The organism is Methanobacterium sp. BRmetb2, assembly GCA_003491285.1.
Lineage (GTDB): Archaea > Methanobacteriota > Methanobacteria > Methanobacteriales > Methanobacteriaceae > UBA117.
Map to the genome: position 1 here is coordinate 1507501 of CP022705.1, position 57671 is coordinate 1565171.

50 protein-coding genes (2 of these 50 only partly in view) are annotated in these 57671 nt (G+C 32.6%); 21 read left to right on the forward strand and 29 right to left on the reverse strand.

From position 1 onward, the window contains the following. Window positions 1-141: the start of a hypothetical protein gene (locus CIT01_07535; GenBank protein ID AXV38056.1), read on the reverse strand. 1161 nt of this gene lie to the left of the window's left edge; 141 of the gene's 1302 nt are visible here — the first part of the coding sequence; it begins with the start codon at window positions 139-141; its stop codon lies beyond the left edge, outside the window. A 500-nt stretch (window positions 142-641) separates the two neighbouring features. Continuing rightward, entirely contained in the window at window positions 642-1013 is a 372-nt protein-coding gene (locus tag CIT01_07540) for a hypothetical protein (protein AXV38057.1), read from the reverse strand. Window positions 1014-1424: 411 nt separating this feature from the next. Here CIT01_07540 and CIT01_07545 point away from each other — a divergent pair, with 411 nt between their 5' ends. Continuing rightward, window positions 1425-1787 carry a carboxymuconolactone decarboxylase gene (locus CIT01_07545; protein ID AXV38058.1) on the forward strand — a complete coding sequence of 121 codons (363 nt, stop codon included), beginning with the start codon at window positions 1425-1427 and terminating at the stop codon, window positions 1785-1787. 322 nt (window positions 1788-2109) lie between these two features. Here the strand turns inward: CIT01_07545 and CIT01_07550 are convergent, their stop codons facing one another. From CIT01_07550 to CIT01_07565, 4 genes are all read right to left on the reverse strand, one after another. Beyond that, entirely contained in the window at window positions 2110-3945 is a 1836-nt protein-coding gene (locus CIT01_07550) for a DNA mismatch repair protein MutS (protein ID AXV38760.1), read from the reverse strand. 215 nt (window positions 3946-4160) lie between these two features. Further along, entirely contained in the window at window positions 4161-6320 is a 2160-nt protein-coding gene (locus CIT01_07555; protein AXV38059.1) for a histidine kinase, read from the reverse strand. A gap of 449 nt (window positions 6321-6769) precedes the next feature. Then, window positions 6770-9424, reverse strand: a complete 2655-nt coding sequence (locus tag CIT01_07560) for a hypothetical protein (protein AXV38060.1) — start codon at window positions 9422-9424, stop codon at window positions 6770-6772. Window positions 9425-9531: 107 nt separating this feature from the next. Beyond that, window positions 9532-10887 (reverse strand): histidine kinase, encoded by a 1356-nt coding sequence (locus CIT01_07565; GenBank protein AXV38061.1) that lies wholly within the window; start codon window positions 10885-10887, stop codon window positions 9532-9534. Between the two features lie 384 nt (window positions 10888-11271). Here CIT01_07565 and tmk point away from each other — a divergent pair, with 384 nt between their 5' ends. After that, a complete protein-coding gene (tmk, locus tag CIT01_07570) occupies window positions 11272-11847 on the forward strand; it encodes a dTMP kinase (GenBank protein ID AXV38062.1) in 576 nt (191 codons plus the stop codon). 4 nt (window positions 11848-11851) lie between these two features. Here the strand turns inward: tmk and CIT01_07575 are convergent, their stop codons facing one another. The 5 genes from CIT01_07575 to CIT01_07595 all read right to left on the reverse strand — a co-directional run bounded on the left by CIT01_07575 (window position 11852) and on the right by CIT01_07595 (window position 16865). Beyond that, complete coding sequence (locus tag CIT01_07575) at window positions 11852-12052, reverse strand: hypothetical protein (GenBank protein AXV38063.1); 201 nt, start codon at window positions 12050-12052, stop codon at window positions 11852-11854. A 33-nt stretch (window positions 12053-12085) separates the two neighbouring features. After that, a complete protein-coding gene (locus tag CIT01_07580; protein AXV38064.1) occupies window positions 12086-13045 on the reverse strand; it encodes a tyrosine--tRNA ligase in 960 nt (319 codons plus the stop codon). Window positions 13046-13213: 168 nt separating this feature from the next. After that, window positions 13214-14275 (reverse strand): NMD protein affecting ribosome stability and mRNA decay, encoded by a 1062-nt coding sequence (locus CIT01_07585; protein ID AXV38065.1) that lies wholly within the window; start codon window positions 14273-14275, stop codon window positions 13214-13216. Window positions 14276-14283: 8 nt separating this feature from the next. Further along, entirely contained in the window at window positions 14284-14691 is a 408-nt protein-coding gene (locus CIT01_07590; GenBank protein AXV38066.1) for a translation initiation factor IF-2 subunit beta, read from the reverse strand. A 167-nt stretch (window positions 14692-14858) separates the two neighbouring features. Continuing rightward, window positions 14859-16865: an AAA family ATPase gene (locus tag CIT01_07595; protein ID AXV38067.1), complete on the reverse strand. Its 2007-nt coding sequence runs from the start codon at window positions 16863-16865 to the stop codon at window positions 14859-14861. 216 nt (window positions 16866-17081) lie between these two features. Between CIT01_07595 and CIT01_07600 the strand changes: the two genes are divergently transcribed. Beyond that, complete coding sequence (locus CIT01_07600) at window positions 17082-17516, forward strand: hypothetical protein (protein AXV38068.1); 435 nt, start codon at window positions 17082-17084, stop codon at window positions 17514-17516. Window positions 17517-17604: 88 nt separating this feature from the next. Here CIT01_07600 and CIT01_07605 read toward each other — a convergent pair whose 3' ends face one another. The 4 genes from CIT01_07605 to CIT01_07620 form a co-directional block, all read right to left on the reverse strand. Next, window positions 17605-18207, reverse strand: a complete 603-nt coding sequence (locus CIT01_07605; protein ID AXV38069.1) for a 23S rRNA (uridine(2552)-2'-O)-methyltransferase — start codon at window positions 18205-18207, stop codon at window positions 17605-17607. A 2-nt stretch (window positions 18208-18209) separates the two neighbouring features. Then, a complete protein-coding gene (locus CIT01_07610; protein ID AXV38070.1) occupies window positions 18210-18737 on the reverse strand; it encodes a YfcE family phosphodiesterase in 528 nt (175 codons plus the stop codon). A 113-nt stretch (window positions 18738-18850) separates the two neighbouring features. Further along, complete coding sequence (locus CIT01_07615) at window positions 18851-21967, reverse strand: hypothetical protein (protein ID AXV38071.1); 3117 nt, start codon at window positions 21965-21967, stop codon at window positions 18851-18853. A gap of 96 nt (window positions 21968-22063) precedes the next feature. Then, complete coding sequence (locus CIT01_07620) at window positions 22064-22915, reverse strand: hypothetical protein (GenBank protein ID AXV38072.1); 852 nt, start codon at window positions 22913-22915, stop codon at window positions 22064-22066. 370 nt (window positions 22916-23285) lie between these two features. Here CIT01_07620 and CIT01_07625 point away from each other — a divergent pair, with 370 nt between their 5' ends. The 8 genes from CIT01_07625 to CIT01_07660 all read left to right on the forward strand — a co-directional run bounded on the left by CIT01_07625 (window position 23286) and on the right by CIT01_07660 (window position 32995). Then, entirely contained in the window at window positions 23286-23804 is a 519-nt protein-coding gene (locus CIT01_07625) for a hypothetical protein (protein ID AXV38073.1), read from the forward strand. 276 nt (window positions 23805-24080) lie between these two features. After that, entirely contained in the window at window positions 24081-24680 is a 600-nt protein-coding gene (locus CIT01_07630; GenBank protein ID AXV38074.1) for a hypothetical protein, read from the forward strand. Window positions 24681-24806: 126 nt separating this feature from the next. Beyond that, complete coding sequence (locus CIT01_07635; GenBank protein AXV38075.1) at window positions 24807-25676, forward strand: sulfurtransferase; 870 nt, start codon at window positions 24807-24809, stop codon at window positions 25674-25676. Between the two features lie 207 nt (window positions 25677-25883). Further along, entirely contained in the window at window positions 25884-26087 is a 204-nt protein-coding gene (locus tag CIT01_07640) for a hypothetical protein (protein ID AXV38076.1), read from the forward strand. A 280-nt stretch (window positions 26088-26367) separates the two neighbouring features. Next, window positions 26368-29703, forward strand: a complete 3336-nt coding sequence (locus tag CIT01_07645) for a hypothetical protein (GenBank protein ID AXV38077.1) — start codon at window positions 26368-26370, stop codon at window positions 29701-29703. Between the two features lie 268 nt (window positions 29704-29971). Then, window positions 29972-30325 (forward strand): transcriptional regulator, encoded by a 354-nt coding sequence (locus CIT01_07650; GenBank protein ID AXV38078.1) that lies wholly within the window; start codon window positions 29972-29974, stop codon window positions 30323-30325. Beyond that, complete coding sequence (locus CIT01_07655; GenBank protein AXV38079.1) at window positions 30312-32258, forward strand: heavy metal translocating P-type ATPase; 1947 nt, start codon at window positions 30312-30314, stop codon at window positions 32256-32258. The genes CIT01_07650 and CIT01_07655 overlap by 14 nt, the downstream gene beginning before the upstream one ends. Before the next feature lie 128 nt (window positions 32259-32386). Next, window positions 32387-32995: a hypothetical protein gene (locus tag CIT01_07660; GenBank protein AXV38080.1), complete on the forward strand. Its 609-nt coding sequence runs from the start codon at window positions 32387-32389 to the stop codon at window positions 32993-32995. A gap of 5 nt (window positions 32996-33000) precedes the next feature. Here the strand turns inward: CIT01_07660 and CIT01_07665 are convergent, their stop codons facing one another. Continuing rightward, window positions 33001-33573: a hypothetical protein gene (locus CIT01_07665; GenBank protein ID AXV38081.1), complete on the reverse strand. Its 573-nt coding sequence runs from the start codon at window positions 33571-33573 to the stop codon at window positions 33001-33003. A gap of 487 nt (window positions 33574-34060) precedes the next feature. Between CIT01_07665 and CIT01_07670 the strand changes: the two genes are divergently transcribed. From CIT01_07670 to CIT01_07685, 4 genes are all read left to right on the forward strand, one after another. Beyond that, complete coding sequence (locus CIT01_07670; protein AXV38082.1) at window positions 34061-34390, forward strand: hypothetical protein; 330 nt, start codon at window positions 34061-34063, stop codon at window positions 34388-34390. 1 nt (window position 34391) lies between these two features. Beyond that, window positions 34392-35168 (forward strand): GNAT family N-acetyltransferase, encoded by a 777-nt coding sequence (locus CIT01_07675; protein AXV38083.1) that lies wholly within the window; start codon window positions 34392-34394, stop codon window positions 35166-35168. Between the two features lie 216 nt (window positions 35169-35384). Continuing rightward, window positions 35385-35855, forward strand: coding sequence for a hypothetical protein (locus tag CIT01_07680; GenBank protein ID AXV38084.1), 471 nt, complete (start codon window positions 35385-35387; stop codon window positions 35853-35855). Beyond that, window positions 35856-37955, forward strand: a complete 2100-nt coding sequence (locus CIT01_07685) for a hypothetical protein (protein ID AXV38085.1) — start codon at window positions 35856-35858, stop codon at window positions 37953-37955. It begins immediately after the preceding gene. A 302-nt stretch (window positions 37956-38257) separates the two neighbouring features. Here CIT01_07685 and CIT01_07690 read toward each other — a convergent pair whose 3' ends face one another. Together CIT01_07690 and CIT01_07695 are read right to left on the reverse strand one after the other, a co-directional pair. Further along, the gene (locus CIT01_07690; GenBank protein ID AXV38761.1) at window positions 38258-38620 is read right to left on the reverse strand and encodes a hypothetical protein; all 363 of its coding nucleotides are present in this window, start codon (window positions 38618-38620) and stop codon (window positions 38258-38260) included. After that, on the reverse strand, window positions 38548-38760 hold the full coding sequence (locus tag CIT01_07695) for a hypothetical protein (protein ID AXV38086.1): 213 nt from the start codon (window positions 38758-38760) through the stop codon (window positions 38548-38550). The genes CIT01_07690 and CIT01_07695 overlap by 73 nt, the downstream gene beginning before the upstream one ends. Before the next feature lie 567 nt (window positions 38761-39327). On the opposite strand from CIT01_07695, the gene CIT01_07700 reads away from it, so the two are divergent. From CIT01_07700 to CIT01_07725, 6 genes are all read left to right on the forward strand, one after another. Then, window positions 39328-40758 carry an MATE family efflux transporter gene (locus tag CIT01_07700; GenBank protein AXV38087.1) on the forward strand — a complete coding sequence of 477 codons (1431 nt, stop codon included), beginning with the start codon at window positions 39328-39330 and terminating at the stop codon, window positions 40756-40758. A 160-nt stretch (window positions 40759-40918) separates the two neighbouring features. After that, the gene (locus tag CIT01_07705; protein ID AXV38088.1) at window positions 40919-41722 is read left to right on the forward strand and encodes a hypothetical protein; all 804 of its coding nucleotides are present in this window, start codon (window positions 40919-40921) and stop codon (window positions 41720-41722) included. A 31-nt stretch (window positions 41723-41753) separates the two neighbouring features. Further along, on the forward strand, window positions 41754-42254 hold the full coding sequence (locus CIT01_07710; protein AXV38089.1) for a MarR family transcriptional regulator: 501 nt from the start codon (window positions 41754-41756) through the stop codon (window positions 42252-42254). 54 nt (window positions 42255-42308) lie between these two features. Continuing rightward, window positions 42309-42848: a nitric oxide synthase gene (locus CIT01_07715; GenBank protein AXV38090.1), complete on the forward strand. Its 540-nt coding sequence runs from the start codon at window positions 42309-42311 to the stop codon at window positions 42846-42848. A 132-nt stretch (window positions 42849-42980) separates the two neighbouring features. After that, entirely contained in the window at window positions 42981-43388 is a 408-nt protein-coding gene (locus tag CIT01_07720) for a hypothetical protein (GenBank protein AXV38091.1), read from the forward strand. A gap of 43 nt (window positions 43389-43431) precedes the next feature. Continuing rightward, on the forward strand, window positions 43432-43773 hold the full coding sequence (locus CIT01_07725) for a hypothetical protein (GenBank protein AXV38092.1): 342 nt from the start codon (window positions 43432-43434) through the stop codon (window positions 43771-43773). A gap of 132 nt (window positions 43774-43905) precedes the next feature. Here CIT01_07725 and CIT01_07730 read toward each other — a convergent pair whose 3' ends face one another. The 11 genes from CIT01_07730 to CIT01_07780 form a co-directional block, all read right to left on the reverse strand. Continuing rightward, window positions 43906-45312 (reverse strand): undecaprenyl-phosphate glucose phosphotransferase, encoded by a 1407-nt coding sequence (locus tag CIT01_07730; GenBank protein ID AXV38093.1) that lies wholly within the window; start codon window positions 45310-45312, stop codon window positions 43906-43908. A 72-nt stretch (window positions 45313-45384) separates the two neighbouring features. Then, window positions 45385-46275, reverse strand: a complete 891-nt coding sequence (locus CIT01_07735) for a glycosyl transferase family 2 (GenBank protein ID AXV38094.1) — start codon at window positions 46273-46275, stop codon at window positions 45385-45387. A 165-nt stretch (window positions 46276-46440) separates the two neighbouring features. Continuing rightward, entirely contained in the window at window positions 46441-47487 is a 1047-nt protein-coding gene (locus CIT01_07740) for a hypothetical protein (GenBank protein ID AXV38095.1), read from the reverse strand. Between the two features lie 42 nt (window positions 47488-47529). Then, a complete protein-coding gene (locus CIT01_07745; GenBank protein AXV38096.1) occupies window positions 47530-48495 on the reverse strand; it encodes a glycosyl transferase family 2 in 966 nt (321 codons plus the stop codon). 263 nt (window positions 48496-48758) lie between these two features. Next, window positions 48759-49454, reverse strand: a complete 696-nt coding sequence (locus tag CIT01_07750) for a teichoic acid ABC transporter ATP-binding protein (protein AXV38762.1) — start codon at window positions 49452-49454, stop codon at window positions 48759-48761. A gap of 65 nt (window positions 49455-49519) precedes the next feature. After that, window positions 49520-50317 carry an ABC transporter gene (locus CIT01_07755; protein AXV38097.1) on the reverse strand — a complete coding sequence of 266 codons (798 nt, stop codon included), beginning with the start codon at window positions 50315-50317 and terminating at the stop codon, window positions 49520-49522. A 60-nt stretch (window positions 50318-50377) separates the two neighbouring features. After that, on the reverse strand, window positions 50378-51709 hold the full coding sequence (locus CIT01_07760; protein AXV38098.1) for a UDP-glucose 6-dehydrogenase: 1332 nt from the start codon (window positions 51707-51709) through the stop codon (window positions 50378-50380). Window positions 51710-52009: 300 nt separating this feature from the next. Then, complete coding sequence (locus CIT01_07765; GenBank protein ID AXV38099.1) at window positions 52010-53818, reverse strand: family 2 glycosyl transferase; 1809 nt, start codon at window positions 53816-53818, stop codon at window positions 52010-52012. Window positions 53819-53949: 131 nt separating this feature from the next. Further along, on the reverse strand, window positions 53950-55083 hold the full coding sequence (locus CIT01_07770; protein AXV38100.1) for a hypothetical protein: 1134 nt from the start codon (window positions 55081-55083) through the stop codon (window positions 53950-53952). A gap of 273 nt (window positions 55084-55356) precedes the next feature. Beyond that, complete coding sequence (locus tag CIT01_07775) at window positions 55357-57120, reverse strand: hypothetical protein (protein AXV38101.1); 1764 nt, start codon at window positions 57118-57120, stop codon at window positions 55357-55359. An 82-nt stretch (window positions 57121-57202) separates the two neighbouring features. Next, window positions 57203-57671 carry the 3' portion of a hypothetical protein gene (locus CIT01_07780; protein ID AXV38102.1) on the reverse strand. The gene runs 1349 nt beyond the window's last position, so only the last 469 of its 1818 coding nucleotides appear in the window; the start codon falls outside the window, past its right edge — the gene reads right to left on this strand; its stop codon occupies window positions 57203-57205.

Consider the following 57671-nt stretch of genomic DNA (forward strand, 5'->3'; position numbering starts at 1 on the left):
TGAATAAGTAGATAGAACTCTCCATTCACCCCACTTATTATCATTTATTTGTTTTTTATGGTATACAAAGCTATCAGGACCTATAACAAATAGTTCTAAGAGACCATCCCACAGGTTAGTGCCTGCAACTATTCTACTCAACGTAATACCCCCAATTTCACATTATAGTTTATGATATATTCAAATTCACAATAATATACTGTTTTAAATTTCATGTGATTAATATTTTAATAATGTCATGTTATTATCATGTGTTTAATTTCAAAAATAGCTACTTGTGTTAAAAATAATATTTTTATGAGATCAAGCACACAAATTAAAATTAGGTATGTTTGGGATTATAAAATTAGGAATTAGGAAATAGTCATTTTGTGAATACTTCAATTACCTGCTTTAGTTGTAGAAAAAGTTAACTGATAATCTCTCACAAATAACTAAAATCTCATTTAATCTTTATTTTCCAATGGTATTGCTCAAATTCTATAAAATATACATCTAATTACCCATTAACATCAACTCAATATTATTTCTAATTTATTTAACTTTTTAGGATTGGAAAATGTAATTTCATATGAAATTAGGTTTTCTTCAGGGAAAATGCATTTTAACGGAATCAGGTTTTATGTCATATTTCTGTTAACTCAAAATTTATTTTTTTGGCGGTTTATTGTAATTTTTATTCCACTATCCGCCCCTGTAGATACTCCACCAATTCCAAAAACTGCAACTTCACCTTTTATTTGAACTCCAAGTGAAAATGTAACGGAATCTATTTGAAAATCTTCAAATTTTTTAATATCAGATTTTGAGTCGGATAAAAGATTTAAAATTTCAAATATTCTCTTATTAAACTCTTCAAGTGATTTTTTATAATCAACTTCTTTAGATTTGCTATTAATAAAAGTTTTAAGTGTTTCTCCTACTCCCCGGATGTTTTGGGGCATAATTACCTCTTCTTGCTCAAAACTAGGAGTCACAATTGTAATTGTTTTTGGCTTTTTATTTTCTGACATAGTTATCATCTCCTTGATTTTGATATAATTATAAATATAAGTTATAACTAACATGTTTTTTTTCAAAATAAAAATAATTCACTAATACTTTCGGAGGTTCTAACTCAAATTGCATTTAATAAAGTTTCTTAATTGAGCCTAAAAAATAAAATAAGACTTTTAGAAACCTAATAAGTAAGATGAATTTTAATAAATCAGTATTTCACAATGTTTTAAGAATAATGGAAGTTGTTATCAACAAAATATAAGTAAAATTTGAGTATTTTTACAATACTTTTATAATCCACAACTATCCTCTTAGTTGAAACTTATTTTTTAAATATTAAATTATAAAATTATTTCATAAAAATAAATATCTAATAGCAAACCAATAATGGAGTTTACTAATCCAAATTTTTGGAAGATGATCTAATGAATGTAAAAGAAGAGATAAATGTAGATGAAATATTTGAAAAAATTGAGAACTATTTTGGTTTCGTTCCTAAGATTTTTCAGGTGTTGGCAGAAAATCCAGCCACATTAAATACTTATTTTGAAAAATTAGAAGCAATAAATAATAATGATTCATTATCTTCATTGACCAAGGAATTTATCTCTATAGGCGCTGCCTCTGCAATAGGCGCTGAACATTGTCTGTTGACTCATCTTAAAGTTGCAAAGGAATTTGGAGCCACAGATGAACAGCTCTTTTTAGCGGTTATAATGGGGTCTCAAATAGCAGAAACAGATGTTCTTGCAAAATCTTTAAGGGTTTATGAAGATTTTAAAAAATAACTTTTTTCAGATTTTTTTTACAAAAAAATAAGATAAATAATTAATAGTTAAATTTGATTTCTTAAAAAAAAATTAATTGATTAAATTTTAATTGAGTTTATTCATAATCTGAATGCACATTTAACTCTTTCAATATTCTTCGACGTTCCTCTTTAAGTCGGTCTAGCAATTCTTCATCATTATCACAGTTCTTTTCCAAATAGGCTATGGTGGTAGTTATTGCTTCTAGTTCTGTTTCTAATTGGTTTATAGACATTTTAAGTTCCTTCTTCAATTTTTATTAGATTAATTATGTAATGTTTAATATATATTAAGATATCAATTAAAATTTTTCCAGTATTTTCCCATAAATCTCTTTTATTTTTCCATCAGATTTATTGTAAATCATTCTCAATATGAGTTCAGGGGTACTTTTTGCCAGGTAATTCATTTTAGGAGTCCTATCAACAATTAAATTATAATCATCATCCAAACCCTTTGCTTCTATCCCATCCACCCGTACATGGGTGTGTTTCATTATCTCCCGTGCCATGTGGGTTACTATAACTGCATAAGAATCAGAATCTTTAATAAAGTCAATGAAACTGGCAATAATTTTCACTGCTGCTTCAAGTTCGGTAATTGCCTCTAACTCATCTAATAAGATTAATTTATTAGTATCTTTAGTGACAATGGGCATGAATGTGTTAAGGAAAGATTCAAATGCACCAGCATCAAGTGATCGCTTTTTAGAAAAGAAATAAATCTCTTCAACGGGTTTTATTGTTGCTTCTTTTGCACAAACCGGCAACCCCATCTGGGCCATGATTGAAATCTGGGCCAAGGTCTCCAGAAGAGTGGTTTTACCTCCACTATTGGCACCAGTAAGTAAGGCTACATTTTCAGGATAGTCCAACGTATAATCAATTCGTTGGATATTAGAAGATTTATTCAAGGCTAAATTCAAGTGTAATGCTTCTTTGAATTTGAAGAAATTCCCTATTGTAGGAGGATGTAGATCATAATAATAAGCAAAACAGCCCAGTGCGAATTCGTAGTCAAATTCCAATACATCTCTTATCTCTTTTTCAACCTTTTCTTTATAATTAGATAAGTAAGAAGCAGCTTCTACCTTTTTTTCAAATTCATTAACATTTTTTTTGGCAAGTTCCATCTTTTTAACCCTTTCAAGTTCCTGGTAATCTATTTCAACCGGATATTTCTGGATAAAAGGATCAAATGAACAGCCTGTTTCTGCTTTAATATCAATCTTCACTTCTTTAATGACATCATCAAATATCTTCTGTATTTTAAGAGGCAAACCTTCATTCATCAGTGATAGAACTTCATCACCACTTAGATCAATCTTTTTTATGCTCTTCTCAAGCATTTCATCTGCCCTTTTTTTAGCATCTTCCACAGCTTTATCAAAAAGTTCTTCGTCTACAGAATCTACTTTAAGAGAATCTAGGACGGTTATCACTTCGGGAAGAATGGAATCATAACCTAAAATAGTTCTTACTTTTAAAACATTTTTTAAAAGTTCATAGTTTTCATAAAAATAGGATAAAATAACCTCCGGAACTATTTCAAAATCTCTTGAATCACTATTTACCATGGTTATATTGTGAACATCATCTAATTCTAGTAAACCTTCAGAATAAACGTAAATAATAAATTCATATTCCCCTAAACTTTCCATTTCATCTGCAGTCACAATTGAAGAATAACTATTCAAATTCATATCCATCAAATGCTCATAATCTCTTCGGGATTCTACTAGTAAGGCTCTGGATGAATCATACTTAATTTTTTTCTTAATAGGGGGATGAATTAGTTTAAGTAACTTTTTAATATTATTTAATGGAAGATCAGAAGCTGCTTTTTTAGCATTCATTACAAATTTCAGGTTTTCCATTATTTTATCTTCATTTTCAATGGGATTAATAAGTAAAATCCGATTTTTACCATACTTAGTACTGGCGAATTCGCTGATCCTTTTTAATATATCATCATAAATTTGATAGGCTTGATCAGTTTTTAGAAATTCTTGAACTGGATTGCCAAGGGCAGAATTAATAATTTCAACTGCCTTTTGCTGACTTACCCCGTCTATGTTGGCAAGTCGATCCACTTCATAATTCTGGATAACTTTAAGCAGCTCTTTTTCTCCACCCATATTATCAGTTATTTTTTGGGCTAATTTATCACCAATACCTTTAATTTTTGTTAAATCCAACCTATCACCAAACTTTTCATATTAATATACTATTTTTTTATTTAAATTAAGTCACCTAAAGATTTATCTCATGAGTTTAGTTATAAGTTATTCAAAAATAACCTACTCTATCAATTTGTTAATTTATAAAAATTCATTATTAAAATTGAATTAACTTAATCTCCAGTGTGATATGTTTTTGCCCATTTTCTATCTTTTCTTAATATCAATTTAATAAAAGCCACTATGAATAAAGGTATTAAATATAAACAGTAAGCCCAGTATTCAACTGATCTATATATGGTGACGTGAATTTTTCTGTTATCCCTGTATATTCCCAGCATTACAGCAGGGAAAAAAGCTATTGTTGATAAAATCCCTATAATCGCGGGAAATGTATAATTGAATATCATTAAATCTGTTATGTATAGAATGGCCACGATGTATCCTAACATTACAAATGAAAGGAATAATAATGATGATAGATACTGTATAACATCAAGTCTTCTATATAATGGAATATTTCTTGTTCCTAAGATCTGTTTAAGATATACAAAAAATGTTTCAAGATTTCCCATGGCCCATCTCACTCTCTGCCTGAAAAATGGTTTCCAGTGAGGCACTGCTTCCTGATAAACAGCAGTATCTTCACAATATCTTATTTTACATCCTTTTATCATCATTTTAATACTCATATTCAAATCTTCAGTTACTGCAAAGCCATCCCAACCTCCAAGCTTTTCTATAACTTTTCTGGTGGCTACTTGTCCATTACCTCCTAAAAAAGCACCGCCACCTATCTTGTCTCGAGCCCTTAGAATAACATTACCAAAAATTGCGAATTCTATGTGCTGCATGGAAGTTAAAACATTTCTATTTTTATTGTACATTTTAACTTTTGTCTGTACTCCGTCTACATCATCGTCTCCCATGTATGGTATAACTTTTTTAAGAAAATCAGGCTTTACACGAGCATCTGCATCAAACACAGCCACCACATCCCCACTGCAGAGTTTCAAGCCGTCATTTAAAACATAACCTTTACCTTTCCCAGCCCGTGGAGGTTTCCGAGTGATAACTTTAAGAAAGTCGAGTTCTTCTACCAGTTTTAACAGTATTTGGTTTGTTTTATCTGTAGATCCATCATTTATAACTATTAGTTCAAAATTTCTTTTATTTTCCTTAAAGTAATCCAGTTTAGAAATAGATCTGACACATTTTTCAATGGTATTTTCTTCATTATGAGCAGGAATTATTATACTAACAAATTGTTCTTCATAACTTTCTGGAACGCCTTTCGGGGGAAGAAAGCTGATAACTGTTAGCATGAGACCGTAATATGCGGGAATAAATAGAAGCCAGGACAACCAGCCTAAACTTTTAGTGATCAAACTGTGAATAATTAGTATAATTATACCAATAATAATGAGTGATACTCCTAATTTTTCAATTATAAGTTCCCTTTTCTTGGATTGGATTTTTTCTTCAGCAGTCCTGAAAGTCTTCTCTTCTTGTTTGTGTTTTTGTATGGCCATGTCTATGTTGGTTTGTAGTTCTTTTTCGTTGTATGGTTTGATTATGTAGCCGTAGGATGGTTGTTTTTTTATTCTGTTTATGGTTTGTTGGTCTGAGTAGGCGGTTAGGTATATTACGGGTATGTTGAGGGTTTGTATTTTTTCTGCTGCTTTTATTCCGTCTGTTTCTCCTTTTAGTACTATGTCCATCAGTACTAGGTCGGGGTGTATTTGTGCTGCGGTTTTGATGGCCTGTTCACCAGTGGAATTTATGGCCGGGACAAAGTATCCCAGGTTTTCCAGTTTACTTTTCAGGTCCAGGGCAGTGATACTCTCATCCTCAACCACCAGGATTTTGGGAGGTTTCATTTCCTCTATTTCTTCTATACTCTTTATTTTATGTTTTTTGTCCACTATTTCTCCTTCAAATGTTTCAATAACACTTTCTTCTTGTTTGTGTTTTTGTATGGCCATGTCTATGTTGGTTTGTAGTTCTTTTTCGTTGTATGGTTTGATTATGTAGCCGTAGGATGGTTGTTTTTTTATTCTGTTTATGGTTTGTTGGTCTGAGTAGGCGGTTAGGTATATTACGGGTATGTTGAGGGTTTGTATTTTTTCTGCTGCTTTTATTCCGTCTGTTTCTCCTTTTAGTACTATGTCCATCAGTACTAGGTCGGGGTGTATTTGTGCTGCGGTTTTGATGGCCTGTTCACCAGTGGAATTTATGGCCGGCACAGAGTATCCTAGATTTTCTAGTTTTTCTTTTAAATCCAAGGCCGTAATACTTTCATCTTCAACCACTAAAATTTCAAGTTTTTTCATTAATACTCACCTTACATAAAAATAATTACTTTGGTTAGGGGATACATAGCTTAATTAAATTAATAAGAGATTTTATATTAGTTCAAATCATTATCCTTATTTCTTCAGTATGGGTTAGGTTAGATAACATTTTTTTGGATTTTAAAATTAATTTTTTCAAGTTAATGATAAATTCTATAATTTATTTTGATTAGTTTTGTATTAGTTTTTTTTGGATTCTTTCTTTGGTTGGGCAACACTAAACCTTCAGCATAATCTCTGAAAATTAGATTCATGATAAATATTCAAAGTTAGTCTTATTATATGGATTTATGTCAAGTATCTCCTAATTTAATTAGATGTTTCTTTTACTATATCACCCATTATAACAGAATAGAAAATTTGAATATTAGGCCACATTAGAATAGTTTAAATCTTTTAAAAATGAGTTAATTAATTTAATAACCTGATCATTTGACATCTCTTAAAAAGTTGCTTTTAGTAATTCCACCTAAGGCCATCTTTTTTATTCTACTTTTTAGATTTTTAATATGTTCATGAGACAATTCTCCATTATCTGCTCTGTGGATGGCATTTTGATATAAATTCAGCAGGTTGCCCACATACTTACCTTCCCGGTTACGGGCATCAATTACCAGCCCATCAACATTTAACTGGTTAAACAAAGGTATATAATCCACTAAACATAACTCTACTGAGTTTAAGATATGTGTTTTACATTCTAAATCTAGATAAAATGGAAATATATGATTTTTATTATCTTTAAGTCCCCAAAATTTTTCAGGCACTATTATTTCTTTATTATTTTCAAAACCCGGTACAGCACAGGGCAAACAATCTTCAGTGATTATAACCTCCATGTTACCATGTACTAATAATTCTACCCTGTTATTTCCCATATTCGACGTGTTTAACTTGTTATACTTAGTTAAACCAGTTATACTATTTTTGGATAATTCTGGACTGAAAGTAATGGTTTTAAATATATTTAAAAAATAGTTCACAGTCCAATTATTCCATATATTTAATTCTGCTGCTGCTGAAAGCGTGATCTCTGGTTTCAGTTTGGACAATAAATATGCCGATCCTAAATCGCCTACCATCACTTCAGTTATAGAGTTTTTTTGCAGAGAATCAATTAATGGGAGTGCCATTTTTAGATACGTTTTTCTATTGATACTGGGCCATTTCCAGATTAATTCGGCTCCATTATCATCACAAATGGATTTCATTTTGATAAACATCTTTAAAAATCTGTTCAAAGCATTTTCAAGATAATCTGCGTCTAAACATTCATATTTTTTTCCACGCAAAATTTCTAAACTATTTGATTCAAAATAAATTCTCTTGCAACCACTTTCAACTGCATATTCCACGTTCTGGGGATTGTTAATATAGATTGCCATGGAAATAGAATTTTCCAGATCCTCTTTTTCTTTTGATATGGCTGTTTTATGTTTGGGGTTGAATTTATTGTATTTTAGCCGGTTTAAATGTTCTTCAGATTTTTTGACCTCATTTTTGGAAGGTAGATAACTTTCCAGAAGAATAGTTTTTGTTTTTTCTAAAAAATCCCTTCTTATCTGGTTCAATTGACTTATAGGTGAAAATAAGTCTCCAGGATAATCAACCTCCAATTTTCTTATTTTAAATGAGGTAGAACCAGTTTTTTTCAGTTGTTTTTCAATCTTTTTTTCAGTCAGAGGATTTTTCAAGGCCTTTTCCATTTTAAAATCAGATTCCATCCTAAAAGATATTTTAGAATTATTTTTTCCCGAAATTTGTCCTTCCAGTAGGGGGGTGTCATTTTTATCCCAGGAAACTTTCAAGTCAAGGGGAACTGACCGCGCATGGTCATTTAAAATAATAGCTTTTGCTTCATTAAACAGGGACTTTTTATAGTTTAAGTATACCTTAGAACCTTTAGGGAGATAATTCTTCACTTTCAATTCCAGGATATTATTATTTATAGGTGGATTGTAGTCAATGTTCATGCCCTGACTTTTAAGATCTCCAGGAATTATAAAAACGATCCCATCACCTTTACTAGGAACTATACTACCTTTTAGATATATAAAGGCCTTTTTAAGTTTTGAATTATAGTTTATCACCCTGCCGATGTAAATACCTCGTTTATCTGGCCTGTTACGACCCATAATCTGTGAATGATCTTTTTCAAGAATATAACCTGATGTGAACATCCTATTGAAGGCTAATTCTAACTTTTTTAGATCATCGGGCTTGGGTTTCCAGACTCCCTCTCTAATCTCATCTAGAGCCTTCCGGTAAACACTTACTACAATGGCCACATATTCTGGTGACCGCATACGGCCTTCAATCTTAATAGAATCTATCGATTTTTGGGCAATTACATCCAGATTATTATAAAGAGCAAGGTCACGGGTAGATAAAAGATAATCATTTTCTAGATGGACTTCACAAATGTCAACTGGTCTTCCATATTGGTCCATATTCCCATTAATTAATTTGTACGGCTTTCTGCAGGGCTGAGCACACATACCCCTGTTTCCACTTCTTGCCCCTATTAATGATGATAAGAGACACCTACCGGAATAAGAATAACATAATGCACCGTGTGCAAATATTTCCATTTCAACCCTTTTTTGAAGTTTCTGGGCAATATTTTCTATTTCTGAAAGCTTCATTTCCCTGGCTAGAACAACCCTTTTAAATCCAAAATCAGATGCCCATTCTACTCCGGGCAGATTGTGGATAGCCATTTGGGTAGATGCATGTAAATCAAGTTCAGGGATTATTTCATGCGCCAGAGAAGCTAAACCAACATCTTGAACTATAACTGCATCAGCACCGATTTTATAGAGCCAGAAAAGGTGTTCAACTGCCTTTGAAATTTCAGAATTTTTTATTAAAGTGTTAACTGTCACATAAATGTTAACATTATGCAGATGGGCATAATTAACTGCCTCTTCTATTTGGGATTTACTGAAATTATTAGCAAAACGTCGGGCTCCGAATCTTTTCCCACTTAAATAAACTGCATCTGCCCCAGCATTAACCGCAGCTTTAAAGGCATCATAGGAACCTGCAGGTGCTAAAAGTTCAGGTAAATCTTCATTAGACATGTAAACAGCTCAAAAATACAAAAAAACCAAATGCTCTTTTGCAAACTAATAAAATATAATTTTTATTCAAAAGGAATTTTAATTTAAAAATTTTTTAATTGTAAATTTTAGGGTTGATTAATTTCTTTTAATACTTCAGAAACGATTTTAAGGAATTTTTCAATAATCCGTCTATTTTTCTCTTCACTTTTCAGTATTTTATCTTCGGCTTGTTTCCGGGATAGTGCGATGGCAAATAAGTCAGCCAATCTTTCTACAACTTCTAAATCTTCGTGAGTATAATTTTCTTTGGAGTTAGCAAGAGCAATAGTCCCTACAAGTTTATCATTTGATATGGCTGGGGCAGATACGAATTTTTCTATTTTAATATGGCCTTCTGGAGTACCTGTAGATCTTTCATCATTTTGAGGATCATTGGTAAGAATAGATTCTTTATTATTTAGAACCCATCCCCATAAACCGCCAAATTCTTCAAATACTGGTTTTTTATCACTAACATGGCATTTTTCCCAGACTTCTCCAGTCATGGTTGAAGCTACCATAAATTCGGTTTCAGGGTCAATATAACCAACAAAACCATACTTACTGCCTGTAATTTTTTTGGCATAATCTAAAACTAAGTCAGATATTTCTTCAATTGATATTGGATTAATAAGTTTTTGGGATAAATCAGCCATTGCATTATTAATTTCTGCTTCATGGGCCAATTCCATTTCTACTAATTTAAGATCAGTAATATCTCTTATAACACCTAAAACTCCCAGAATATTTCCTGCAGAGTCTTTTAATGGGGATAATGAAGTTTGGAGATACCATTTACCGGTGGGAGTTTCTGAAGTCCAATCATAAACTATTTCTTCTCCTTTAAGTGCCTTAGTAAATGCTTTATCATGGATGTCTCCCAGTTTTTCTCCATAAATTTCCTCGGCAATTTTTCCAAGATACCTCTCCTCAGTAAACCCATATTTCTCAAGTTTTGATTCAGAGATAGATACATATTTTTTTTTATGATCTAATGTGAAAATTATATCGTTCATAGAATTAACAATAGCTTTGTAGCGGGCTTCACTTTCTCGAAGTTTTAGATCCATCTCATGCTTGTAGAGACCCACCTCTATGACGCTGTGAAGTTCTCGATCTTCAAAGGGTTTAATAATATATCCGAATGGACCAGTCTGTTTGGCCCGTTCTAGTGTTTTTTCGTCAGAATAAGCAGTCAAATATACAACCGGTATGTCATATTTGTTATAGATTTCGTTGGCAGCTTCTATTCCATCAATTTTTCCTTTAAGAACTATGTCCATTAATATTAAATCTGGTATGTCCTTTCCTGCCTTTTCTATTGCTTTCTCTCCAGAAGAAACTATATCAGTTACAGTGTAACCTAAAGTTTCCAGTCTTTGACCAATATCTATTGCAACAACGCTTTCATCTTCTACAACCATTACCCTTGTCTTGGACATATTTTATTCCCTCTGGTTAACTAAGCATTTTTAATTATATATTGAATTTTAGTCAATATTAAAATTTATTCTATTTTAAAATTATAATAAAATTTTTAGTGCTATTTAATAGTATTACATAAAATTTTAAATATTTTTTATTATTATTTTAGCTTACACTTTATTTTTTTGGTTTTCCATAATATATTTCGTTTTTATATATTATAAATTGTATTCCACATAAGAAAAATGTTTATATTTTTATTTTTTTTTATTAAAGCTGAGAAAACATAATATTTTTTATTAATATTCTTTTTTATTTAATATTTTTTGAAAATAAGCATTATGTCCCAATTTTATCATAGACTAAAAGATTTATAAGTTAGCATACCTTATTCAAATAATATGTACATATGTATTGAAGGCATTGATGGATCTGGAAAATCATCTCAAACCCTTCTCTTGGAAAAATGGTTACAAGAGGCAGGTTTTGATGTATTAAGAGTTTTTGAGCCTAGCCAATCTGTTGTTGGAAATTTAATTCGTAGTATGCTTCAGGATTCTAAGGCTTCTGATATAAATTTCCAGCGCACATTAGGACTTTTATTTGCCGCAGATAGAATGATTTTAATGGAAAAAATCAGGAAAGCAGAAATTAAAGGTTCTATCATAATTACTGATCGCAGCTTCTATTCCAGTCTGGTTTATCAAGATGGGGAAGAATGGATAAGGGAAATTAATAAACACGTCTTGAAACCGGATATCGTAGTTTTACTGGATATTGAACCCGAAACAGCAATTAAAAGGTGTGAAGGTAAGGATCACTTTGAAAATGTTGTATTTCTCGAAAAGATAAGAAAAAAATATATGGATCTTGCAGAAAAGGAAAAATTTTATGTTATAAATGCCAATAACGGTATAAATAAAGTCCAAGAAGATATAAAAAGAGTCATTGCCCCTAAATTGGGTATGTGTATATAAAGATCTACTTTTTACGACTTTCTAATTCTTTTAATCGTTCGTTGATATCTTTAACAATGTAATCTCTTGCTTTTTCCAATTCTTCTTTCTCTCCGTACAGAACTGGTCCATAATCAGTTTGTTTCAGTTCTAATTCAAATTCACCTACAACTGCAGCAACACTTCTTTCGGTTACCCCGGGTGGTAGTCTCATTTCATATTTCATATAATCACCTTCATCAGTAACATTTTAAGATATTTACTCTCTAAAATATTCTCTTATTGGTTCCAATATTTGAATCAAACATTTGGATACAGCATTTTTAAGATCTAAAGGGTGTAAATCTCCTTCACTGTAAAGTTTTATCAATTGGGGGTAGGTTAATTCAAGGTTTCCCCCAAATTTCTCTGGCCTTTCAATTAAAAGAGTTTCGTAGTCTGAATAGATAAAGTGTTCGGCTATTTCTATTATAGGATTTCCTTCCACCTGGCCTGCCGGACAAAAACTCTTTTTAACCTTTTCTGTAATTATGGATGGTTCATCATCAATGGAAATATAGTTTCCTTTACTGGAAGACATTTTTTCATCCCCATCCAATCCATGTAAAAGTGGTGTATGAATACATACCGGGGATTTAAAGCCAATTTTCGGCAGATTTTCACGGGCCAGCATATGGATCTTTCGCTGCTCCATACCTCCTAAAGCCAGATCAACCCCTAAAAATAACATGTCTATGACTTGCATTATAGGATATATAACTTCTGCCACTTTATGATCTTTGCTTTCACGGGTTATCTGAGCCATACTTCTTTTGGCACGGACTAGAGTGGTTGTCAGTGCAAGTTCATAGATTTTTGAAGTGTATTCAGGACTGGTCTGAAAACTGGAACCATAAATAAACTCTGTTTCGCTGCTCAATCCTAAAGCCAGAAAACACTTTTTATTATACTCGGATATTTTTTCTATCTCTTCTAAACTACCTTTGTCATTAAGGTAAGCATGGAAATCAGCAAGTAATATTTTGATTTTAAACCCTGTTTTCTGAAGGTCTATCATTTTTTTTACTGTAATTGCATGTCCCAGATGAATCTTTCCAGACGGTTCATAACCAATATAGGCCACAGGATATTCCTTTCCTAGTACATCTTTCAGCTGTTCTTCCGTAATTATTTCAAGTGTTCCTCGCTTAATTATCTGTACTTTATCATCTAAGTCCATATAATCACCATAAATATATAAATATATTTTAATAACTTTTTATTAGATAAAACGTTTTCTTTAAGTTTTTCCTAGTTTAGACAGAGTCCTGTTAAAATAGTCTATAACCATATTTTTCTTGATGCTATTTAATAGGTACCTGTTAAGATTGACAACAAAATTCTGGTTTTATTCATTAGAAATAGAATCAGTAACAATATAAATTCTATCCTTAATTTTGATAACTGAAACTTCTTCTCCTATTTCAATATCATGTGTTTCCGGGTTAATTTCTATTTCTACTGGTTGAAAGTCATCTGGATCCAGTATCTGTATTGAGGTGGGGGTTTTAGCAGTTAAAGTTGTTTTTTTTATATCTTCCTTTTTAGCCTCAACTTCTATCTTTTCATAATCTCGCCACTGCACTGAAGAGATATCTGCAGTTTCTAGGTTTTTTAATTGAATTTTTCTCCCATCCACTGCTAACAACTGGCCAAAAACATCACCATATTTAATAAAATCGCCTACCTGGAAGTTAGGAAGTCGAAGAGAAATCCATATGCGGTATAGTTCCTTACCTGTTGATTTATCCTTTCCCATTAATCGGGGAGATTCTTTGACAATACCGCCCAATTCTTCTCTAATGGCACTTACCAACTTTTTTGAAACCTTGTATGATCCAATGTAATAGTCTACACCCTCTTTAAGTATTAAACGGTCAGATACATACGCCATTTTATTTTTTTTGGAAATTCTCTCAATATGGGTGGATATAATCTGGTCAACTTTTCCAATTTCTTCTTTTGAGGGAAATCGATCTTGGGCTCTTATTTGAATAACCGCCTCATAATATCCTGAAGCATATTTACTGCACTCTGGACAGACGTTTTTTAACAGTTTTACATTCAAATCATATTCTTGTTTTACAATTTCGCCCATAACATTGGCCTGGACGTGAACTAGACATTTAAGATTAGAACCTTTTGCTAAAAGCTCTTCAATCCATATCTCAACATCTTCAGCAGATTTATTAATCTTTATCTGATTGATTATGGAGTTGTATATGGTTTCTTCTTCACTCAAGTTCATGTCCCGCCATTTTCCTTCACTTAAGGTGGAACCACAGTGTGCACAGACAACTATCTCAATTTCATCTGGAATTTCTAAAAGCGAGACATCCTTGATAAAACAAGATTTACAAAGGCCATCTATAAGATCTTCATCTGATTTTCCACATCTTGGACAGAACATAAATACCTTTAAAGTGTTTTTAGAGGTGCTTTAGCCCCACAAGCTTCGCATTTCAGCAGGAATATACGATCTTCTCTAATGATCCGGGTATCTGGCCGGTTACATTCATGACACATAACAAATCTTTTAACGTATTCGTCAATCCGGTCATTTATTAAAAAATGAGTAAATTTACCCTGCATAATAGCCCGACCACCTTCTAGGTTTCCAGCAGTACCCATTTCTCTTAAAAGAAATTTCAAAAGATGTTGGGGGTCACGGTTTAATGCAGTGGCTATTTCTCCAAAATTCTGGACAATTGTCCGGTTTCCTTGTATCATGGAATAAGCCCTTGGCACTTTAAATCTTTTTGTTTCAAATACCTTTTTAGGTAGTTGATCTATTGCTCGGTCCAGTAATTCATCATAATCATCCATTATATTACCTCCTTGGATCTTCACTATTAAGTTAAAAAAGTGTAAGTTAAGTTACTATATCTAATATCTAATTAATATTTAATTAACTGTATAAAAATAATTAAATAGAAATTAATTGCACACACCGGGTATGCAGTTGTAAATATTTATATAAAATTATAGTATTATTAAACTATCTTCAAGTATCCTCTTTCTGGTTCAAATACCATTCCTTTATGTTTTAAAACTCTAATAACTTCTTCAACCTTTTCTTCACTTACATTATATCTATCTTCCATTTCAGATATAAGTATATTGATTGGAGCTTTACCACCATATTCTTCTTCAAATTCCCTTATAAGTTCCACCAGTAATCGGAATTTGTCCCGGTCTGACTTGGGTGCTCTTCCTTCAACTTTGTCAATATCTATCTTACCAGTTTCAGGATCAAGCCCTACTTGTTTTAGACACGCTTTTTGCAGTTTTATGGCTTTTTGAGCATCTTCTGCACTTACTTCATCTTTCAATCTTATTCTGGCACTTGATTCAGAAAGACGAATTAATGCTTCCAGTTGACGGGCAGTGATTGGAACTGGAGAATCTTCTTCAGCACCACTACCTCTCATGCCCACGTAAAACTCTTCTAAAACAGTTATTGCTTCTTCGGTAAGTTTAGGGTGAACTTCACGTCTGGCATAAGCCACATATTTTCTTAAAAGTTCGGGATCAATTTCAAAAGGTATAGAATCTTCTTTGTGAATATTAAGAATATGTCTTGCTAACTTTTTATCCTTTTCAGCATCTGGCTTGTCTTCAACCACAAATGTAAGGTCAAATCTGGATAAAATTGTTGATGGGAGATCAATTTGTTCGGCAATTGATTTATAACTGTCAAATCTTCCAAATTTTGGATTTGCAGCTGCCAAAACTGAACATCTAGAATTTAAGGTAGCCATTATCCCTGCTTTGGCAATACTTATTGTCTGCTGTTCCAGTGCTTCATGTATGGCTGAACGGTCTTCCGGACGCATTTTATCCAGTTCATCAACACACACATTTCCACCATCTCCTAAAACTAGTGCTCCTGCCTCCAGGGACCATCCTCCAAATTCATCTCTTACTGCTGCAGCAGTTAAACCCACACCACTGGTACCTTTACCACTGGTGTAAATTCCACGGGGAGCAAGTTTGGATACATATTTAAGCATCTGTGACTTACCAATACCAGGATCCCCTACAATTAAGATGTGTATATCTCCACGAAGACGAGTTTTATCTTCTAATTCTTTACGCACACCTCCAAATAATTGGAGAGCAATTGCTTCTTTTACTTCACGATATCCTTGTATAGATGGTGCTGTTGATTTTATTATTTTTTCATAAATATGGGGGTCAGATGCCAGTTCTCGAATCATCTCTTCATCTTCAGGGATAATTTGTAGTTCCTCAAATTCCTGTTCAAGCTGTTCAATATAATTTCCATAAATAAAATTCTTAAATCGTTTGGTCTTATCGTCACGAACTGTTCTTAAAGTCCCAGTTATCCTAACGATATCCCCCGGAGTTAGGGTATCAACTAGATCATCTTCCAGCACTATTAATATTTGGCGGGGCTGTTCTCCTCCAGAAAGGTTTTCTAAAGGTTCCTGAAGTTTAACAGTTTGTGTGTCTAGAAATTCTGATTCTTCCTGGAGCAATCTAAATGATCTTCCTCCACAGTCCTGACAGAGAGAAGGCTCGGTGATCATATTACTGCTCTGGGATACCTCATGGATACGCATACACCCTCTACATTCAAAAATAGCTTTAACAATTCTGGGGCGTATTTCATCGGTTTTACGCACAATTCCATCTACTGAAACAAATTTCCCAATAAATTTACTTCTCAAAAATCTAAGAGGAATGTTATTACTTACATTTTCAAGTCTGATATTCAAATCAGCATTTTTTCTTAAGGGGTCAATGTTTTTAATGGCGGTTTGGGAAGCATGAATTACTTCCTCTGGCTTTTCAATTAATAAATCTGCCAGATCTGGATCGAACATTTCCAACTCTAAATAGTCTACAACCACAGATCTTCTATCTGGATACTTCTCCAGGGCTTCGAAAACCAAGTCTTTATATTTTGTATTTGTGCTGAAAAATTCCTCAAATTTAGTAAGTGATGTTTTAGTTTTATCAGTTGAAGTGGTCATTATAAAAATATTAAACCTCGCTCTATAAAATTATTTCCATAATCATAATTTACCACTAATATTCCCTAACTTAAAAAAAGTTTAATAATAATATAGTATAATTGTTAATATGATAAAGGAAGTATGAGGACTATAATAAAATAATATTATAGAAGAATTATTTGAATATATAACAGATTATAATAAGTTACATAAATAGAGTATAACAGTGATAAGATGAAGAGATCAAGATTAAATTTATTCAGAGCAACTTCCATGACTATTTCCATCCTGGGGATTATTATGATAATTGCTACTGCAGGTATATTTATATATATTGGAATTGAAGCATTATCTTCCGGAGTATCCTCCAATGTAGACACGGCATCTGCTTATGATGACCTGGCAGTTATGAAATCAGACTATTCCAGCTTGAAATTGCAATTTGATGGCTTAAAAAGTGAGGTCACAGCTATTAATGATGACGATTTAAAGCAAAAATATGTAGACACAGAATTGCAACTTATAAAGGCCGAATCAGCGATCACGGATTTAGAAAGTGCTTTATCTTCGAATAAGGCACCAGAAGAGATAGAAAAAAGATTAAATATTGCAAAAAATGAACTTCAAGCAGCAAAAACAAGTGTTAGTAACTTTAAAGCACTTCTTTAAATTGAATTACTTTTTTTATTATTTTAACTTTAAATTATTTTATTTTAAAATTTTTACTAAATAATTAGAAATAATAAGAATTTTAATTTTATCTAAACCCTTTAGCTATAATATACATTTCTGAACTTTTCTGTTTAGAAGATTGAGGTTTAGTTGTTTTAACTAATCTAAACATCTTTTTGATCTTTTGCAGGAGATTTCGGAATTCTTCGCCCTGGAAGGCCTTAATTATAATGTTCCCGCCCGGTTTTAAAATTTCTCCGGAAATATTCAGGACAGTTTCAGCCAGTTCAATGGATAATAAGTGGTCTATATCCCTTATTCCAGATAATTTAGGGGAAGCATCGGATATAATTACATCTGCTTTATTTTCTAGGATTTCATAAATTTTTTCAATTGTTTCTTTTTTAGTGAAATCCCCTCTTATTGAATAAAAATTTTCATTTTCAAATCTTTTAATGCGTTGAAGATCCACGGCTAAAACCAGTCCTTCATTCCCACTTAATTCTAAAGCTACTTGGGACCAGCCTCCGGGTGCTGCACCAAGATCTAATACTTGATCTCCTTTTTTTATTATTTTAAACTTTTTATTTAGCTGCAAAAGTTTAAAAGACGCGCGGGATCGGTACCTTTCTTTTTTTGCCTTTTTATAATAATGATCTTTGTCGTGTTCTGATTTCCAATTGCTCATAGCTATAAACCTCTTTTTTGAAAATTAAGAGCTTTACATGTAGGCTCTCCAATTTTTTTAATCTCTGCCTTTAATTCACCTTCCTCAACAGTTATTAACATTAATGAAGGGTCTGATAACCGGGGAGCGGTGGGGCTGCCGGGATTTAATAAAATCACATCTTCCAACTCTTCAATAAAAGCCCAGTGTGTATGGCCAGAGATGAGTATTTCTACGTCCATTTCCTGGGCAATATATTTTAATTGCTGAGTGTCACCTCGTGGATATATTTCTCCATGATCTAAACCAATTTTTATTCCTTCAACTTCAATGACCTCTCTTTTTGGAAGTTTTATACCATATGCTCGGTCCATATTTCCTTGAACACATTTTGTAGGGGCAATCTCCTCTAATTCGTCTAATACATGGGTACTGGTAAGATCACCTGCATGTAATATCATTTCCACATCAGTGAAAACTTCAAATACTGCCGATGGGATTTTTGCGCATCGGTCAGGTATGTGAGTGTCAGATATAACGCCTATTAACATAATAATCTCCTTTTAAAAACAGGGAATATAATCTATAAATTGAATTATACTTTTAAAAATTAATTCCTAAAATATATATCCAAATAATCAGTTAAATCATTGATCCTAAATATTTAAATAATCTGTTCATACTTCAATTCTCTAAAACGTAATCTAAATACAGTGTAAGGTTCTTTTTCTATAGTTAATTCACCTTCTAACTGTTTTACAAGGGATTTTATCAATTCCATACCTAACGTTTTTGTATTTTTTAAGTCGAAACCTTTTGGAAAACCTACTCCATTGTCTTTTATTGTTAATTCATATTCTTTGTTGACGGGATATAGGCTAATTTCTATTAAACCACGCAGGTCATTTGGAAATGCGTGTTTAATACAGTTTGTTACCATTTCATTTAGTATAAGGCCAACTGGAATAGCAGTATTAATATTAAGTTTTATATTTTCTACATTTATTATAACTTTAATCCTATTGGTATCAACCAGGTAGGAGGCCAATATTTCAGATGTTAAACTTTGGATATATTCCTTAAAGTTGATTCCTGAAAAGTCTTCAGATTGGTACAGTTTTTCATGGACAATGGCCATGGATTTCACCCGGTTTTTACTTTCATTGAATATTTCACAGGTGGGGCCGTCACAGTACTCTCCTTGCAGATTCAATAGACTGGAGATAATCTGCATATTATTCTTCACCCGGTGATGGACTTCCTTTAGAAGAACATCTTTTTCTTTTAAAGAGTTAATGATTTGACTTTCATATTCCTTTCTTTGTGATATATCTCTAAAAACACTCTGAACAGCATTTTTACCGTTGTAAACAAATCCAGTTCCTACAACTTCCACATCAATGGGGGTCCCATCAATTTTTAAAAATTTTTGTTCGACTAATGGAACAATGTTTTGATTGTTAGAAACCTTTTTTATTCTATCCTCAACTAAATCGTGATAATCCGGATGAATAAAGTTAAAGAGTGGTCTTCCAATAATTTCTTCTTTAACAGTACCTAATATCCTGGCTCCAGTATCATTAATGGAAATGATTTTACCGTCACTATGTATTAGGACTGCGTCAAATGATTGTTTGAGTAAGCGCCGGTATCTTTCTTCACTTTCTTGAAGTGCCATTTCCGCATTTTTACGTGGAGTTATATCTTCAAGTGTTTCCATTGCACCAATAACTATTCCATCGGCATCTTTAATGGGAGCTGCAGTAAAATAAAGCCATTTACCTTTTTTATCTAATTGGGGAAAGAAGTCGGTGGAGTTATAAGCATCTTCTGCAAACTTTGATCTGGAATATTTACCTTTATACCACTTAGATAGCTCTTCAATATCTCCATCAATTAATAAATCAGCCATAACCGGTCTTTTATTATCATAAAATGCGGTCCATTGATTATCAGTGCCAACTATATCTTCTGCCTTAATTTTAGTATATTTTTCCACAGCTTTGTTCCAGTAAATTACTTTATGATTCTGGTCAATGACAAAGGTAGGAATAGGTGAACCTTGTAAAACTGCATTTAAACGTCTTTCACTTTCTTGAAGAACTTTTTCAACGTTTTTTTGTTCTGTAATATCTTCAAAAATAGTTACAAATTTATTTAAACTAGGAGAAAAAACAGATATAGCAAAATATTTGTTAAAAGGAGCATAATAAGTTTCAAATGTTTTAGAATGGCCAGTTTCTGTAACTTCGCTATAAATATTAATATAAGGGGGTTTTCCGGAACTATAAATTTCTGATGCACGTTTTCCTATCACATCATCTTTTTTAAGATTTAAGATCTGTTCATAAGCGGGATTTACATCTAATATTTCATAATCAATTGCTTTTCCTTCTTCATTGTAAATTATCTGATGAAACGCCATTCCTTCGTTTATAGTAGAATATAGGGATCGATATTTTTCGTCGCTGGTTTTAAGTTTTTCAAAGGCCAATTTGTTCTCGGAGATATCAGTAAACATGGCAAAGGATCCATTAAAATTTCCTTCTTTATCGGTCAATGCTGTGGCCGAAATGAGCAACCACACAGTTTTTCCATTCTTATGACGGAATTTCCTTTCATACTGTTGAGATAAACCATTTTTACGCATATTCATTCTATCATAATGGTCTTTTAAGTCTTCTTCAAAAATGAAATAATCCACTGGTTTGTTTATAATCTCTTCTGCGGTGTAACCAAGGAGTTCACACATCTTTTTATTGACAAAAGTTGTAGTAAAATTTTTATCCATAGCCATAATGCCTTCATTGGCAGTTTCCACAATACATCTGTACTTTTCTTCGCTCTTTTTAAGATTTTTTTTAATCTTTTCTCTTTCTAATCGGCTCCGAATAACGTTTATACCATAAACAACATCATTTGCCAGTTCATTTAATAATGCAACTTCTTCAATATCAAATCTATTTTTTTTCGATGAATAGATGTTCATGGAGCCAATAATCTTCTCTTCTAAAATAAGAGGGATACTTATTAGTGAGTTATAACCTTTTTCCAGGGCATAACTAACCCATTCTAGTCCAGGTGATTCTAGGGTTATATCTTGACATAATGTAATTTCACGATTTTTAATGTTAGATACAGCAGGATAACTTTCATATAATTGATCTGACAGATTTAAATCAATAGATTCATCATAAAATTCTTGATTTGGATACTTGGCTACTGTAACTAATTTATTTTTATCTTTTTCGTCAATAAAATTAATCCATGTTAGTTTATAGTTTCCTTCAGTTGCAATGATTTCACAAATTCTCTTTCGAAGTTTATCTTCGTCATTGGCGCGGATTATTTCTTGATTACAGTCGCTCAATACTCTAAGTGACTGGTTTAGCCTTTTTAATTTACTTTCGGTGGTATGTTTAAAAAGGGCCATTTCTATTGTAAATTTTAAGTCCTTGTCATCAATTGGTTTTAAAATATATCCAAAGGGATCTGTTTCTTGGGCACGATTTAATGTGTTTTCATCTGAATGGGCAGTAATATAAATTATGGGGATGTCTAATGATTTTTTAATTTTTTTAAAGGCTTTAATGCCATCTAAATCGCCTTTTAAAACAATATCCATTAAAATAAGATCAGGTTCCAGTTCTAAAGCCGTTTCCACAGCCTTTTTACCAGTGTCTACTGTGGCTGAAATTTCATAACCCCAATGCATCAATTTTCTTTTTAGCTCCAGGGCGGTTATGCTTTCATCTTCCACAATTAAAACCTTTTTTGGCATTTTATCGCCTGTAATGTAGAATTAATACTACACATTTTTAATACAATCTACTTATTATATTATTTTAATTAATTCATTAAATGTTTTCATTATTTTCTATTTTATTTTCACAAGTTTGATGTCTTGCTTTGGATCTCCATCAAAAATTAGGGGGTGTTGAGAATCCCCAAAGTAATCACAATTTTGGATGGTTAAAGATTGAGCATATGCAAATGCTTCTTCAATAGAAATCCATCCATCATTGTTTTTGTCTGTTTCTTTTTCATTAAATGCTTCCAGTAAAAAATAGGTAAAAACACCTCCGCCAAGTTTTTCATCACCAACAGATGATTCATTAGCCTGGCATGATGCCAGTATCACATATTTTTTGGAGGAGGGGTTGTTGGTTGTTAAATCTTCAATCATACCTCCACTGTTACAGGAATCAAATATGAAAACTAAATTTTTGGCATCTATTTCCTTTACCAGTAATTGAAATTCGGAACCTCGCAGCGAATTTTTATAATCATAAGTATCGTCATAGGGGCAGATAATATACTCAAAATCAGCATTTCCACTTTTATTAGTTTTAACACGGTCGCCATGTCCACTATAATACATAATAAATAGATCATTGGAGGAAGTTATTTGTGAGTAGTTTTTAAGATCATTTGTTATCTGAACACTTTTCGCGCCAGAATCTACTCTTAAATGAGTATTATTAGTTTTAAAACCTGCTGATTTTTCTAAAAACGCTTTAAAATTAATTGCATCACTTGATCCTAATGTGAGTTCCTGATTATCCTCTTGATACTGGGAGATACCTACAAGATAAGCATATTTCTCTGATGGTTTGGTTAGCTCAACGTAAATTTCCTGGGGGGAATGATCTAAGGTGAATATTCCAACTACGCCTAATATTAAAATTAGAATAAAAAAAATAAGTATAATCTTCACATTTTTAGACAAATACTACACCTTATCCTTTTTTTGAACATTTAATTTAATTTTTTTCCAAACTATCTTATGTTCTATTTATGTAAGCGTCTCATTATAACTTTTTCCATAGAACTATGATTTAAATATATGATTAAATCTTTTAGTTGGTTAATAATAAAATCAAGTACATATATGATATTTAAATATAGTTTAAGAAAATATAATTTATTATTTATTTATTGTGTTCTTTTAAGATATTTAAAAACATAATTGGAGTAATTAATTATTGAATCTTATTTAATTAAGAATAAAATTTAACTGATCGATTCTTAAGAGAATAGTTAAAAACATATATCCTCATTTATAAAAATAATATTAAGATTACTAGGGGAGTGATTAATTGGAAAAAGAAGATTTAATTCTACCAGGTATATTGATACTAATATTTCTGATATTAATCGTTGCAATTTTTTCTTTCGCAGGAAATAGTACTTTCCAGACAGGGAAGGTTTATTTTGAATATCCAAATAACTGGGCACAAGAACAGGTAATTGGAAATTTCAGTAACAGCTCAATTTATTCTCAAGTAACACTGACAGCTAATTTTAACAACAATGCAGGTCAGACTCAAACTGCATACATCCTATTGATAATGCAGAAAAGGACTGAAGGAGTGCTTAATATACCCAGTTCAAGTTCTATTCTAATGAATACCACCAACTCTACTGTGGCTTCGGTGGACTTAGGAAATTTCCAGGCCAGCCAGATAGGTAACTATGGCAATGATGTGGCACAGAAAATGACCATAATTGAAACCAGCGACCACTATTATGTTGTGGAGTATGTATGTCCTTCATTTGCACTTAATCAGACAGAAGATGCGTACAACATGATTTTAAAAAGCATTAGGATCTCGTGATCCTAACTTTTTTAAATATTACTTTTTTTTACAGATTTTTTTTTAATGAGTAATTAGAAAATTTAAAATAGAAATAAAATGTTTCATTAGGAAAATTTAACAACCTTAAGGTTCCAATCAAGTTTTTAAACCATTCTGGTTTAACATTAATTTTAGATATCTTTAAATATGCGTACTTACTACACTATACTACTTCAGAATATATTAGAAATCTGATCTTGATTTTAACATAAAAAATCTTAAAACCTTTAAAATTAATCTAATACAGAGATTTTCATGAAAAACGCTATAAAACTGCTTATTTTATTTGGGATGATAATATTAACCCAGGCCAGCCCGGCACAAGCATGGTCAACCAGTACTCATCATGATATTGCCCGTCAAATTTATTATTCTTTTCCAACCGATGTTCAGCAAAATTTAAATTTAGATGTTATGATAGATGGTTCTGATGATCCTGATCTAAAATTTATGGATTTTAAGTATCATCACTATCCGGCCACAACAATTAAATCAGAATACTGGTTAAATAAGGGTGAAAACTATTATAACAAGGGTGATTACCAAAAAGCAAGTTATTGCTTTGGCGTGGCATCCCATTATATTTCGGATAGTTACTGCGCCCCCCATTGTGTCAAGGATGAGAAAGATGTGCTAAAAATTAATCATTCTATCTATGAATTAAGGGCCATGTTCCTAAAACCTCAAATTAGTTATATGGAAGGTAATTTTATTGACAGAATGAGTAAAGGTAAGTCTTCTGGTGAAGAAGATTGGGATGAATGGAACAGATCTGGCGACAACATATTAATTCAAACGGATTTAAACCATGCTGCCAGTGCAGCTTACTCTGAAATTGCAAATAGAATCAACTAATTTTTCCATTTTACTTAACTTAATTGTAATTTTCATCCCCTAATTATTATTTTAAATATTTTCAGAAGAATTATATCAAATTAAGATCATAATTTAACTATATATTAAAAAAGAGGGGGTAATATTATGGATAAATATCCATATTCCAAAGTTGATGGTAAGGTTAAATGGGTTTCCACCGAGTGGTTAGAAAATAACCTTGAGGGGGATTTGATGATCATGGACTGCCAGCCCAATGTCCATGATTATATAAAGGAACATATTCCTGGGGCTTTTTATTTAAATGAAGGTCTTTTTAGGCAAACATTGGGGAATGCACCAGCCATGTATATACCTGCAGAAGCAGTTCAGGCTATATTTCGAAGACAAGGTATCAATAAAGATGTTCCAACTGTAGTTTATACTGGTGTCGGTCCGGTAAAGAGTTGGGGTGATGGACTGGAACAGACCATGGTTGCTTATTCACTTGTGAGATTTGGACACGAAAATGTATATGTCCTTGATGGTGGAATAGAAAAGTGGAAAAATGAGGGGAGAGATTTAAACCAAATATTTCCCACAGCAGAAGAATCAAATTTCACAGTGGACGTAATGGAAAATTATTTCATTGAATATGATGAATTTAAGACTATAAAAGATGAAGAGGATGTTATAGTTTTAGATGCCCGACCAGCACCAATGTATGAAGGTCAGGGACCATGGATAAAGCCCGGTCATATTCCGGGAGCAGTTAATCTGCCATGGGCCATTTTAATGGATCCTGGAAACACTCGATTGCTAAAAAATAAAGAAGAAATTAAATCAATAGTGGAAGAAAAGGGAGCAACTCCTGATAAAACCATAATATGTTCTTGTGGAACTGGAAGAGAAGCCACTAACGAGTTTATACTATTTAAATGGTTTTTAGGATATCCAAAAGTTAGGATCTATGAGGGATCATTTACTGAGTGGACTCAAAGGGATGATAATCCAACGGTTACCGGTCCAAATCCCTAGAAAATAATGTATAACTCTCTTTATTTTTTTATTTAAATTTAAAATAATTATTATTTATTGAATACATAAAATAGGATATTAAAACTATTTTAAATTGGCTTTATACTCATGTTTATGTAACGACTATTTACACTACTTTAATATATTAAATAGAACTTAACTTTAACATCATTTTAGTAAATATAATTTAATTTAGGAGTTGATAATTTGAGTAATTTAAAAGCATGCATGGGAATTTTCACTAAAGAAGGAGTTATAGTGGAGGATCCTGAACTTTTTAATGATAAAGAGTTTGTTGTTGTGTTATCTGGTGATAGCTTTCTGGAGTATCTTAAAAAAGTAGAAGGTGATTTTACTATTAAAGATACTATTCTAGAATCTAAAGAATTTACCGATACAGAATATTATTAATTGAAAAATAATACTTTTTTTAAATTTACAATTTTTTATTTTAATTCCTATTTTATGTCTTTTTTTGTTCTATTTTTAAAGCTAGAACATATTGAAAGTAGGTGTATCATCTCTTTTAGTATTATTTGCTATAAATCTCTGTGAATATTGTCACAAACAACGATAGGTTTATTAAATACTTTTCACAATAAAATAGTATTGTTTAAAAAGAATTAAACTTTTTTTTAACAATTAAAAAAGCATTTAAAAGCATAATGGAGGTGAAAAACTGAAAAAAAACATGCAAAAAAATTTAACACTCATAACACTCACACTCATATTTTCAATAATTGCCATGGGTGCTGTGGCAGCAGAATCACCAGATGATGTTATCACAAATAACACCTCAGATCAAACAGTCCAAAACATTACCAACAACACCACTTCAAATGCACCTGATCCTGAAGTATGGAGGGATGGAATTTTGATCTATTCAACAACCATTTCCATACAGGATGCTATGGATCATGCTCAAAATGGTGACACTATCCGATTAGAAAATGGCCAAACCTTTTATGAAAATCTGGTCATAAACAAGAACTTAACTTTTGAAGTCATGAACGGAGGAATAGCAACCATTGATGGTAGTGGTACTGGCAGAGTAATCCACATTCTTCCAGGAGTTACAGCTTACTTCTATAACATTACATTCCAGAATGGACATGCTCCTGATGGAACATTATTATCACCTGACGGTAAAAATGGAGGAGGTATCTTGAACGAAGGTACACTCTACCTGATAAACTGTGTTGTAAGAAACAACACTGCCGGAGACGGTGGTTCAATAACCTATGGAGGTATTGGGGGTTCTGGTGGTGGTATTTACAGTACCGGTATATTAAACCTGACTAATACTCTTGTTTATAATAACTGGGCCGGAAATGGAAGTGATGGTGTAACAGTAACCCATTCAGATGGTTTCCATGGTGGACATGGTGGTGGTATTTACAGCACTGGACAGCTAAACATAGAAAACAGTGCAATGCACAATAACCATGCTGGAGACGGTGGTAATGGTGTGGTCCTGGGTGAAGGTGGTTCTGGTGGTTCTGGTGGTGCTATTTATACTACTGGAACATTAACCATAACCAACACTCAGATTTACGATAACTATGCTGGAAACGCCGGCAAAGGTGGTATTGAAATAATCATCGGTGGAACCGGAGGCTCTGGTGGTAATGGAGGAGCAATTTATAACAGCGGAAATGCCAATATAGAATGTTCTGAAATCTATTCCAACACAGCTGGTGATGGAGGAACCGGAGCTGCTGCGGCTGACGGTAATTTAATCCACAAAACAGGTTATGACGGACACCAGGGTGGTCCTGGCGGAAACGGCGGTGCCATCTACAACCAAGGAACTTTATCGCTACTTGAAACTGATATTTACTCCAACACTGCTGGAAACGGTGGTGCTGGTGGTGCTGGTGGCGATGGTCGTGACAGAGACGGCTTAGGCTCTGGTGGTGCTGGTGGTGCTGGTGGAATCGGCGGTACTGGTGGTGCTGGTGCAGCTATTTACAACACTGGAACTGGTACTTTCACACTCACTGACTGTTCAATCACTCAAAACACTGCTGGAAACGGTGGTATGGGTGGTACAGGAGGTCAAGGTGGAAATGCTAGGAGCACAGGTCTGTTTTATAAAGGTTCAGCATACACCGGCGGTGCTGGCGGAATAGGTGGTGCTGGCGGTAACGGTGGAGCTATTTACTACAACAACGGCACCAACGGATCCATAACCAACTCAAACCTAATTGAAAACCAAGCCGGTAACGGCGGCCAAGGTGGTCAAGGTGGTCAAGGTGGTGCTAGCTCAGGATCATACAGTAACGGCAGTGGTGGTGCTGGCGGAATCGCTGGAAACGGCGGTAACGGCGGAGCCATTTACTATTGCAATGGAAGTTTGACAGTTGAGTCCAACAATCTTATTGATAACACAGCTGGTGATGGTGGACTTGGAGGGTCAGGTGGCCTACCAGGACCGGGAACTGGAAGTGGAACAATAGGTACAGATGGTCTTGACGGTTATTCCGGAACTGGTGGAGCATTTTACGCAGCCAATAACACATCTCTAAACTTCAACAGAATATTAGGAAACGATGCAGACGTGGTTGCGGCAGGTGGTGTAACTGTCCATGCAGAAAATAACTGGTGGGGATCAAATAATGAACCGGATAATAGAGTCTCTGCAGGAGTCGTGTACAGTCCCTGGATCATGCTTCGAATATTTGCCAACCCGGGAACAATACATTACCTAGATACTTCAGACATAGTCGCAGATTTAACCTGGAACACCTTTGATGGTGTCACTCCTTATGAACAGCCAACCGGAAATCACATACCTGACAAAACACCAGTAACCTTTGGAACTAATATTGGGGATATTAACCCCGAAGACACAGAGACCACCAGTGGAACAGCCGATTCAACCTTCACTGGTACAACAGTAGGTACAGCCACTGTTTCGGCTCAGGTAGATAATGAAATCCAAACTACCACTGTTGAAGTGGAAAAAGCGGATACTGTGATGACTGTGGATTCTGCTTCTGGTGTTTATTTGGGTAGTACTACTTTGTCTGCTACTTTAGTGGATGAGTATGGTAATCCGGTAGGTGGTGTGCAGGTTGATTTCTATGTGGATGGTGTTTGGGTTGGTTCAGACATTACTGATGGTAGTGGTTATGCTGAAGTGACTTACAGTCCAATCACTGTGAATCCTGCAAGTAATCCTCACATTATAACTGCTGAGTTTGCTGGTAACGACTACTACAATGAAAGCTCTGGAACGAACGACTTAAACGTTGAAAGAGCAACCACCCATATAACGGTTGACAATATCACTGGTAACAAGGGCCAGACTGTGAATTTAACTGCAACTCTAAAAGATCAATATGGAAACCTTTTAGCAGGAAGGACTATTAACTTCCTGGTTAATGGAATTAATGCTGGAAGCGCTGTTACAGATGTAAACGGTGTAGCCACTAAATCTTACTACATCAACTTGAACGGAGGTACGTACACCATTCAAGCTGACTTTGTAGGAGATGATTACTACCAATCATCAACTGGTACTGGTGCATTAAAAGTTTCCCAAGCTGATCTATATGTTAAAAGTTGGGCCAGTAAAAACAACCCCTATGTGGGAGAAACTATTACCCTAACTTTCAAGTTAGGTAACCGCGGTCCAGATACAGCAGAAAACGTTGTTTTCACCATGAAAATACCGGAAGGCATGCAATATGTCAGTTCAAATGTTGATATAGGTACTTTGACCTACAATGAATCAACCAGAACTATTACCTGGACTATTGGAGATGTACCTGTTGGAGATCCTTATCTCTACATGAAGGTAAAAGTCTTAAAATCCGGTACCTACATATTCAGACCACAGATTACAACCGACACTTACGACCCTACAATTGACAAAAACATTCAGAGTGTTGTGATTAATGCTCAATCTAAGCACCATGGTGGACATAAAGTGCCAATGCATAAAACTGGAGTGCCTATATGGAGTTTAATATTGGCTCTGGTCTTTGTAGCTGGCGGTTTAATAGTACCATTTAAAAAATAAACATCTTTTCTTTTTTCTTTTTTTAAAAGTGTAACCAATAGCCCTCCTTAAATTATTATTAATTTTTTACTAAATAGTAATACTCCTATAAATTTCCAGTAGTAGGTCTGGTTACTGTATTTAAAATATCTTAATAAAATAGTAATAATTCAGCACTGCGTTATGAACATGGCTGAAATTTTTTTCTATTTTCGATTTTGAATGAAAATTTTGAGAATTTTTATCAAAAAGAATAAGTTTATATATATTCAATTGAACAAGTATTCATATGAAAAATAGTGATGTTTGTGAAATAAGATGCATTCATGAAGAATCTGTAAAAGAAGTTAAAGCAAATATGCTAAAAGAAAGCCTCTTTCAGAAAATATCTGATGATTTTAAGACTTTAGGAGATAAGACAAGAATCAAAATTCTCTATGCTCTATCTAAAAAAGAACTGTGCGTATGTGATCTATCCGCCATTATGGAAATGACTGATTCGGCAATATCTCATCAACTTCGACTACTTCGAAAAAGCAACATGGTAAAATTCAGAAAAGAAGGAAAAATGGCCTACTACTCCCTGGTAGATGAACATGTACTTCAGTTAATTAAGATGGGGCATCAACATGCCGAAGAATAGAGACCAACATGTACAATCAGTATCCTGTGGATGTTCATCATGTGAGGGAATACTGGAAGAGAAACAGCAATCTTGGATGAAAAAACCACTAATAATCATAGCCATATCTACTATTTTAATGGTTTTAGGATTATATTTAGATTTTTTCACAGAAGAAAAATTATTAACAACAGTCCTATTTTTATTGGTAGTTGCAGTATCAGGTTACACTATCATAGCTAAGGGCATAAAATCTGTTTTAGAATTGAAGTTCAATATGAACTTTTTAATGACCATAGCTGCTGCAGGGGCATTTTTAATAGGTTCTGGTGCTGAAGGTGCCTCGGTATTGTTTTTATTTTTTATCGCCGAATTTTTGGAAGACTATGCTGGGGAACGGGCCCGCCAATCCATGTCATCCCTTTTAAAACTTGCTCCAGAAACTGCTACTTTAAAAAATGATGGTAAAAATGTGGAAGTTCACGTTCACATGGTAAAGGTAAATGATGTGGTCGTAGTAAAACCTGGCGATAAAATACCATTAGACGGGGAAGTAATTGGAGGATTTTCTTCAGTAAATCAAGCCACTATAACTGGGGAAAGCATTCCCGTAAGTAAATCAAGGGGAAGCACAGTTTTTGCAGGAACCATTAATGAGGATGGCTACATGGAGATAAAGGTCACCAGAGAATCTGATGAAACAGTTATATCTAAAATAATTCAACTGGTTAAAGAATCTCAGAAAAATAAATCCCCAACTGAAGCATTTATTGACAGATTTGCCAATTATTACACCCCTGCGGTCATATTACTGGCAGTGGCAGTTGCTATAATTCCCAGCTTAATTCTAGGATTATCATTTGATGAATGGTTTTACCGGGCGTTAACTCTGCTGGTGGTTTCCTGTCCCTGTGCCCTAGCCATATCCACCCCAGTGTCCATGGTTTCAGCAATAACTTCCGCTACCCGAAATGGGGTGCTAATTAAAGGAGGCCAATATATAGAAGAAATGAAAAATGTCGATGTGATGGTTTTTGATAAAACAGGCACATTAACTACCGGGATATTAGAAGTAACCGATGTTCGCCCCTGTGATGATTATAGTGCAAGAGAATTGCTGGAAATAGCTGCTTCTCTTGAATCAAAATCCAAACATCCACTGGCTAAACCAATAATTCGAAAAGCTGAAGAGGAAAAACTAAAGCTAAAATCAGTATCTCAATTTAAATCCATCACTGGCAGAGGAATCACAGGTAAAATTGAGGATAGGGTTTTTTATGTAGGTAAAGTTGAATTAATGGATGCGTATAATGATCTTATCATAAATGAATTAAATAAAATGGAAGAAGATGGAAAAACAGTGGTTTTGGTTGGAAGTCAAGATCAAATTATAGGTTTAATAGGGTTAATGGACAAAATCCGGGCAGATTCAGGTAAGGCCATTGCTAAGTTGAAAGATCGAGACATTAAAACTGTGATGTTAACTGGTGACAATGAAAAAACCGCAGGAATAGTTGGAACAAATATTGGACTTGATAAATATTATTCAAGTCTTTTGCCCGAAGATAAGGTTAAAATAATTGAAGAGTTATCTAAAGGAAAAGAACACATAGCAATGGTAGGGGATGGTGTAAATGATGCACCCGCACTGGCCAGATCAAATATTGGTATTGTCATGGGTGCAGATGGATCAGATGTAGCCATAGAAACAGCAGATGTGGCACTGATGAACGATGATCTGTCCCGACTGGAATATCTTATTAAACTAAGCCATAAAACCATGCAGGTAATTAAACAGAATGTTTCCATTTCTATATTAATTAAAACCTCATTTGCTGTAATGGCAGTTTTTGGTTTGCTAACTTTGTGGATGGCAGTAGCCATAGGCGATATGGGTTTGAGTTTACTGGTGATATTAAATGCTCTTAGAATAGCTAATAAAAATTTCTCATAATTTAGGAGGTTAACTTGATAAAGTTGATCCATTTATGGATTTTTTTAAATCAAAATATTAAACCAAGAAAAACATATAATAAAAATCAAATTTAAATTATATTATTACAATTAAGTTGTGGTGATAAAATGGCCAACTGGAAAATAGGAGAGGAATTTAAACCAGCAAAACAATTGAAAAGTTTATATTTTGTATATCTTGTTATAACTGTGATATTTGCAATTTTAGTATGGTTAATACCATTAGCAATATTTGTTCCCCCATTAATAACACTTGCCGTAGCTATTCCCATTTTAGTCATTCTTTTATTTGTTGTATATTGGATTTCCCGGTTCTACTCCACCATCCAGTATAAATTAGATGATGAAGAAGTAGAATGGAAAAGGGGAGTATGGTTTAGAAATACAGGTATTGTTCCCTATAATCGTATAACCAATGTGGACATTGCCCAGGGACCTATATCAAGGATGTTCAATATAGGATCTTTGAAGATCCAGACTGCAGGATATTCTAACCCTAATCAGGGCTGGGGAAACCCTTCAGAGATAACCATCGATGGTGTGGAAGAATTTGAGAAACTAAGACACATAATCATGGACAGGGTCCGCGGTAAAAAACCTATGGCTGTCCAGACCTTTGAAGAAACACCAGAACCAGCAAAAAGAGATTTAAATAACCAAATATTAGCAGAATTGGTGGAAATTAAGAAATTATTGATGAAAATTTCCGAGAAATGATTTAATTAGATTATAGGTATCCTATCTTCCCGGTACATCCGGGAAATCTTTTCAACTTTTTCCTCTAAGTTATATCCTTTAATTAATTTGAATATTAAGCTATCCAGAAATATCAGTGCATTTATCTCAAAATGGGAACCTAATGGTAAAATTTTTTCATCGGGGGATGTTTTAGATTTACCTCCTATGATTATATTCATATATACTTTTTCATGTTCTACTTTCTCTGCAGAGATCAATACGATTTTCACCTTATTTCGGCTGGATATTTCAAGAATATCCTGAACAATCTGGGTTTTTCCGGAACCAGAAATTACTATGAAAAGATCGTCTTTTTTCATAGGTGCGGTGGCTGATTCTCCGATCATATAAGCTCTAAATCCTAACTGCACTAAACGCATTACAAATGATTTACCAACAAATCCACTTCTACCTGCTCCGTAAACAAATATATTGCCTCTAGTGACGGTTCTTTTCATAATCTTGTCGTTTAACTCGTCACAGTCCTTATTCAAATTTCCTGTTTTTAGATCTTTCAACTCATTCTCAACAGATTCAATTACTTCTTTTAAATCCATTTTATACCCTCAGATTCTCTTTTTTACCCTTTTTAATTAAATAAGAAATTTATTTGGAATATTTAATAAAGAAGGGATTTATGGTTGGATATTATTATATATTTTAATATTTTAAATATATTTTATATTCTTTTCAAATGGAAATTTCAAGTATTTTTCAATCATTAAAAGCCTCAAAGGACTATTTTAATACTTTTTCAAATTATATCGTACTGTTTTATATGGACATTTTTCTGAAACATGTGCAGTGGAATTACAAAAAAATCGTTGAGGTTTATTTGTTCGTTATAGGGTAGTTTAACGCAATTCAAGAAAATATTTTCTCGTGATGAATAAGGATTATATTTTAAAAATCAATAAATTGATTTTTCTTGTATAGAGAGGCAATATTCTGTTTTTTTACTGGTCCATAGAACAAAATAACTATATAATTAATTTATAGATCATAACATTACAGTAGCCTTCTTAACAACAAAAGGTGACAAGTATGAATAAAAAAGTTGACGAATATATAAAAAAGCAAAAATCTCCTCAAAAGGAAATTTGTAATAAATTGAGGAAAATTATTTTCAAAACATATCCTGATATTAAAGAGGGGATGAAGTGGGGTGTCCCTTCTTATGATAAAGGTAAATATTATATCGTCGCTCTTAAAACCCATGTCAATTTAGGCTTCTCCATAGAAGGTTTGTCCAAAGAAGAAATTGCATTATTTCAGGGCAGCGGAAAAACAATGAGGAACATTGAAGTTTACTCGAAAAACGAAATAGACGAGAAACAAATTGTAAAACTTTTAAAACTAGTCCCGGGGAATTAATATGGACGATATACAAGTCATAGACCTAACTCCCGAAAATATTGCCGATTATGGTGTATGTGGATATAAAGATTTGAAAAAACATGTGGAGTTACGAAAAAAAATTGAGTGGTTCAAAGAATATTATCCAAAAGGATTGAGAATTAAGGTTGTAATCTCTAAAAAGGGTGGTTATCAGGGAATGCTAGAATACATTCCTGGAAAATATGCCCATCGTCCTGTTGATGCTGACGGATACATGTTCATTCACTGTATTTTCGTGGGATTTAGAAAAGAATTTAAAGGGAAAGGATTGGCTTCTTTGTTACTTGATGAATGTATAAAAGAGGCAAAAGATGAAAAAATGTTAGGAATTGCCGTAGTTACCAGAAAAGGCCCGTTCATGGTAGGTAATGACATATTCCTCAATAAAGGTTTTGAGGTTGTTGATAGTGCCGAACCTGATTTTTATTTGTTGGTTAGAAAGTTTGATGATAAATCAGAAAATCCAAAATTCAAATCAGATATGAAAAGTTATTTAAATGAATATAGCAAAGGATTGACTATTCTTCGTTCAGTACAATGCCCCTATACTGAAAAAAATGTTAATGCCATCATAGAATCGGCAAAAAGTAAATTTAACCTAAAAACCAATTTGATTGATTTAGAAGATGCAAAGGCTGTTCAAAATACTCCATGTGCTTTCGGATCATTCTGTCTTATTTATAATGGAAAAATATTAAGCTATCATCCAATAAGCAAGACTAGATTTGAAAATATAATGAAAAAGATAGTTTAATAACTATTCTTAAAATTAACCCTTAAATCTCTTTAGCTATCCAAATTAGAATAAAATTAAATTTGTTCTATTGATTAAATCCTATTTAATGATTAAAGACGGAAAATATTTATTGGAATCCTTCTTTACACTTTTTTTAAATATCTTAACTTTTTTAGAATATTTTATATATTACTTTATTCATATAGTTCAATAATTACTGAATAAAGTGAAACTATGAATTCTAAGAAACTGAAATTTATTGAAGAATTTGGTTTATTCTTTGAGAGGGGTACTAATTTCCCAAGAATTGCCGGTAAAATTTTTGGATATTTATTAATCTGCGATCCACCTGAACAAACACAAAAACAAATCGCCGAGTCTCTAAATATTTCCAAGGGTTCTGCAAGTACAATGATCAGAATGTTGGTTCAAACCCAGATAGTAAAAGAATTTACAAAACCTGGTGATCGCCCTTTATTCTATAAAATAAGAAAAGGTGGATGGGAAAAATTATTTTTAACCAAACTCAAGAATTTAGCAGTGGTCAGAAATTTATTGAATGAGGGCCGTTCAGCACTTGAAAATAAATCATCAGATTCTACTGATAGGATTGATGAGTTAGATAATCTTTACGCTTTTTTTGAGGAAGAATTACAATCAATAATCTCAAAATGGGAAAAATTGAATCAAGAAAGGAGGGATTAGATGAATAATAAAAAATCGACCAAACCCGGCATTATTGAATTATTAAAATATGCATTTAAAAATTTCAGAATTATTAAAGCAGCACGAACCAGGGATTCTATAAAAAATAAGTTATATCTGGTCAACATGGAGATTGGGCAATTAAATTATCATCATCCACTTTACATGCAGCGGGTTAGAGAATTTAATCAAGCATTTATTGAATATTATAAAGGGAGGTGGTATGCAACACAGGCTTCTCAAACCGGTTCCAAGGACGATTGGAAAAAATCATCAAAAGGCTTTAAACAGGCAGAAAAGCTCAGAAAAAAACTGTATGAATATCTACAAAAAGGAATTGATAAACCAATTGAATATGCTCCTTCAACATTAGAAAACAAAGGAACAGAAATTACCTATGCAGACGATGTACCTATGGTACCGGAAATAACCCCAATTATAATTATTCAAGGCTCCAATTACGATATGGGCTTTCAATACGCTAAACAATTAGTGGAGATATTTGGTCGGTGGATATTGGAAAGAAAAACAGGTAAAAATTTTTCAGGATCCGATTTAGAATTTTTAAGAAAATGGGAAGATCAACACAAAGAACATACACCCTGGTTAATTGACTTTTGTAAAGGCTGGTCTGATAGTGCCAGAGAATTAGGAATTAACATGACCTATGAAGAGGTTTTGAGTTTGTGGGTTGGAAATAAACCTCCTGCACAGGATTTTCTGGATACGGGAGGATTACCTGAAATACCTCCTCTTGCTTGTTCTGGTGTTGCTGCCTGGGGTGAGGCAACAAAAGACGGAAAATTAGTCACAGGTTCCACTGGGGACCATGAATTAGGTTATCAGGTGACAATTATTGGTTTTCCTGAAGAGGGAAATAACTTTATCTACAGTCCATTTGGAGCCACAGGAGAAATTCCTGGCGCTGGAGAGGTATATTTCTTTGGACATCCAGCCATGAATGATAAAGGATTAATATACGTTCATCACGGTGGCGGGCCGAAATTTTTAGAACCTAGAAAATATTGGGGATATGGTTTAAGGAGAGCTGCTTCAGTTATCCACTGTTTAAGATATTGCGATAATGCTAAACAGGCTAAAGAAATGGAACTTTCCTGGCCCATCGGAGATATTGGTTGGGGGGATCAGGCAACAGTGGGAGGATTCTATGCAGATGGTAGTTATACATATATCATTGAGGGGAGGAAAGAGCCGAAAGCAATTAGAGAATCTGGTATACTGGGTGAAAATGATTTTATTTATGCTAATAACAGTACCTGTCACCCTAAAGCAATAAAATCAGAGTGGATGAGTGAATATGAAGAGGAGTGGATGTGGGATGAGCACGGAGGATGGAGGCCCATAAAACCAGTGGGCATGACCAAGTCATTAAGTTTATTTTTTGCATATTTCACTGGTCGTTTAAATGAGGGTGATCTTTTAAAAAAAGGGATGATGTTTGCCTATACTAACAGTTGCGAGAGAAATAAGTATTTTTATGAAATGATGAGTCGAGGATGGGGTAATGTCGATTTAGATTTCATGAAGATGATCTACCAGAATGGGGGCACAATTCCTCAGGGTAAATGGGATAAAATAGTAAAAGAGTACACTAAAACGGGCAGGTGGGGTGAAATATCCACGGGCCATGCTTCCAACGCAATGACTGTGGTTACCAAACCTAGTGAAGGCATTTATTGTTTGTGCACAGGTCCAGCAAAAAGAGGTCTGGCACCCATGATGCCTACCAGCGCAATTCCTATTTACAATGAAACAAATGCATTCTGGGAAATTAAGTTAGATTCTTCCCCTAAGGCAGTCATGGAATATGCCCGGAATAAGGCAGTAAAAGATATTAAACTTTCTAAAGAGGAACTTCAAAAATTAGAAAAATCTGACCAGGCACGTGATTCTTTGTTAGAATTAATAGAAAGTGCTGAAACTCAATTTGAACAAGGTGAAAAAGTAATCAGATCAAATAACACTGTTTATGAGTTTTCAAAAGCAACAAGATGTTATATTCAGTCCCAGGTTAGATCAAGGCAGGTTATTAATGCTTTAGCTTCTCCACCATCAAGTATTGATACGCTGAAAACGTAAATCAATGTTTGGTTTCCATATCTGAAATATTCACTTCAACTATTTTTAAATTTAATTTTTAAATTATTTTAATACTCCTCTATCTAAATACTTTTTATTACAAGTCAAAATGTACTCAAACTAGCCTTTTCTTATATTATGCAGTGTAATTTTATATTTCTGGTCTTTCCCACAGTATGGGCATAACTTCATCTTTCTGCTCCACTAATTAGGGTATTTGGTAGTTTATCTCTCATTTTCCAGAAAATGAGAGCAAAAGCTAAAAGAACTCCAAGTAATAGTATTCCCGTTTCTCCTACCAGCTAGTGGCTTAAAGTTCCACGGGTTAAGGGAACAAACATGTTTCCTAAATAAAAATCATGACTGGCATGTAGAAGTACTGCTGGCCATAAACTCCCTGATTTCAGTCTGAACCAGGCGAGGATTATACTACTTCCCAGTATACCTAACGTAAAGATAGGTAATGAATACCATAATGGTGTTCCTGTAGTGTAAGAGCCGAATATTATGATGGGGAAGTGCCACAGAGCCCATATTGCTCCGCTAATTAAAACAACATAATTGAAAGTGGTAATTTTGGCTATTTGGGGAACTAAAAAACCTCTCCACTGATTTCTTCTTCCAATGCAAACATTATAGACAAAACGGTACCCATAACAATAAATACTATTATATTAGCTGGAATATTCCCTGTGAATACTCCAAGATCTAAAACCCAAAATATTCCATAGGCAATTGTAATATAGATTATGGGTATTGTGTAAGCGGCAATAAGATACTTTATTTTCCCAGGGTTTCCATCCAAATTCTTTTATACTCTTGAAAAATATGAAAGAAGTTATTATAGCAGCTATGGTTGGACACCACATTAATAGAAATGTATAAAGGCCTCCCATGGCATTTAATGATCCAAAGGATATTATGAAAAAATGGAAGATACTGCTTAATACAAAATTTAAAATTATGAAAGTAATGATGGCCTTTTTCACTATTGAAGGTGATTTACTGGCTTCATTGAATTTCATGTTAATAGTGAATATAGTTGTTATATATTATCTTCGGATTTAATTTTTGATAGGAATTTCAGGGATTCTGATTTATTGTACTAAAAACAAATTTATTGATATTACTATATGAATAAATTAGACGTACACTTCAAGTGTAAAAAATATCTCATATTATGAACATGTGGTTAGGGTTGTTGTGTGAGGAAATTAGAGGTACACTTCAAGTGTAAAAAATATCTTATAATAAGAACTTAAATAACTTAAACTTAATAATAAAAAGATATATAGACTTGTTTTAAAAGCATATATTAATTAAAGCAATTCAATAAATGTTAAAAAACAAAAATAATTGGTGTAATAATATAATGAGATCAGATAATTCCTCTAAAACTAATAATAAATCATTGAATCATAATATCACTGAAAGGATATCATTAATAACTGGGGATCCTAAAAAAGCAATTCGTAACTTATCTATTCCGATGATAATGTCCATGCTGCTTTTAATGGCCTATAACTTGGCTGATAGTATATGGGTAGCTGGTTTAGGTCCAGATAGTCTTGCGGCGTTAGGTTTTATAACTCCGGTCTTTATGATTGTAATTGGTCTTGGAAATGGCTTAGGGGCCGGCGCAGCATCATTAATAGCCCGGTGTATAGGTGCCAAAAATAAGAAAGGTGCAGATAATGCCGCCATGCACTCGGTATTGATTGCCCTGATTATCTCGGGTATCTTAACCGTCTTTACCATTATATTTCTCCAGGATATTTTAAGGGTAATTGGTGCGGGTTCCACTCTAAACTTAGCTCTTATATATGGACAAATTGTGTTTGGTGGATTAATCTTTTTAATAGTCTCCAGTGTTGCTTCAGGAATTCTTCGGGCTGAAGGAGATGTGAAAAGGGCCATGTATGCAATGGCTGCCACATCCATCCTAAACATGGTACTGGATCCTGTATTCATATACTACTTTAAATTAGGTATTGCTGGAGCAGCATGGGCCACCATATTATCCTCGGCCCTAGCAACATTTATCCTTCTTTATTGGATATTATTGAAAAGAGACACCTATGTATCATTCTCCAGAGAGGACTTTAAAGCCAGCTGGAATGTGGTTAAAGACATTTTAATGGTGGGAATGCCGGCCAGTGCAGAGTCTTTTGTTATGTCTGTACTGGGAATAGTTTTGAATATTATACTAGTTTTAACTGGTGGACCTGATGCAGTAGCCGTATATACTGCTGGCTGGAGAGTGGTTATGATAGCGTTGATTCCGGCCATTGGAATTGGTACGGCGGCAGTTACTGTTGGAGGAGCATCTTTTGGGGCTAAAAATTATGAAAATCTTTCTATCTCTCTTAATTACTCAGTTAAACTTGGTATTATAATTGGAGTGGTTACAAGTGTCATAACCTATATTTTCGCCACAAACATTGCAGTTATCTTCACCTATTCATCACAAAGTGCAGTACTAGCTTCTACTATCGATGATCTATTAAGGGTAATGTGCCTATTTTATGTGGTGGTCCCATTGGGGATAATGGCCAGCTCCATATTCCAGGCAGTAGGTAAAGGCATTACCTCCCTAATTTTAACTATTATTAGGGAAGTAGCTTTCATTTCCGTATTTTCATACCTTTTCGCCATGGTTTTAAATTTAGGGCCTCAAGGAGTTTGGTGGGGTATAGTGGTAGGAGGGCTTTGTGGTAGTCTCTTAGCTTATGGTTGGGCCTGGAAATATATTGATAGTTTAAAGAAAAATTATATTCCAGATATTGTTTCGGGTCATGAGTAATATTTAAAAAATTAGTCTATAATGCTTTAATTGCTAATTGTAAACCATTTTTAGGCTTTTTAATTTTTTTTTAAATGATTTTTAGTGGTAGTAAATTATATATAGAACATGTAATATATTACCTAAATAAGTAATATATTACCAATAGGTTGTGAGAAGAATGGACACGAAAATAATATACATAAATTCAATTGCAATAGCTGTCTTAGCAGCAATTGCCAACATATCGGGATTATTCTGGAAAAATTTGTATCAAAGTGACACAGTTTCAATAACTGCCCAAATGATGGGACAGGATCTAATCACCTTAATAATAGTTATCCCTCTTCTACTGACATCATTGTATTTAATTGCCAGAGACTCATTAAGGGGGCGTTTGATGTGGATGGGAATTATGTTTTATTTCATCTACACCTATGCTTCAATGTCATTTGCAGCATCTTTCAACCAATTATTCCTGGTTTATGTGGCCTTATTTGCCTTATCTATCTATACATTTATGGGAGAATTATTATCAATGAACATAAAAAAAATCAAGGAAAGCTTCTCCCCAAGATTAATCAACAAAATAACTGCAATTTTTCTTATTATTGCCGGATTGATGCTGGCTGGCATGTGGCTTTCTATGATAGTTGAATCACAACTAACTGGAATAGCCCCAGCAGCACTGGAAAGTTATACAACACTGGTAATTCAGGCACTGGATTTAGCTATCGTTTTTCCTGCCACAATTGTAGTGGGATATCTTTTAATAAAAGGTTATGCGTGGGGATATGTATTAGCTTCAATATTGGTCATAAAAGCATCTCTTATAGGAACAGCAATACTTTCCATGGTACTATTCATGGTTTCAAGTGGAGTAACAGTGGCCATAGGTCAAGTAATTTTCTTTGTATTTTTAACTGTAGTGGGAATTATTATTGCAGTGACCTTCTATAATAATATCAATGAAAAATTAGACTGATCCAATTTCATCCAATTAAGAGGTTAAATTAATGAAAGATTCAGATGTAATTAAGGAAGAACACGGTGTAGGAGAAAGGTTGGGCATGGAAAAATATATATTAGTGGTATTATTTCTAGTTCAACAGCGATGGGGTTACATAATTAATAAAGAGTTCATGGAAGATAACATAACCACTAAACAATGGTTAATGCTGGTAATTCTGGGAACGGCCTTTACTCATGATCCTTCCATGGAGGAAATGGCCCAAGCCATGAGTACCACTCACCAGAATGTGAAACAATTAGCCACCCGTCTAGAAAATCGGGGTTTACTGAAAATAGAACGTGATCCAGAAAACCGACGGATATTAAGACTAAAATTAACCGAAGAACACCACAATTTCTGGGAAAATCGAAGAGAAAAAGATTTAAAGGCCATAGAATCATTGTTTAACGGTTTAAATGATGAAGAAGTAAAAAATCTATTTGAAATCATGTATAAACTGGAAAAATTATCTTTAAATTTATATGAAGAATATAAAAAATCTTAAAATAAAAAGTTCAATACTGAATTGGATATTAAATTAAAATTAGGGGGCAATAAAATGAAAGCTTTAATAGTATATGGAACAAGATACGGGTCAACCTCTGAAATTGCAGAAGAAATAGGAAAAATTTTAAAAGATAAGGGCGTTGAAGTAGATATTTTTGATGTTAAAGAGATGAAAGGTACTGAAATATCTTCCTACGATTTAGTTGTAGCTGGAAGCGGGATCAAGATGGGTTCCTGGACCAAAGAGTCATTAAAATTCCTTGAAAAAAATAAAGACACTCTTTCAACTAGGAAAGTAGCTCTATTTGTGGTATGTGGAGCAACACGCGACGATGAAAAACAATATAAAGAAGCCCAAGAGAAATATTTGGATAATATAGCAGATAAATATCTTATCAATCCACCAGTGGCCATGGGACTCTTTGGAGGAGTAATAGACCCTAATGCCAAATATGGCTTAATGGATAAGCTCATAATGAAGATGGTAAAAAAAGATTTGGAAGAAAAAGGTATAGATACCACAAAGCCCTATGATATGAGAGATTGGGATGAGGTAAGATCATGGGCTTTAGATCTAGTAGAAGCGGAATAAAAAAGGCAGGATAAAGTCCTCTAATTATTTATAGATAAAGGCTAGAAAAGATAATTATTATACACAATCCAACCTTTTATCTTAAAATAGTTAATATCTGTTAAAATTCATGGGGGTATCTTAATATTTGGAATGACCCGGAAACAGTTTCTAAAAAAAAGCAGGAAAACCCTGCAGAAAACCAGTGAAAATCTACTATCCCTAATGCAAATTATTGAAAAGGAATCTAATCAGAATATTAATCCTGAAACTGCTTACTGGAAACTGGACATCCTTCGAAAAGATATTGAATCAATTTTTTTTGAATACGAAAAGTTAAATCCTCCTTTTAATTGCGATAGTTTGCACCGGAGGATAATGAATCTTATGGTAAAATTTCAGGAGGTAATTGTCTACAACCAGGAATATTTAAGACTAGTTCAAAAATCTAAACCAGAATCTAGGGAAACATTCAGAGAATCTCTAACTAAACTGGAAGAATTCCGGGCAGAGTTCAGAATATTAAATGAGATAGTTAAAACTAATTTAATCAAAAAATAGTACATCTGGTTTTTATTTATATTAAGTTAAGGAAGTTTAAAAAATGGAATCAGAGGAAGTGAGTATCACTGAAAAAGATGTTGTTGATGCAATGGATACCTTTACAAAAATTCCATCCTTTTTATTGAAAAGATGGGTATCCAAAAATAAAAATCTGGTTAAAACATTTCAAGGCCAGATAGAAGGCTATAAAGATAAAATGTCTAATAAAGACATGGTTAAACTTAATACAGTCATGAACATGTCTGTAGATGAAATCCAGGATATATTAAATAAGGCGTATCAACAAACTCAAAAGAAACAGTTGAAAATACTGGCAGATCCCCAGACAAAAACTTTCATTGAAATGAATATGCAAGAATTAAGGAATATTTTTCATGGATGATTCTTAAAAACTAGTATTTTAGTTTCAAAAGCTTTTAGAAGGGTTATAAAATTTTCTCTATTTTGAATTATTTTCTCTATTTTGAATTCTCGTTTATAATTTAATATTCATAGTTTAATAAAAAATAAAGCTTTAATATGCATGTTTATCAGTAAATCCTGTCCTGAAGGTCATGAAAAATATTTTTAAATCCAGCATCAGGGTCCAGTTTTCCACGTAGTACATGTCATAGTCTATCCTTTTCTCGATGGAGGTATCTCCCCTCCAACCATTCACCTGAGCCCAGCCAGTCATTCCCGGACGCACATGATGTTTAATCATATATTTTGGAATTTCCTCCCTGAATTTCTCCACAAAATGGGGCCGTTCTGGCCGGGGGCCAATAAGGCTCATATCTCCCTTTAAAATGTTAAAAAATTGGGGCAGTTCGTCAATACTGGTTCTCCTTATAAAAGAACCAAATCTGGTTTTACGGGGATCATCCTCAGTAGTCCACTGGAATTTTTCTTCTTCCTCATCCTGCACTTTCATACTGCGGAATTTATACATCATGAAATTTTTTCTATCAAGTCCTACCCTTTCCTGTTTGTATATAATCGGTCCGGGAGAAGTTATTTTGATTATAACAGCAGTAATGATCATAATAGGGGAAGTGATGATTATGGCCAGTATGGCAACTCCGGTATCTAAAATTCGCTTAATAGCCATGTTATAAGAATTATCCAGTGGTACCCGTCGAATATTCATGAGAGGAATATCATCGATCATATCAATATATGGTTTGGAACGGAAATAGCGGTAATAATCAGGTATAATGTCAGCTTTTACACCGTGTTTCTCACATAGATCAACTATGGCTTCTAAAAGACTGCGATGCCGAGGAGATAGGGTTATAATCACCCGATCAATTTCTTTTGTTAGAAGTAAAGGCTCCAAGTCTATAATTTTTCCAATTATTTCAGAATTTACTACTTTTTGGCCTTTTTCAATGTTATCATCTAAAAATCCAATTATTTCATAGCCTACATAATCATTTTCCATTAGTTTATTGGCAAATTTTTCTCCAAGATCTCCTGCTCCAACCACTAATATGTGTTTGAGGTTATAACCTTTGCTGCGGATGTATTGAAGACCCTGTCTAATGGTATATCTCTCCAACGTGGAAAAGCCAATGCTAAAAATGGCAAACATGGCCAATAAGAATCGTGAATAATCTGTTAAATTCAATACAAATAATAATGCCACCAGAACTAACAATCCAATAATATTAACCTTTATAATCTGAAATAGTTCTGATCTAATGCTTTTTTTAGTTCTTTGCGGTGTATATAAACCGAAGATATAGTATAATAATAAATACATGGGTAAAATAATTAAAAGGGGTGACATGTAGTGATCGAATCCCCAAGTACCGTGCCCAAAACCTAATAAATCGGTTTCAAAGCGTATGTACCAGGCGAGAATCAAAGAAAAGGTTATGACTAACATATCAAGAAAAATCATTATAACGTTAAAAAAACTTTGATTTTGCCGGATCATTTCTACACCATATTATCTAATATTTAAAAATTAAACTCTTAGTTATGTTCAATTAGAGTGCATACATAACTGTTAATAACTTTTTTTCTTTAATTTATTTAAGAACAGCTTTATTTTACAGTTCAACTTTATTCCAATATAAACAAAAACTGTTACAATCCATGGATACTTATGTTTATAGTGTTTATTATAAAATATATACATTGCTCTATAGAATTCATAAATGAGTTTAGGCTTTTCTTTTATATTACTACTTGCTCCTTTATAATGGATTATTTCAGCATCTGAGTAGTAGACTATTTTCCACCCTGCAGATTTAATACGATAGCACCAGTCAATATCTTCACCATACATAAAGAATCTTTCATCCATAAGGCCTATTTGTTTAATGACTTTGCATCTAACCAACATGAATGCTCCTACTAAACATTCAATCTCATATGTCTCATTTTCATCCATGTAGGTAAGATTATACTTCCCAAATTGTTTACTTTTTGGGAAAAGACGGGAAAGACCACTCATATGATAAAATGATACATTTATGTCGGGAAAACTTCGTCGACAAGCCTTATCAAGAGTGCCGTCAGGTAAAACCACTTTACATCCAAGTGCACCAATTTTATCATCTTTCTGCATATAATTTAGACATTTCTCCAGGCAAGCATCTACAATTACTGTGTCAGAATTGAGTAATAAAACATATTCAGCTTTTGATTTTGTTAGAGCAACATTATTTGCGTAGGCAAAACCCTTATTTTCTTTATTGGCTATAAACCTTATCAAACCATTATCTCTTTCCTCTCGAAAGTCTTTTTGTAGTTTTTTAAGGCTGCCATCACCAGATGCATTGTCCACCAGAAATATTTCATAACTAAAGGGATGATCTTTTCTGATAACCGATTCTATGGCCTGTTTAGTTAGATGATAGGTGCGGTAGTTTACGATGATAATTGATAAATCCATTATAATTCTCCTTGCATCTAACATAATTTTATCTATTATTCATATCTCTTTAAATTATCACTTTTTAGTATTTAAAAATTATTTATTAAAAAATAGAATGGTTTTTCTAAAAAACGCTAATTTAATTGGATAAGATTTGATTTTACTACTCTCATTAATCATTTTTTAATTGTGTCCTTCTTTTAACACTTTATCAACATCTTTTTTTATTATAATATTTCTAAATGTATCAATAGCATAATTTACTCCTTTGTTCGTAATATTCCTAGATAAAACATATAAAACAGAAATCGTTGCCACAAACACGTAAATTATGGATAAATAAAGATTTTCAAATACAAAACCAAGACCTAAATATTCAAGTATTGGAGGTAAATAAAAGAGGAAATAAAAGTGGAAAATGTATATTGGAAGTGAATTTTTACCAATCTTGGTTAATAGTGTTTTTCTACTTGTCATTAGATAGAATAAAACAATTATAATGCTCATTCGGGATATATAGGCGAAGGCTAATAAAACCATTCCTTTTAAATTGCCTACTCCTACAATATTGTAGGGCCATGTGAAAGCTAATATGGATGCCTTTTGTGATCCAAAAAATAGAACGCATCCTATTAATAATGTTATTAAGATTATTAGGGAGATATACTTATTTTTAAAATTGATTTTTTCTTTAATCTTCTGGAAATATAAACTTTCTCTTATCTCATTAAAATAAAATCCAAATAAAAACATTGGTAAATAGAGCACAGCTCTTGAAAGTGAAAAATAGTCATTTAGTCCATTCCAGGTAGATGCAAAAAGAGCAACGAGAATACTGATAAATATAGGGTATTTTAGTTTGTCGATAGCTGGCAAAAAACTTCTCCACAAAAATAAGCTCATAAGATACCATAAACCAGGCCCAGGAATAATGAATGAGGATAATGATAACTTTCCATCTACTATGAAGTCTGTGATTATCCACATTATATTAAATAAAAAATAAGGGATAAGAATATTCTTAAATGCTTTCACAGTATTTTCGGGACCAATTTTGGATAAATAACCACTTATAAAAACAAAAAGGGGCATGCGAATAAAAACTATACTAATAAAAATTAAAGGAGAAAGACTATGGGAAACTATTGTTGTTTTTTCATAGAAATGTCCTAAAACAACAAGAAATATAGCTAAACCTCTAAGATTATCAATTTTAATGTCTCTTATCATAAGTTAACCAACTTATATCGTTATTATCATTGAAATAATTACTTAGAAAAAAATGAATTTCAAAGTATTTTTAATGAGCAACCATTCAATTTCTAAATAATTTTTAAAATGTTTATGATTATATTTCACTTTGTTTACGTTATTTAAGGTGTTAAATCCATCTTTTAAACTTTTAATGTAAATAGATGAATATCCCTTTCTTAAAAAGAATATATATTTAATAAAATAGCCCAATAAAAGAAAAATAAAATTAAAAGCAAATTGGGGCCATGGCATATTTTTATATGGAAGATAAACATTATTACGGGCAGCAAGTTTAATCTTAAACTCATTATATCTACTTCCACTGCTCCCACTGCCCACATGGTAGACAACTGCTTCCGGACAGTATACACATTTATAGCCATTTATACGGGCCCGGTAACTTATATCCACATCCTCTAGATATGCAAAAAAATTCTCATCAAAGTAGCCTATTTCGTCTAAGATACTTCTTCTGTAGAGTGAAGCACCAGCACAGGCACTGAAAGTTTCTCTTTCTTTGCTGTATTGATCAGGAGATTTTCCATAACCTACCCTTTTAGTCCAGCCGAGAATGGTGTATTCATCCCCTGCATCATCCATTTTTGCCCGATCATAATACTGGATCATTTTAGATGTAACTGCAAAGATTGATTCGTCTTTTTGGATACATTCATAAAGATTGGACATACATTTAGATTCTAATTCAGTGTCGTTATTGAGAATGAAGATATATTCTGCTGAAGAATTATTGATTCCTAAATTAACTGCTGCAGGAAAACCTAAATTTTTATTGTTTTTTATCAAAATGATTTCTGGATAATATTTTTCAATATATTCAACACTTCCATCAGTGGATGCATTGTCAACAATAATAACATCAAAATAAGGAAAATCCTGATTTTTGATAGAGTTTAAACACTCTTTCAAGAAGTATTTTCCATTATAATTAGTAATTACTGCGGTAATTTTGTTTTTATCAACCATAAAGTTTACCTTGGAAATATTGGATTTATATGATTTAATGGGTTTAAAAAATTTAAGAATGTGAGTATACTCATATTAGGTACTATTCTTTTTTATTAAAAATCTAATGGTATGTGAAAAGACACATATAATTAAAGTCTTTTAAACATTATTTTTTAAGTAGAATAAGATTTTTGATAATTTGTTAAATAAAATTAGGCTTTATTTTATTTGAAATTAGGACAAATTAATTAAAAGAGATTTAAGAATCATAGATTATTTTTTCATGATTCTTCATATGCATCACAAACTTCTTCTACATCTCCTTGCATCTTTATTTCTCCCTTTTCAAGCCAAATTGCCTTATTACAAAGTTTTTTAACCTGGTCTATAGAATGAGATACAAATAAAACCGTAATACCTTTGTCAAACAGTGACATTATTCTATTCTCACTTTTCTCTCTAAATTTAGAATCTCCTACGGATAATACTTCATCTAAAACAAGTATATCTGGTTCTACCATGGTAGCTATGGAAAAACCTAATCTTGCTCTCATTCCTGATGAATAGTTCTTAATTGGTACATTGATAAATTGTTTTATTTCAGAAAACTCAACAATTTCATCATACTTCTCTTCTAAAAATTCTTTAGAATATCCTAAAATGGCACCATTTAGAAATATGTTTTCTTTTCCGGTGTAATCGTTATCAAAACCCGCTCCCAGCTCTAATAAAGGTACAATTCTACCTTTTATCTCCACAGTGCCCTGGCTAGGTTTCATAACGCCTGAAATAATTTTCAGAAGAGTACTTTTACCGGCTCCATTTAATCCGATTATTCCAACTCTATCACCTTTCTCTACTTCAAAGGAAACATTTTTAAGGGCCCAAAACTCTTGAAATAAAAGTTCTCGCTTTAAAAATTTAATAACATACTCTTTAAGATTATCTACCTTCTCTGCACTTAAATTAAATTCCATTCCAATATTGTCAACTTTGATAACGGTTTTTTCCAAATCATCACCTAATATTAATTCTCTTAGTTTTAGATGTATAGTATAAATTTGTCTTGATATTTGTAAAAAAGATATATTCCCAGTATAAGGATCACAACAGCTGAGAAAGTTGCAAATAATAACGATTTTGGATCGTATATTTTTCCATAATAAAATGAGTCTCTGAATAATGTGATAATTACATATATTGGATTTATCTCAAATAAAAAACGGAAATTTTCAGGTATGATATCTATCGGGTAAAAAATTGCACTTCCATACATTAAAAGAGTTATAAAAATCCCATATAAATGCTCCATATCCCTGAAAAATACGGAAATTGTAGACAGCAAAAGACCGGCACCTAATGTAAACATAAATAGTAAAATGATAGGTATGATGGCAAGGGATATATATATAGTAAAATCAGCCTGAGTGGCTACCATTACCATTATAAGCACTACTAATGAGAGTCCAAATGTAACAAAGTTAGAAAGAACCGAACCCAAGGTATACATATATTTAGGAACATATACCTTTTTAATAATAGCCGCATTACTTTTAATAGAATTCATAGCAGTTTTACTTCCTTGTGCATAGAAATCGAATACTAAACGTCCAGTTAATAAGTATACGGGATAGTTTTCTATTCTCCCACCGAAAAGAGTTGAAAATACTATAGTTAAAACTATCATGGTTAATAATGGTTGTAAAAAACTCCAGAATATTCCCAGCACAGATCTTCGATATTTAATCTTTATATCTCTTTTTACAAGTTCGGTAAGTAGATATTTATATTTATTAAAATTGATAAAAAATCGGTGCTGCATTCTGTCACTTAATATCATAGTTATTCCACTAAAATAATCTTTAAATTATATTTAATAATTTGACATACAATTCAAACTCTATGAGTCAGAGTTTCCAATCTGATGATATTCAAATCCCATTTTTTTTAGAGAATCCTTATGGTATTGATTTCTTCCATCAAAGATAATCTTATTTTTCATTTTTTTATCTATTTCCTCGAAGTCAGGGCTTCTGAATTCTTTCCATTCAGTTACTAGAATTAAGGCATCTACATTATTTACTGCATCATATTTATTATCTGAAAACTGTATATTACTCTTATCTTTAAAGTAATAGTTCCCAGCAATTTCCATTGCTTGAGGGTCATACGCATTAATTTTTGCACCTAGTTCAGTTAATTTGTTTACAATTACCACCGAAGGTGCTTCCCGCATGTCGTCAGTTTCTGGTTTAAAAGACAATCCCCATAAAGCGAAGGTTAATCCAGATAAATCATCTCCAAATCTTTTAATTATTTTATTTACAAGGACAATTTTTTGTTCATTATTCACAGATTCAACTTCTTTGAGTATTTTGGAATCATAGCCATTGTCGTGGGCAGTTTTAATTAGTGCCTGAACATCTTTAGGAAAACAGCTCCCTCCATATCCACAGCCGGCATATAAAAAACTGTAGCCTATTCGACTGTCACTACCTATCCCTAATCGCACATTATTAATATCTGCACCAATTCTCTCACATATATTGGCCATTTCATTCATGAATGAGATACGAGTTGCTAACATAGCATTAGAGGCGTACTTAGTCATTTCTGCACTGCGTATGTCCATAATTATAAATCTTTCATGATTGAGGGTAAAAGGAGTGTATAACTCTTTAAGAATATCTATAACTTCTTTATTATCAGAACCTATAACCACCCTATCAGGGTGCATAAAATCTTCAACTGCAGCTCCTTCTTTTAAAAATTCAGGATTGGATACTACGTGCACTTCGTGATTAACATCCCTCTTTTTTAATTCATTATTTATAGTTTCTTTTACTTTATCAGCAGTCCCCACAGGGACAGTTGATTTATTAACCACGATAATCTTGTGAGATACTACCTTTCCTATTTCTTGAGCTGCAGATAATACATATTGTAGGTCAGCACTTCCATCCTCATCCATAGGAGTCCCAACAGCAATGAAACAGATGTCAGTGTTATCTATACCTTCACTTAAATCAGTGGTAAAGTTGAGATTTCCATTTTCATAATTTTTTTTGACTAATTCTTCTAGTCCTGGTTCGTAAATTGGTATGATCCCATTTTTCAGATTTTCAATTTTAGTATTATCAATATCAACACAATAAACTATATTTCCCATTTCTGAAAAACAAGTCCCTGTTACTAATCCAACATAACCGGTTCCAATGACTGTAATTTTCATAGTATCACTTAAATTAAAAATATCAGCTTTTATCAGGCAATAACGGCATTTAATAATTTAAAAAATTTTTAGTTTGTAAAATTTAAAGGTAATCATAATTTTTGAATTTTGTACATAAATATTTTTTTTAAGATTTCAATTAACGTAATTAATTAGTCCCAATCATTTATTAATATTTGCAATGATTACTATCATTTAATTTAACAATTAAAAAAATAGAATAATTCAGAATTAACATAAATCAACTGGCACAGACCCATTAATTTTAAGTAATCCATCAAATTATCTATCCTAATGTTTTTAGGTATCCCATGGGGCTTTTCTATATCCAAGTTTTTTTCTCTGCTTTAATCCCCACTGATTTTTATGAAACATTATATCAAAATCTGCATTACTCTGGGTTTTTTTTCGAAGCTGATCAGTTGATTTCTGTAGTTTATGATAGACAATAGCATCAGATACGTAGTAAATTTTCAGTTTCATTAAATGTCGGGTATAATCACATAATATACGATCTGAGCGATAATGACGTCCATATTCGGCATCAAGTCCTTTTGATTCATCTAATACTTTTCTTTTTATATATGCACAGAAAAATGGTGCAAATTTCAATTCAACATTCTTTCCTGAATGGAAAATTGGCACATTAATAATGTTTTTATGGTGAGTTGAAAGGCTGACATCACATTCATAACTAGCGTAGGCATGGGGAACATGTGTATTAATGGTTTTGGTTTCTGGAGGAAGAATTTGCTGTGGTATAATTATTCCACACTCTGGTAATTCATAGGCACTTTTTTGCATACTCTCTATGGCTCCAGGTGTGATAATAGCATCGTTGTTTAGTATAATTATATCATTTCCAAGATTGGCAATTGAAATTCCTTGATTCACAGCATAACTGAATCCATAATTGATATTATTCAAAATAAGTTTTATCTTACCCTCATTTTCCATTTTGGAGAGGTAATCAACTATGGGCTGGCTTGAGGCGTTATCTACCACTATAATCTCTAGCCAATCACTTGGGTCTAGATTCAGAATTGATTCAATACATTCTTTAAGATCAGTAAGGGATTCATAACTGGGAATGATAATACTCACTTTGTGTGATGGTAAATCCATTTGAAAGGCTCTCTTATATGATTTTAGCCTTCTTTCTTGTTGTTTTTCACGTAAAGATTTTAGATGAGTAACTAAACCGGTGTCATTTGTTATCGTATTTTTAGCTTTTTCATAATAATAATTGGACAGAAGGGTGGGTACGGAGTATATTTCAAATTTTTCAGTAATGCGCATTATCAAATCCCAATCGACATAACGTTTCAAAGTTTCATCAAAACCCCCTAATTTATCATATACTTCCTTTTTGTGGCAAAAAGTGTTTATGTCGATGTAATTTCTATTTTGAAGTAATGAAATATTGAAACTACCAAAACGAACAGCGAATGGATGTTCTTCTTCCCCCCGGTATAATAGTTGACCACCATAAACAGCGTCTGCATCTGGTATTTCATTAAATGCACCCACCATTGCTGCTATATAACCTGGTTCCCACGTATTATCAGAATCTAAATAAGCTATGTATTCTCCTTTAGCTACTCCTAAACCCCTATTTCTGGCGTGGGAAACACCTTGACAGGTTTTATTTTTTATTATTTTAATTTTAGTATTTGAGATACTTTCTAGTAATTCTGTTGTGCCATCATTACTACCGTCATCTATAATAATTAATTCAAAATTTTTGTAAGTCTGTTTAAGTACAGAATCTATAGCACTTTGTAGTGTATCGGCACGGTTGTGCACGGGCATTATTATGGATACTATTATTGATTTTTCTGATTTTAATCCCTTTTTTATTAAGTATTTACCCACGTTTTCCATTAGGGCAAAACATCTTTTATCTTCTTCTTTGAACGGGGCATTTATTACTGGTGAAAGTTTAGAATAGGCAAGAAACTCATCAAAATCATGAAAATTAGGAGTTTCACTTTTAAATTTACAAATTTTAACTTTTATTTTTCTTAAAACTTTGATTAATAAAACCTTGAATTTGATTGTAACAGACTTAAGACTGTTATTCTTTTCCTTCATTATCATTTGCTCCATTTTCTAATAATTAGTAGATAGCATATTTTTGATTATAATAAATAATTTTCTATATTCTTTATATGTCAATTAATTAAAATCTTACTGTTTATTATGGTATATATTTGTATTTCTATGAGTTATCAGAAAATTTAAAATTTAGATGATAAACGATAATTCTCTAACCTTTTTTTAATGATATAAGCTCTGTTGTGGTAAGTGTGATTTTTCAGTACAAATTCATTCAATTCTTTAATTTTTTCTATTCTTTCTTTTTCGTTATTTAAATAATATTCAATTAAGTTATTTAATTCTTCTTTACTGGTAAAATATGGTAATTTACCCTTAAAAGTCTCTTTTGCTCCTTTCTCTCCGTTGGTTATCACCAATGCGTTGCTGGCTATAGCATCAAAAACTCGACTATTAACTGCCCCATAATCTTTTGTAACTCTATTAGCATCATCAATAACGATTTTTGTAGAGGCGTAAACTTCTGGAATTTTTGAATAGTCAATAAATCCTTGGTAGTATTTTTTAAACTTATTTATTTTATTCCAATTTTTCCCATATAATTTAAAATTATATCTCAAACTTTCAGGATCTAGCATCTCAATTATATCCCGGGGATCATCCCAGTAACTACCTGTAAAACAGTAATCACTTTCATATTCTTTCCTCGGCGATATTTTGTTATTAAATCTGGAAGTATTGGTGGCTATGGGTAATAAATAACATTCTTTATTAGTTTCACCTTTTACATAGTTACAGGCAATATTACTATTGGCAAAAATAATATTATATTCTGAGAATCCCGGGTTAGAAACCCATCTATCAAACCAGTTTCGAAGCCATGCAATTTTAATTAAAGATTTATTAGAAGTTTTAATTTTTCTGGGGTCATATGAATCTAGTAGAGATATAACTACATCTACATTTTCATCTACAGCATACCAATAACCGGATCCTTTCCGGGGTAAGAAAGTTATTTCCCATCCATACGTTTTTAAGGCTTCTCCCAATTCCATTGCAGTGAAATAGTCACCTGCTGAACTATTATCATCACATTCTGTTACTACAAAAGCAATTTTGGGATGATCTTTTGAAATATTCTTTTTCCCAGGCAATCCGATTTCTTTATCATTATTAAACAATGTAAAATTTGATAACTTTAATTTTATGGAGTTTAGCTGGTATTGCGTTAATTTAAAATAGTCATCTAACTCATTTTTAAATAGTCTTAAATGTTTTTTGATTTTTTTTAAATCAATAAATTTTTCTCTTTTCATACAAGATCTTCTATGGATTTATGATTGAATAAAATTATAAATTAGTGGGGAAACCTTAATTTTTTCCAAGTAGTCAAAAATATTTTGAGTTATAATTGAGATTTGATAAGATAATATAAAGTATCTTTTATTCTGTATCTAATTTATATAAATAGCCCTATCCATAATTTAATTGTTTTATAAACTCCAAAAACTGAAAGATTCATTTTTCATCATGTTAATGGATATTACAGAATAATATGCTTAATAAAAATACTCATTATTAAAAATTATTTAGTTTTCTTCCAAATCCATATATTTTTCCAGTTCTTCGAATGATTTTTTATCAGCGACAACAGCAAAATCCATTAATATTTGTAATTTAGTTGTATATGGGTCGCTATTTTTGGACATGGTCATTAATGTTTTGTTTTTAGGATATCTATTTGTAAATCTTTCTCTAACTAAATCTTCAACGCATTCCGTAAAACCGATCTTTTTTTCACGATACAAATTAATAATGGTCTTTATTTTCGTATTCAAAAAATAATCTAATTCATTAAATCCTAAAAACTTTAAAAAGAGCCTGCTTTTTGGCCCAAATTCCTCAAATTTACGGTTCAATATCATTTTAAGATTATTTCTAACATACGGGTAATCCCATAAAAATGGTTCTTTTTCATGGTAGGTGGTATCGCCTTTGGTTAAGTACGGTTTTATATTTACTTGTGGTAATGAATCTCCAGCAAATGGAATTTCCAGCAATTCTGGTTCTGATCGTTTTAATATTTCATAGATATATTCCTTGAAATATTCATCTCCATTTTCACCGTATATTATAGCCAACCAGGTTTCATATTTAGTGTAAAATAGGGGGAAGAAAAAGTTTTTGTGGAACAAAATTCTGCGGGCAAACCAGCGATTTCCTGAGTATATTTTGTCCATAGTATACCGTTTAAAAGCATCCATACCTAGCTGGGCTAATACGGCAGGATTAGTAATTTTTCTATTATAAGATGGTACAAAATCTTTAGAGTTAAAGTCTCCTTGAGATATGTAAAAGGTTAAAATATAATCATTATATGTTTTTGTATTAGGTCTTTTATTATTTTCTAGTAAATGATGGAAATGGGGAATATCAAGGACTTTTGCTACTTTTTTAGCTATGACTACGTCTGGATGATTACTTTGACCTGAAGTATGGCACTCGAAGGGTATTCCATTTTTCTTACATATTCCTGATAGTATTGCAGCGGTTAACCTGGAATCAAATCCACCGGTTAATCCTAAGGTAACCTTTTCGATATGAGGTTTTATATTAAGTAAATTTGATTCTACAAACTCCATCAACATCTCAAAATATTCGTTGTATAATTTTTCTTTATTGTTATTATACTCATCTTTAAACCATTCCGGAACTTTAATTGAATCTTTTCTTTCAATATTAATTTTTCCGGCACTGAACTGTATTAAATCATTTGGAAATATCCTTTCAATGTCTTTAAAAATGGTTTTTTGGGGAACTTTACGGGTAGACCATTCTCTGAAAATTGAATCTTCCATAAAATCAATATCAAAATGGTGAACGAAGGTTTTTTCTCTGAATTTTTGTATTCCATCTACTATTAGTTTTATTTCAGTTGCAAGCACCTGGCAGTTTTCGTCTTCATAATAGAATAACTGTCTTAAACTTAGAGGCGGAGTTTTAAAAAACCCATTACCATCTTTATCTATAGAAATAAGTTGATAATCTCCATGTAAATCTGCTGATTCATTAACTTCTTCGAATAATTTACATATATCCTGATTTCGCATTTTCCGGTTTATATTAACCAGTCCATTGCATAAAAAAAGATTATCTTTGTCAACATAATAAGAATAACTATATGATTCGGGTATAATGTGATCATAAGGGTAAATATAAATAATAAAATTAGAAATTTCCAATTTAACTGATTCTCTAGAAATTATGGATGGTGCATAAGCAGATTTTAAAAAGTTTTCATTAACATGATTTTCTTGGAAATCAGCTTTTTTTGATATTAAAATAAAATGCATAGTCTGAACCTCTTTACCTATTAAATAAATGATTATTTATTGAAAATAGTGCTAGCATCTACTAAAGGATTAAATCGTTAAGTTAATTAACATTTTCTAAAGCATATTTTTCAATTTCTTCGAAAGATTTTTTATCAGCGACAACAGCAAAATCCATTAAAATTTGTGTTTTAGTTATATATGCATCTCTTGCTTTGGTCAGTTTTAACATGGTTTTATTTCGGGGGTATTTACCAGAGAATTTTTCTTTTAATAATCTTTTAAAACATTCTTTTAAATTTATTCGGTTTTTGTTATATAATTCCAAGATTCTATTTATATTTTCATTAAGGAAGTAGTCTAATTCATTTAAGCCTATAAGTTTTAGAATTGATTTTTCATTTTTGGTTAATTCATCAAATTTTTTCTTTAGAATCGGCTTTAATTTTTCACTTACAAAGTTGTAGTCCCATAAAAATGGTTCTTTATCATGGTGTTTAGAATCGATTTCAGTTAAATAGGTGTCAGTATCAGTTTGGGGTAACAAATCTCCAACGAATGAAATATCTAAC

Excerpts from the sequence above, each read along its gene's own strand:
- CIT01_07540 (AXV38057.1), bottom strand. The coding sequence starts at position 1,013 with ATGTCAGAAAATAAAAAGCCAAAAACAATTACAATTGTGACTCCTAGT.
- CIT01_07545 (AXV38058.1), top strand. The coding sequence starts at position 1,425 with ATGAATGTAAAAGAAGAGATAAATGTAGATGAAATATTTGAAAAAATT.
- CIT01_07550 (AXV38760.1), bottom strand. The coding sequence starts at position 3,945 with ATGGGTGGAGAAAAAGAGCTGCTTAAAGTTATCCAGAATTATGAAGTG.
- CIT01_07555 (AXV38059.1), bottom strand. The coding sequence starts at position 6,320 with ATGAAAAAACTTGAAATTTTAGTGGTTGAAGATGAAAGTATTACGGCC.
- CIT01_07560 (AXV38060.1), bottom strand. The coding sequence starts at position 9,424 with ATGTCTAATGAAGATTTACCTGAACTTTTAGCACCTGCAGGTTCCTAT.
- CIT01_07565 (AXV38061.1), bottom strand. The coding sequence starts at position 10,887 with ATGTCCAAGACAAGGGTAATGGTTGTAGAAGATGAAAGCGTTGTTGCA.
- tmk (AXV38062.1), top strand. The coding sequence starts at position 11,272 with ATGTACATATGTATTGAAGGCATTGATGGATCTGGAAAATCATCTCAA.
- CIT01_07575 (AXV38063.1), bottom strand. The coding sequence starts at position 12,052 with ATGAAATATGAAATGAGACTACCACCCGGGGTAACCGAAAGAAGTGTT.
- CIT01_07580 (AXV38064.1), bottom strand. The coding sequence starts at position 13,045 with ATGGACTTAGATGATAAAGTACAGATAATTAAGCGAGGAACACTTGAA.
- CIT01_07585 (AXV38065.1), bottom strand. The coding sequence starts at position 14,275 with ATGTTCTGTCCAAGATGTGGAAAATCAGATGAAGATCTTATAGATGGC.
- CIT01_07590 (AXV38066.1), bottom strand. The coding sequence starts at position 14,691 with ATGGATGATTATGATGAATTACTGGACCGAGCAATAGATCAACTACCT.
- CIT01_07595 (AXV38067.1), bottom strand. The coding sequence starts at position 16,865 with ATGACCACTTCAACTGATAAAACTAAAACATCACTTACTAAATTTGAG.
- CIT01_07600 (AXV38068.1), top strand. The coding sequence starts at position 17,082 with ATGAAGAGATCAAGATTAAATTTATTCAGAGCAACTTCCATGACTATT.
- CIT01_07605 (AXV38069.1), bottom strand. The coding sequence starts at position 18,207 with ATGAGCAATTGGAAATCAGAACACGACAAAGATCATTATTATAAAAAG.
- CIT01_07610 (AXV38070.1), bottom strand. The coding sequence starts at position 18,737 with ATGTTAATAGGCGTTATATCTGACACTCACATACCTGACCGATGCGCA.
- CIT01_07615 (AXV38071.1), bottom strand. The coding sequence starts at position 21,967 with ATGCCAAAAAAGGTTTTAATTGTGGAAGATGAAAGCATAACCGCCCTG.
- CIT01_07630 (AXV38074.1), top strand. The coding sequence starts at position 24,081 with ATGAAAAACGCTATAAAACTGCTTATTTTATTTGGGATGATAATATTA.
- CIT01_07635 (AXV38075.1), top strand. The coding sequence starts at position 24,807 with ATGGATAAATATCCATATTCCAAAGTTGATGGTAAGGTTAAATGGGTT.
- CIT01_07645 (AXV38077.1), top strand. The coding sequence starts at position 26,368 with ATGCAAAAAAATTTAACACTCATAACACTCACACTCATATTTTCAATA.
- CIT01_07650 (AXV38078.1), top strand. The coding sequence starts at position 29,972 with ATGAAAAATAGTGATGTTTGTGAAATAAGATGCATTCATGAAGAATCT.
- CIT01_07655 (AXV38079.1), top strand. The coding sequence starts at position 30,312 with ATGCCGAAGAATAGAGACCAACATGTACAATCAGTATCCTGTGGATGT.
- CIT01_07660 (AXV38080.1), top strand. The coding sequence starts at position 32,387 with ATGGCCAACTGGAAAATAGGAGAGGAATTTAAACCAGCAAAACAATTG.
- CIT01_07665 (AXV38081.1), bottom strand. The coding sequence starts at position 33,573 with ATGGATTTAAAAGAAGTAATTGAATCTGTTGAGAATGAGTTGAAAGAT.
- CIT01_07670 (AXV38082.1), top strand. The coding sequence starts at position 34,061 with ATGAATAAAAAAGTTGACGAATATATAAAAAAGCAAAAATCTCCTCAA.
- CIT01_07675 (AXV38083.1), top strand. The coding sequence starts at position 34,392 with ATGGACGATATACAAGTCATAGACCTAACTCCCGAAAATATTGCCGAT.
- CIT01_07680 (AXV38084.1), top strand. The coding sequence starts at position 35,385 with ATGAATTCTAAGAAACTGAAATTTATTGAAGAATTTGGTTTATTCTTT.
- CIT01_07685 (AXV38085.1), top strand. The coding sequence starts at position 35,856 with ATGAATAATAAAAAATCGACCAAACCCGGCATTATTGAATTATTAAAA.
- CIT01_07700 (AXV38087.1), top strand. The coding sequence starts at position 39,328 with ATGAGATCAGATAATTCCTCTAAAACTAATAATAAATCATTGAATCAT.
- CIT01_07705 (AXV38088.1), top strand. The coding sequence starts at position 40,919 with ATGGACACGAAAATAATATACATAAATTCAATTGCAATAGCTGTCTTA.
- CIT01_07710 (AXV38089.1), top strand. The coding sequence starts at position 41,754 with ATGAAAGATTCAGATGTAATTAAGGAAGAACACGGTGTAGGAGAAAGG.
- CIT01_07715 (AXV38090.1), top strand. The coding sequence starts at position 42,309 with ATGAAAGCTTTAATAGTATATGGAACAAGATACGGGTCAACCTCTGAA.
- CIT01_07720 (AXV38091.1), top strand. The coding sequence starts at position 42,981 with ATGACCCGGAAACAGTTTCTAAAAAAAAGCAGGAAAACCCTGCAGAAA.
- CIT01_07725 (AXV38092.1), top strand. The coding sequence starts at position 43,432 with ATGGAATCAGAGGAAGTGAGTATCACTGAAAAAGATGTTGTTGATGCA.
- CIT01_07730 (AXV38093.1), bottom strand. The coding sequence starts at position 45,312 with ATGATCCGGCAAAATCAAAGTTTTTTTAACGTTATAATGATTTTTCTT.
- CIT01_07735 (AXV38094.1), bottom strand. The coding sequence starts at position 46,275 with ATGGATTTATCAATTATCATCGTAAACTACCGCACCTATCATCTAACT.
- CIT01_07740 (AXV38095.1), bottom strand. The coding sequence starts at position 47,487 with ATGATAAGAGACATTAAAATTGATAATCTTAGAGGTTTAGCTATATTT.
- CIT01_07745 (AXV38096.1), bottom strand. The coding sequence starts at position 48,495 with ATGGTTGATAAAAACAAAATTACCGCAGTAATTACTAATTATAATGGA.
- CIT01_07750 (AXV38762.1), bottom strand. The coding sequence starts at position 49,454 with ATGGAATTTAATTTAAGTGCAGAGAAGGTAGATAATCTTAAAGAGTAT.
- CIT01_07755 (AXV38097.1), bottom strand. The coding sequence starts at position 50,317 with ATGATATTAAGTGACAGAATGCAGCACCGATTTTTTATCAATTTTAAT.
- CIT01_07760 (AXV38098.1), bottom strand. The coding sequence starts at position 51,709 with ATGAAAATTACAGTCATTGGAACCGGTTATGTTGGATTAGTAACAGGG.
- CIT01_07765 (AXV38099.1), bottom strand. The coding sequence starts at position 53,818 with ATGGAGCAAATGATAATGAAGGAAAAGAATAACAGTCTTAAGTCTGTT.
- CIT01_07770 (AXV38100.1), bottom strand. The coding sequence starts at position 55,083 with ATGAAAAGAGAAAAATTTATTGATTTAAAAAAAATCAAAAAACATTTA.
- CIT01_07775 (AXV38101.1), bottom strand. The coding sequence starts at position 57,120 with ATGCATTTTATTTTAATATCAAAAAAAGCTGATTTCCAAGAAAATCAT.